A 53,177-nucleotide genomic window follows, 5' to 3' on the forward strand; every position below is an offset into this window, starting at 1 on the left:
GCCATATTCCTCGCCGATCACCCCGTGGGCCGGATAGCGCTCGGAGATCAGGGCGCGGATGGCGCGCTCGGCGCCCTTGTCGGCCTCGGTGACCGGATCGAAGCCCTGCGCCCCGCCCTTGTCGACCAGCCCGTGGTCAGCGCGAAACAGCGGCAGGATCACTCCGGCCGCTGCGCGATTGAGGTCGATGAGGAAGCTGTCGAGTTCTTCCAGGCGGTCGGGAGAAAGACGGTCGGGGGTGGAAGCGGCCATGCGACCGCTTTACCCCCGCTCGTTGATTAGGGGAACGCGTGCCCGACGGACGCGGACTCGCTTTCGTTGAGCGACTTGGCCAGCTCCAGCAGCTTTTGCCGGGGCCGTTCGCTGAGGTTGTAGAAGGCGCGGATCAGGGCCTTGGTTTCCTTGCCCGCGGTCGGTTCCGGCGGCTCGGGATCTTCCTGCATGGGATTGTCGAGCGACAGGCCCTCGTAGAAGTAGCTCACCGGCACTTCCAGCACTTCGGACAGCTGCCACAGGCGCGCGGCCGACATGCGGTTGGCGGCGCACTCATACTTCTGGATTTGCTGGAAACGCACGCCGCAGGCGCTGGCGAGCTGCTGCTGGGTCAGGCCCAGGATCCGGCGGCGGCGGCGAAGCCGGCGACCCAGATGAATATCGATCACATCCATCATGACGCGAAGCTCGTTCTCCTCAAGGCGATGTCCCGATGCGGGACGACGCGCCTCACCTGCCGCAAGCCTCGCGCCAAACCACGCGTTGCCAGGATCACGAGGCGGGCCGTAGTAGTGGCGCCATGGCGGACTCAACGTCTCAGCTGCGGCAAACCATCCTGTGGCGGCTCGAGGCCCTCGCCTATGACGTCGCCGACGTCCTGGCGCGCGTCTTCCCGATCGACGCGGTGTCCGATTTTGGCGCCTGGTTCTTCCGGACCTTCGGCCCGCTGACCAGCCCGCACCGGGTGGCGGAGATCAACCTGCGGATCGCTTTTCCCGAGGCGTCCGACGCCGAGATCGCCCGCCTGCTGGCCGAGCAGTGGGACCAGCTCGGCCGTTGGGCCGCGGAATTCCCCATCCTCGACCGGATCATCGCCGATCCGGCCCGCGTCGAGGTGGTGGGGGCCGAGCGGCTGGCGGCGATCCGCGACGGGGCGGGGCCGGTGGTCTTCATCTCAGGCCACTTTTCCAGCTTCGAGATCATGCCGGCGGTGATCCTCCATTCGGGGATCAACTGCTGGATCACCGGCCGGGCCACCAACAACCCCTATGTCGACGCCAACATCCGCAGGAGCCGTGCGCGCTACGGCGTGCGCCAATTCGCGCCGAAGGGGGCGAGAGGAACGCGCGACCTGTTGCGCGCGCTCGGCCGCGGCGAATGCGTCGCCCTGATGAACGACCAGAAGTTCAACGATGGGGTGGCCGCGCCCCTGTTCGGCGTCATGGCCCACACCGCGCCCGGCCCGTCGAGCTTCGCGCTGCGCTTCGGAATTCCGATTCAGCCCTTCAGCGTCCAACGGCTGCACAAGGCGCGGTTCCGGGTGGTGGTGCACGATCCGATCCGCCTGGAGGACACCGGCGACCGCAACGCCGATATCGAAGCCGGCGTGCGCCGCATCAACAGCTTCATCGAGGAGCGGGTTCGCGAACGGCCGGCGGAGTGGTTCTGGGTCCACAAGCGGTGGCCCGGCGAGATCTACAAGCGGCGGAAGTCCTAGCCGTTGGTCTCGCGCCAGCGCTGCAGCGCCTCGGCGGGGCTGGCGTAAGCCTCCTGCAGGGCGGCGTTCCAATAGCGGAGCTGCTCCAGCGGGATCTTCAGCCCGCTGACGGCGCAGACCACATAGCGCCCAGGCTTCAGCACCGCGAAGTCGCCGTCGCCGTAGTGCAGCCGGGCCAGGTCGGAGCCTGTGAAGTCGCGGTCGTGGGCGTTCATGGACGCCTATTTAGCGCGCCGCCGTCGTCCGGAACAGGGGGCGTTAGAAGAGGTCGCCCTGCGCGGTCGGGGACGCCTTTGGCTTGGTCCGCGCAGGCTTCGCCGCCGGCGGGTCGGTCGCCGCGCCCTCGATCACCGCCTGGCGGGTGACCTGGTCGCCGAACTTGATCGCCACTTCCTCGCCGCTGGCCAGCGCCGCGCCGGCGTGGACGATGGAGCCGTCGGCCCGGGTGACCCGCGCGAAGCCCCGCTGCAACGGCCGCTCCGGATCGACCGACAGATAGAGCTTGGAGAGCGCATCCAGCCGCTCGGCCGCGCGCTCCAGCCCGCGCGCCATGCCGGGCCGCAGGCGTCCGGCGACGCCGTCCAGCCGCTGGCGCTGCACGGCCTGCGGCCGCTGCAGCAGCAGCGGCGTCAGGCGCGAGGAGACCCGCACCAGATCGCGCTCGTGGGCCGCGGCGTTCTTAGCCAGGCCCGCGGCCAGGCGGCCGGAGACGATCCCGAACCGCTGGGCGGCGAGCTCGACCATGTCGGTGACCCGGGTCAGCGCCCGGCCCGCGGCCTCCACCCGCCCGCGGCGGTCTTCCACGGCGCGACCGCCGCAGCGGTGCATCCTGGCCCCGAAATCGCTCACCGTGGCTTTCAGCTCGGCCAGCACCGGCGTCGCTATCTCCGCGGCCGCGGTCGGTGTCGGCGCCCGGCGGTCGGAGACGAAGTCGATAAGCGTGGTGTCGGTCTCGTGGCCCACGGCGCTGATCAGCGGGATCGTGCAGGCCGCCACCGTGCGGGCCAGCGCCTCGTCGTTGAACGGCCACAGATCCTCGACCGAGCCGCCGCCGCGCGCCACGATCAGCACATCGGGGCGGGGGATCGCACCCCCCGCCTCCAGGGCCTCGAAGCCGCGGATCGCCGCGCAGACCTGGGCCGCGGCCGCATCGCCCTGCACCACCACCGGCCAGACGATCACATGGCACGGCCAGCGGTCGCGGATGCGGTGCAGGATGTCGCGGATCACCGCCCCGGTCGGGCTGGTGATCACGCCGACGACCGCGGGCAGGTAGGGCAGGGGCTGCTTGCGCCCGGGTTCGAACAGGCCCTCGGCGGCGAGCTTGCCTTTCAGCCGCTCGAGCTGGGCCAGCAGCGCGCCGACGCCGGCCGCCTCCATGGTCTCGATGACGATCTGGTAGCGCGAACCCTGCGGATAGGCGGTGATCTTGCCGGTGACGATCACCTCCAGCCCCTGTTCGGGCCGGATGCCAAGGCCACGCACCTGGCCCTTCCAGACCACCCCGTCGATCGCCGCCCGCTCGTCCTTCAGCGTCAGGTAGACGTGGCCGTTGGAGTGGTGCGTGACCTTGGAAATCTCGCCCCTGAGCCGCACGAAGCCGTAGGCGTCCTCCAGCGTGCGCTTGAGCGCGAACGCCAGCTCCGAGACGGAATAGGGCTTGGCGTTGCCATCTTCGGTGGGAGCGTCAGACTCGGGCGCCGCGTCGGTCATGCGGCGAAGGTAGCCATCCGCGCCTTCAAACCCAACGGCTTGTTCTCAGCGTCGCGGGGAGGGGGCGGAGAGAAAGGGAAAAGGGCGCGCCCGGCTCGACGGGCGCTTTTGCGCCGCGGGCCGGACACGCCCCCATCCCCAACGGATCAGATGTAGCGGCGAAGGCTCCTGGCGAGTTCGTTCGGGCCGGAGCGCTTCTTCGCCTGGGCGGGCTGATAGGCCACCTGGCTGTGTTCGTGGCAGTAGGGGCCGTCGCCGGCGCGGCGGCCGCAGAAGGTGAAATTGTCCAGCGACGGGTCGCCGATCGGCCACTTGCACATGTGGGCGCCGAGCGTCAGCACAGTCGCCGTGCCGGGCGTTTCGTCGACGTAGCGCACGGGCGTCGGATGCGGCGCGTGGGCCACCGGCTCGGCGAGCCGGCGCGGGGCCGAGGGCGCGGCCGAGACGGGGCGGGCCGGTCTCGGGGCCTTGAAGACGGTGCGGGCGGGCTTCGACGGCGTCGCGCGGCCGGAGAGCCCAAGGCGGTGCACCTTGCCGATCACCGCGTTGCGGGTGACCCCGCCCAACTGCTTGGCGATCTGGCTGGCGGACAGCCCGTCCTGCCAGAGCTTCTTGAGAAGTTCGACCCGTTCGTCCGTCCAGCCCATCTCGCGCCTCCCACTTTGTGACCTTGGCGGCGCACCCCCGCGCGGCCTGAGATCAACATCTTGTGGCATCCAGCTATTCCGCTGCTCACCAACCACCACCAGTAGTAAACAACTCCTTAAGAGCCACAATAGGCGCCCCGGCTTTCGTCCACAGGAACTAGATGTTGCGTCGTCGCTGCCGGCCTTCGCCGGGCGGCGCCCCCTCTGGCGCCGAGGCGCCATCTCCCCCGAAGGGGGGCGAAAATGCCGCACTCTTGCGGGCGGGGCGCGCACGGCGCACATGGAGGGGCATGAAGGATATGCCCCTGATCGAAGCGGTCCTGCCGCCGCCGGCGCGCGAGTACCCCGGTATCAACTGGATAGGCCTGCAGACCCTCTACGTCCGAGAGGTCCGCCGCTTCTTCAAGGTCGGCATGCAGACCCTGGCGGCGCCGGTGGTGACCGCGCTCCTCTACATGCTGGTCTTCGTCGTCGCGGTCGGCGGCGGCCGCGAGGTGCACGGCGTGGCCTATGGCGCCTTCGTCGCCCCCGGCTTGATCATGATGCAGATCCTCTCCAACGCCTTCGCCAACTCCTCGTCGTCCCTGCTGCAGGGCAAGTTCAACGGGCTGATGGGCGACTTCGTCACCCCGCCGCTGTCGCCGCTGGAACTGCTGATCGGCTTCAGCGCGGGCGCGGCGACGCGCGGCCTCTTCGTGGGCGCGATCAGCGCGGTGGCGGTATGGTTCTTCGCCCGGCCGCCGATCGAGGAGCCCTGGGCCATCGTCTATTTCGGCGTCGGCGCGGCGATGATCATGGGCTTCCTCGGCATCATGGCGGGTCTCTGGGCCGAGAAGTTCGATCACATGGCCACGGTGACCAACTTCGTGATCATGCCGATGACCTTCCTGTCGGGCACCTTCTACCTGGTGGAACGGCTGCCGGAGCCCTTCCGAACCCTCTCCAAGTTCAACCCGTTCTTCTATCTGATCGACGGCTTCCGCTATGGCTTCATCGGCCGCGCCGAGGGCTCTCTGGCGATCGGCGTGAGCCTGACCGCGGCGATCGTCCTGGTCTTCGGCGCCATCTGCTTCTGGATGTTCAAGACCGGCTACAAGATCAAGACCTGAGCCCTCCGGCGTTGACTCAGCGCCCCGACAAGACGAGAACGCCAAGCCTTCCAGTCCCCGTCGCATCGCGGCGGGGATGCTTCCGTTTTGGAGGGCTCCTCCGGTGACCGAGAAGACCGCGTCCCAGACTCCCGCGACCGTTCCCAGCGACCACATCATGGCGGTCTACAGCCGCACCCCGCTGGCGTTCGAGCGAGGCGAGGGCGCGCGCCTCTACACCACCGACGGCGAGGCCTATCTCGACTGCATGGCCGGCATCGCGGTGAACGCGCTGGGCCACGCCAATCCGAAGCTCGTCCAGGTGCTGAAGGAGCAGGCCGAGAAGCTCTGGCACGTCTCCAACATCTTCACGATCCCCGGCCAGGAGAAGCTCGCCAAGGCGCTCACCGACGCGACCTTCGCCGACGAGGTGTTCTTCACCAACTCCGGGACCGAGGCCATCGAGTGCGCCATCAAGACCGCGCGCAAATACCATTGGGCGAAGGGCCAGCCGGAGCGGATCGACATCATCGGCTTCGATGGCTCGTTCCACGGCCGGACGCTGGCGGCGGTCAACGCCTCGGGCAACGCCGGCTACCTGGAAGGCTTCGGCCCGCCGATGCCGGGCTTCGTGCACGCGACCTTCGGCGACCTGGAGGGCCTCAAGGCTCTGGTCGGCCCGACCACGGCGGCGATCATCCTGGAGCCCGTGCAGGGCGAGGGCGGCGCGCGCTCCTGGCCCGACGCCGATCTGACCGCGATCCGTCAGCTCTGCGACGAGACCGGCACGCTGCTGATCTACGACGAGATCCAGTGCGGCCTCGGCCGGACCGGCAAGCTCTTCGCCTATGAGTGGGCGACCGAGGCCCAGCCCGACATCATGGCCATCGCCAAGGCGCTGGGCGGCGGCTTCCCGGTCGGGGCGTGCCTCGCCACCGCGGAGGCCGGCCGCGGCATGGTGGTGGGCTCCCACGGCTCGACCTACGGCGGCAATCCGCTGGCCATGGCGGTCGGCGAGGCGGCGCTGGCCGAGCTGGTGAAGCCGGAGCTCCTGGGCCACGTCCGCGAGGTCGCCGGCTATTTCACCCAGCAGTTCGCGGGGCTGAAGGAACGCTACCCCGACGTGGTCGCCGACATCCGCGGCCGGGGCCTGCTGATGGGCCTGAAGCTGAACACGCCCAACCGCGAGTTCATGCAGCACGCCCGCGACCAGCGCCTGCTGATCGCCGGCGGCGGCGACAACTGCGTGCGCCTGTTGCCGCCGCTCAACCTGACCATCGCCGAAGCCAGCGAGGCCATCGAGAAGCTCGAAGCCGCCTGCCAGGCCGCCCGGGCCAGGGCGAAGGCGGCGGCGTGAGCCAGCCGCCCCGCCACTTCCTCGACCTCTGGAAGCTCGAGGGCTCGGACCTGCGCGCCATCCTGGAGGACGCCAAGCGCCGCAAGGCCGCGCGCCTGGGCTGGCCCAAGGGCCGTCCCGACGCCGACGCCCCGGCCGAGGGCCGGACCCTGGCGATGATCTTCGAGAAGAACTCCACCCGCACCCGCTTCTCGTTCGACGCGGCGATGCGCCAGCTCGGCGGCGACGTGATCATCTCCAACGCCGTCGACATGCAGCTCGGCCGCGGCGAGCCCATCGAGGACACCGCCCGCGTGCTCTCGCGCATGGTCGACGCGGTGATGATCCGCTCGAACTTCCACCAGGACGTCGAGCGCCTGGCGCTGTCCTCGACCATCCCGGTGATCAACGGCCTGTCGGACAAGAGCCACCCCTGCCAGATCATGGCCGACCTCCTGACCATCGAGGAGCACCGCGGGCCGGTGGCCGGCAAGACCCTGGCCTATGTCGGCGACGGCAATAACGTCTGCGCGAGCTTCATCCACGCCGCGCCGAAGCTGGGCTTCCGGCTGAACATCGCCGCGCCGGCGGTCTATCACCCGGACCTGCACGACCTCGCCCGCGCCGCCCAGGAGCAGGGCCAGGTCTACGCCTCCGACGACCCGCGCGAAGCGGTCAAGGGCGCCGATGTGGTGATCACCGACACCTGGGTCTCCATGGGCGACACCGACCACGACGAGCGGCTGGACGCGCTGGAGCCCTATCAGGTGGACGAGGTCCTGATGGACCTCGCCAAGAACGACGCGGTCTTCCTGCACTGCCTGCCGGCCCACCGCGGCGAGGAGGTCACCGACGAGGTGATCGACGGCCCCAAGAGCCTGATCTGGGACGAGGCGGAAAACCGCCTCCACGCCCAGAAGTCCATCCTCGCCTGGTGCTTCGGCGCGATCTGAGGGTTTCCCGCATGAACCCGTTTCCCGACGACATCTTCACCGAGCCGGAAGACGTCGACCCGGACACCCTCGCCAATCTCGGCCCGCTGACACGGCTGGCCGGAATCTGGGAGGGCAGGAAGGGGATCGACCTTAACCCCAAGGCCGATGGCCCGGAGCGGCGGGTCTACCTCGAACGCATCGAGATGCAGCCGATCGACCCGCAGGCCAACGGCCCGCAGCTGCTCTATGGCCTGCGCTACCACGTCCACATCAACACCGAGGAAGAGGACATCACCTTCCACGACCAGGTGGGCTACTGGCTGTGGGAGCCGGCCACGGGCCTCATCATGCAGACGCTCGCAATCCCCCGCGGCCAGGTGGCGCTGGCCGGCGGCCAGGCCAATCCGGACGGCTCCAGCCTGGTGGTCCGGGCCAAGCGGGGGGACACCGAGTACGGCATCGCCTCGACCGCCTTCCTGGAATACGCCTTCCACACGGACTCCTACGAACTCACCGTGACCTTCAACGCCGACGGCAGCTGGAGCTACGTCTCCGACACCATGCTCGCCGTCCGCGGCCAGGCCGAGCCGTTCCGCCACCGCGACCGCAACACGCTGACCAAGGTCGCCGACCCCACGCCCAACCCCCTCGCGCTGATCGCCGCGTCCAAGCCCGCCTGAGTGCCCAAAAAGGGGTGCGACGCCGCGCCGGGTTCGCAACTCTGGAAGCCGTCCCTATATGCCGCCGATGCCTATTCCTCCGGTTCCCGACGACGCCGTCACGGCGTTCCAGATCGAGGGCGAGCCCGTGCGCGGCCGCCTGGCGCGGCTCGGTCCCTCGGTCGACGAAATCCTGCGCGCCCATGACTATCCCGAGCCGGTGGCGAACCTCCTGGGCGAGGCCTGCGCGCTCGCGGCCTTGGTCGGCTCGAACTTGAAGTTCGACGGCCGGCTGATCGTCGAGGCCCGCGGCAATGGCCCGGTGCGCTTCGTGGTCTGCGACTACGACACCTCCGGCGGCTTGCGCGGCTATTGCGGCTTCGACGCCGAGGCGGTGGAGAAGGCCGCCCAGGGCTTCGCGCGGCCGGGCGCCAGGTCGCTGCTGGGCGATGGCCACTTCATGATGACCGTGGACCAGGGCCCGGACATGGATCGCTACCAGGGCGTCACCGCCATCGAGGGCGAGACCCTGGCGCTCTGCGCCGAGCAGTACTTCGCCCAGTCCGAACAGACCCCCACCCGCGTGCGCCTCGCCGTCGGCCAGGCAGATGACGGGCAGGGGTTCCGGTGGCGGGCCGGCGGCATGCTGATCCAGTCGGTGGCCGAGGACGATGCGCGGGGCCCCACCACCGAGGCCTGGGTCCGCACCCAGGCCTTCTTCGAGACGGTCGGCGAGGACGAGCTGATCGACCCGCTGCTGTCCTCCCAGCAACTGCTCTTCCGCCTGTTCCACGAGGACGGCGTGCGGGTCTTCGGCTCCCAGCCGCTGCGCGCCTTCTGCCGCTGCAGCCAGGAACGCATCGAGACGGTGCTGAAGTCCTTCGACGCCGCCGACCGCGCCGGCATGGTCGAGCCCGACGGCAAGATCCACGTCACCTGCGAATACTGCTCCAAGCTCTACGCCGTGGAGCCGGCGAGTTTGGAGACGGCGGCCGTCTAGGACGGCTTGGCGGGCTTCACGGCGACCAGCGGGCCGTCGAGGCGCTTGCCGGTGCGGATCGCCTCGCAGACGGCGTCCAGGGTGTCGACCTCGGAGGCCACGGGCTCCTGGAACAGGCGCCGGTCGCCCTGCCGGCGGGTCACTTCGCCGATCAGGTTGTTGTGCGTATAGGCGATGCTGCGCACCACGGCGAAGCGCTTGCCGGCGCAGTCCACCGCCCAGTGCGCGAGGCCGGAGCGGGCGATCCCGGCGCCGAGCTGGATCGGGGTGAACAGCTCGTGGCGGATGTCGGTCTCCACCAGGCCGTCCGACATCAGCGAGACGCCCTCCGGCGTCGCCAGCCGCACCCCCTCGGCGTCGAAGTTCACCAGCACCCAGCCCTCGCCGTGGATGTTCTGAGCCACCCACGCGCCCACCGACTTCTCGTCCAGCATGGCTGGCGGCGCGGGATCCTTGATCTCGGCGGCCTGGGCGGTCGAGATCGCGAAGCCGGCCCCCACGAGGGCGCAGAGCGCCAGGATGCGGATGCTCGTCATGTCCGCCACCATGCCACGGCCAGGCCGTCCGGCGAAGGCCTCAGGCGGCGTCGAGCGCGCGGGAGACGTCGCGGCTGAGGTCGCCGGGGCCCTCCAGGCCGACGCTCACCCGCACCCAGCCCTCGGTCAGGCCGATCTCCAGGCGCTCGGCCTCCGGCATCGAGCGGTGGGTGGTGGTGCAGGGGTGGGTGGCCATCGACTTGGCGTCGCCGAGGTTGTTGGAGATGTCGACGATCTGCAGGGCGTCGAGGAACCGCCAGGCGGCCTCGCGGGAGCCCAGGTCGAAGGCCACGACATTGCCGCCGCCAGTCATCTGGTTGGCGATGATCGCGGCCTGGGGATGGTCGGGCCGGCCGCAATAGATGGTCTGGCGGGTCTTGCTGTGGGCGGCGATCACGTTGGCGACGCGGGTGGCGTTCTCGGTCTGGCGGCGCACCCTGAGCTCCAGGGTCTCCAGGCCCTTCAGGAGCACCCAGGCGTTGAACGGCGACAGCGCCGGGCCGGTGTGCCGCAGCAGGTCCTTGTAACTCTCGGTCATCAACGGCTCGGCGCCCAGGATCGCCCCGCCCAGCACCCGGCCCTGGCCGTCGATGTGCTTGGTGGCCGAATAGACGACGATGTCCGCGCCGAGCGCCAGCGGCTTCTGGAAGATCGGGGTCGCGAAGACATTGTCGACGATCAGCTTGGCGCCGGCGGCGTGGGCGATGTCGGCCACCGCCCCGATGGCGGTCACCTCCAGCAGCGGGTTGGCCGGGCTCTCGATCAGGAAGGCCCGGGTGTTGGGCCGGACGGCGTTCTTCCAGGCCTCCAGGTCGGTGGCGTCGACATAGGTCGCCTCGACACCGAAGCGCGGCAGCCATTCGGAGATGATCCAGCGGCAGGAGCCGAACAGCGCCCGGCCCGCCACCAGATGGTCGCCGGCCTTCAGCAGGCCCATCAGCGAGGCGTGCACCGCGCTCATGCCCGAGGCGGTCGCGCGGCAGACGTCGGCGCCTTCCAGGAGCGCCAGGCGATCCTCGAAGATCTGCGTCGTCGGGTTGCCGAAGCGCTGGTAGATGAAGCCCGGATCGGCGCCGGAGAACCGGGCGTCGGCCGCCTGGGCGCTGTCGTAGGCGAAGCTCTGGGTCAGGAAGAGCGCTTCGGAGATCTCGCCATAGGGGCTGCGGGCCATGCCGCCGCGCACCAGACGGGTCTCGACTTCCCAGTCTCGCGGATCTTCGGCCATGGCGGGCTCCTTTGCGGGCAGAGCGCCGCTTGAACGGCAGACGCGCCGGGGCGTCAAGCCGGGCTTTCCTGCAAGCGAACGCAGATCGCTTGCAACCTCAGCCGTCTCCGCTAAGTCTTGGCCGCCCATGAGCGACTTTCAACGCCCGGGCATCCTGCCCTGCCAAGCCATCGAGGCCCTGATCGCCAACCGCGCGATCACCGCCGACACGTCCTTCGAAGCCGACCAGGTCCAGCCGGCGAGCCTGGACCTCAGGCTCGGGGCCCGCGCCTGGCGGGTGCGCGCCTCGTTCCTGCCCGGCCGCCACACGGTGCGCGACCGGATCGACGCTGTCGCCATGCACGAGGTCGACCTGACCCGCAGCGCCGTCCTCGAGCGCGGCTGCGTCTACATCGCCGAGCTGCAGGAGCGGCTCAAGCTGCCGAAGGGCGTCTCGGCCCGGGCCAATCCGAAGAGCTCCACCGGCCGGGTCGACGTCTTCGTGCGGCTGCTCTCCGATCATGGCGCCGCCTTCGACGACGTCGACGAGGGCTATGACGGGCCGATCTACATGGAGATCGCGCCGCAGACCTTCTCGGTCCTGGTCCGCACCGGCACGCGGCTGAACCAGCTTCGCCTGAAGGCCGGCACGCCGGAGCGCCTGCGCACCGAGAGCGTCGGCGTCGACCTGACCGGCGAGATCGCGGGCTTCCGCGGCCGCCGCCACGCGGGCCTCGTCGACCTCGACCACGAGGACGGCCACGACCCGCGCGACTTCTGGGAGCCGCTCAGGCCCAAGGACGGCCAGCTGCTGCTCGACCCCGGCGAGTTCTACATCCTGGCGTCGAAGGGCGCCGTGGAAATCCCGGTGATGGAAGCCGCCGAGATGACGCCCATCGACCCCTCGGTCGGGGAGTTCCGGGTGCACTACGCCGGCTTCTTCGATCCCGGTTTCGGCACCGACGAGGCGCACGGCAAGGGCTCGCGCGGCGTGCTCGAGGTCCGCAGCCACGAGACGCCCTTCATCCTGGAGGACGGCCAGACGGTCGCCCGCCTGGTCTACGAGCCGCTCACCGAGAAGCCCGAGCGCCTCTACGGCGACCTCGGCTCCCACTACCAGCGCCAGGGCCTGAAGCTCTCCAAGCACTTCCGCGTCTGGGACGAGTGATCCTTCCTCTCCCACGCGTGGGAGAGCGGCGGAGAGGGCGGGTCCGCCGCCGCCTGCCTACCGTTCCCACTCTTCGATGAATGGGAAGGGAAGCCGACTTTTTGTCAGGCGTGCTTGACACATAGTTTGTGTCATGTTTCCTTGTCAATCAGACAAGGGAGGTTCACATGACCACCGCCAAGGGCTGGCTCGACGGGCGCAGCTACATGCTCTGCGCCGCGCTGCTCGCGATCGTCGCCTCCGGTGCGATCAAGGCGTTGCTGCTGTTCGGCCGACCCGCCGAAGCCCTCGCCGTCATGGCGGCCCTGGTCGGAGCCGCCATCGTCGCCAGCCTCACGCTGGCCGGCCGCCTCGATGAGGCCGGCCGGGCAGCGGCGCGTTTCGCCTGGTATTGGGGCGGCGGCGGCGCGATGGCGCTGAGCCTCGCGGCCCTGGCCGCCTATGCCGCGGCAGGCGCGCCATTCCTCGACCCGGCGCTGCACGGCGGTTGGACCCCCGTGGAGCTGGTCGCGCTGGGCGCCTTCGGCCTGGCCTCCGCGCAGTTCGCCGGCTTCGCCATCGTGGGCGCCGCCTGGTGGCTGAAACGCTGAGCGCCCGCTCTCCCCACGACGCCTCGAGACAAGGATGCCGACGCATGTTCGACCGACGCTCGCTATCTGTCTGGAAGTTCCTGGCGGCCGCCTGGGGCGGCGTGCTCGCCGTGATGCTGGCGACGCGCCTGCTCTTCCCCACCTCGTCCGCCGATGTCGGCACGAGCCGGGTCATGATCACCACGCTCGCCGCCGCGATCGCCACCGGCTGGGGCCTCTGGATGGCGGTGCTGGCCTTCCGCCGGCTGGACGAGTTCCAGCAGGAGGCGGGCAAGTTCGCCTGGTATTGGGGCGGCGCCATCGGGCTCGGCGTCTCGGGGGTGGGCTACGCCTTCATCGGACTGGGCGGCCTGCATTGGCTGGACCCCGCGCACTTCCACCTGGGCAAGGATCTCTTCCGGGCCTTCCAGATCGGATATCTGCTGGGGGTCGGCTGTCCGTTCCTGGGCTTCCTCGTCGCGCGCCTATATTGGACGGCGGCCAAGCGATGAGCAGCCCGACCTCCCGCCGCGGCCGCCTCCGCTGGTCGCCTGCGATGAAGCGCCACCAGATGCGCGTCTGGCCGACGCTTGCCGTCTACGCCGTCGTCCTGACGCTCGTCATCCGGCTGTTCGGCAGCCATCCGCCCACCGGCGTGCTGCGCTACCTGGCGGCCGCGGCGCCCGCGATCCCGCTGATGGGCCTGATCGTCATCAACGCCCGCTACCTAGTCGAGGAGACTGACGAGTTCCGCCGGTTGACCATGATGCTCTCGATGCTCTGCGGCTTGGCCGCGGCGCTGGCGGTGACCAGCGTCTGGGGCTTCCTTGAGGTCCTGGCAGGCGTTCCGATGGTGCCGCTCTATCACGTGGCCACGATCTACGTGGTCGCCCAGGGCCTCTCCGCGCCGGTCATCGCCTGGAGATACCGGTGAAAAACCGGCTGAAGGTGCTGCGGGCCGAGCGGGATTGGAGCCAGGCCGATCTGGCCGACCGGCTCGACGTCTCGCGCCAAAGCGTCAACGCCATCGAGACCGGCAAGTACGATCCGTCCCTGCCGCTCGCCTTCAAGATTTCACGCCTGTTCGACATGCCGATCGAGACGATCTTCGAGGACGGCTAGCGCCAGGTTCAGGACACGGGGGTTCCAGTTGATGTCACGAGGTTTCCAATTCGCGGCGATGGCCGCCTGCGCCGCGCTCGCCGCGCCGGCCGCCGCTCAGGACGCCGCCGGCGCCTGGCGCGGCGTGCTGATCGCGGGGCCCAACGTCCTGCGCGTTGTCGTGCGGGTCAGCGCCAGCCCCGACGGCAAGCTTCAGGGTGAGTTTCTCAGCATCGACCAGAGCCCCAAGGGGTTCCCGCTCGCCGACCTCAAGGTGGCCGGCGGCGCCCTGTCTTTCGGCCTGCCGCAGATCTACGCCAGCTACGAAGGCAAGTGGGACCCGGCGCGCAACGCCTGGGTGGGCGTCTGGAAGCAGGGCGCGGGCAGTCTGCCGCTCACCCTGGAAAAGGGCGAGTTCGCCGCCGCGCCGCCTGCGCCCGCCGCCGCTGCGCCCAAGCCCGCCCAAACCCCGGCCGCCCAAACCCCCGTGGCCAAGGCTGGCGGCGGCAAGACGGTCGAGGGCGTCACCGTCCAGGGCCAGTCCAATGCCGGGATGCGCGTCGATATCGACCGCCGCAGCTACGACATCACCAAGGACCTGCAGGCTCAGACCGGCTCCATCGCCGACGCCCTGCGCAACATCCCCTCGGTGCAGGTGGACGTGCAAGGCAACATCTCCCTGCGCGGCGATCCGAGCGTCACCATCATGGTCGATGGCAAGCCGTCGAGCCTGTTCAAGGGGCCTTCGCGCGGCCAGGTCCTGCAGAACCTGCCGGCCAACGCTTTCGAGCGCGTCGAGGTGATGACCAACCCCTCGGCCGCCTTCCGCCCGGACGGCTCCGGGGGCATCATCAATCTGATCCCGAAGAAGGCCCGCCAGATGGGCAAGGCTGGCTCGATCCGCGTCACCGTGGCGGCCGACGACAAGGCCCAGCTCAACTTCAACCTCTCCTCGGTCGGCCCGAAGCTGACGCTCTCCGGCGACGCCGCCTGGGCGCACGAGAAGCAGCAGGTGACCCTGGACGACCAGCGCGCCAGCCTCGACCCGGTCAGCGGCCGCTTCCTCGACAGCGCCCAGCACAGCGACGTGGACCAGACGGTGGACCTGCTCATCGGCCGGGCCGCGTTCGACTACGATCCCGACTCCAAGACCCGCATCTCGGGCGAACTGCGCGGGACGGGGATCCGCGCCGACGCCGACACGGCCACCAGCTTCCAGGGCCTGGGCCTCGGCGGAGCGCCGCTCGCTTTCGACCGCACGGGCACGGTGGCGGTGGACCGCGTCAACCTGGCGGCCAACGGCAGCTGGCGGCGCAAGTTCGGCTCCGAGCCCGACCACGAGCTGGTCGTCGACCTGACCCAGGACCGTAACACCGAGCGCCTGCAGCGCAACGCGATCATGACGGCGCTCACCGCCGGCGTGGCCGACCGGGCCGAGAACATCCGAAACGACACCGACACCGACCAGAGCCACGTGAAGGTCGACTACACCCGGCCCTTCGCGGACAACGCCAAGCTGAAGACCGGCTACGAGCTTGAGTACGACCGCTCCGATTTCGACAACTCCGGCCGCACCGGCCCGAGCGTCGCGACCGAGGTCCTCGACGCCTCTCTGATCGACGACTTCAGGTTCAGCCAGGCGATCAACGGCGTCTACGCCACCTGGCAGCAGCCGATCGACAAGCTGACCGTGCTGGCCGGCCTGCGGCTGGAAGACACCAGGATCGACATGAAGGATCCCACCACCGGCTTCCAGGGTTCGAATGACTACACGCGCTTCTATCCCTCGCTGCACCTCGCCTGGAAGGTGGACGACGCCCAGGAGCTGCGCGCCAGCTATTCCGAGCGGATCGCCCGGCCGCAGCCGGCGGACTACAACCCCTTCCGCGTCTATCGCGACCCCTTCAACTTCACCGCCGGCAACCCCGATCTGAAGCCGCAGGAGACCCACTCCTTCGAACTCGGCTACCAGTACCGCAAGGGCTTCACCTACTACCTCGCCACGGCCTATTTCCGCGACAACGAGAAGGGCGTGACCGACGTGGTCACCGACTTGGGCGGCGGCGTGCTGCTGACCGCCAAGGAGAACCTCACCCGCAGCCAGAATGGCGGCCTGGAACTGGTCGCGGTGGGCCGGTGGGGCTCCAAGCTCAGCTACCAGGTGCGCGGCGACGCCTTCCACAACGAGATCGACGCCTCGGGGCTGGGCTTCGCCGGCAGGCGCTCGGACTGGACCCTCAGCGGCGGCGGCTCGCTCACCTACCAGATGACGCCGAAGGACCAGTTCCAACTGGTCGGCCAGCTGACCGGCAAGCGGCTGACGCCGCAGGGCTATCATGAGCCCCTGGGCCTGGTGTTCGGCGGCTACCGCCACCAGTTCAACAAGGACTGGGCGTTCAGCGTCTCGGGACGCGACCTGCTGAACTCCTACCGCGACACCCTGGTGATCGACACGCCGGCCCTGCGCGACCGGGTCGTGACGCGGGTGAAGCTGCGCGCGATCTTCCTGCAGCTGACCTACAGCTTCGGGTCGGGCCCGCGGAAGGACACCGGCATCGACTACGGCACCAGCACAGCCGGCGCCGGGCCGCGCTAGGCGCCGTCCCGCCCTAGGCGGCGTCCTCGCGCTTGTAGATCGATTGCCGGGGCGCGGCGGTCACCCGGCGCAGCATCGGCTCGAAGGCCTCCAGCGGCATCGAGTCATAGGCCGGGTCGAAGCTGTTCTGGTCGTAGAGGTGGCAGAACTGGGCGCAATATTCGAAGTGCGGATGGCCCCGGAACTGCTCGCGCATGTCGCGGTCGAGGCCGATGTAGTGGAAGAAGTAATAGCCCTGGAAGACGCCGTGCTTGTCCATCATCCAGTGGTTGGCCTCGGAGACGTAGGGCTTGAGGATCGTAGCCCCGAGCTCGGCGTGGTTGGCCGGCATCAGGATGTCGCCGATGTCGTGCATCAGGGCGCAGACCACATATTCCTCGTCCTGGCCCGCGCGGTGCGCCCGGGTCGCGGTCTGCAGCGAGTGCTCCAGCCGGTCGACCGCGAAGCCGCCGTGGTCGTTGTCGAGCAGCTTCAGATGGGCCAGCAGCCGGTCGGCGAGCTCGCCGCGGTGCGGGGCGGCGGCCCGCCCGATGGCCATCCAGTCCTCCTGGGTGCCCTCGGTCATGGCGTGGAATTTCGCGCGGTCCAGGACGTCGCCGTCGGCCATCGGGGCCTCCTCTGATCTTCGTGCGATGGTGCGGCCGTGGGGCCGCCCCGTCAACGCAGGGCCTCAGGCCGGCTCGGTCGCGGTGGCGGGCTCTTCGACGAAGCCCTTCCAGGTCTGCATGTACTTCACCATGGCCGGCCCCAGGCCCTCGGCGCGCAGGTGCTCGGCGCTGACCGGCGTCTTGATCGGGGTGAAGCCCGGATCGGCGGCCAGTTTCTGCGGCCAGTCGTGGTGCAGGATCGCGGCCCGGCCCAGCAGCACGAAGTCCATGCCCCGCTCCAGGCAGGTCCGTGCGTCGTCCGGCGTCATGATCTTGCCGGCGCACCCCAGCCGCGTCCCGCCGCGCGGCAGGTCGGTGAACCAGCCCATCAGGGTCCGCTCCTGGTGCGCCTCGTCGACCGGCAGCTTGGCGTAGTCCCAGAGCGACATGTCGAGGTAGTCGAGCCGGCCCTCGGCCATCACCTGGCGGGCGAGCTCGCGAATCTCCATCAGCTTCAGGTCGAACCGCTCGGGCGAGAGCCGCAGGCCCAGGCTGAAGTCGGGGCGGCAGCGGGCGCGGACGCCGTCGAGGATCTCCTTGATCACCCGCGCGCGGTTCTCCGGGCTGCCGCCATAGCGGTCGTCGCGCCGGTTCAGGCCTTCGCTCAGGAACTGGCAGAGGATGTAGGAGTGCGCGCCATGGATCTCGACGCCGTCGAAGCCCGCCCGCTCGCAGCGTTCGGCGGCGGCCACGAAGTCCTCCACCAGCTGCTCGACCTCGGCGGTGGAAAGCCCGCGCGAGCCGGTGGCCTCATCGTCCGACGGCGCGACAGGCGCCTCGCCGATCAGGTCCTTGGGCGAACGCATGCCGGCATGGTGCAGCTGCGCCACCGCCAGGCTGCCGAAGCTCTTGATGGTCGCGGCGAGCCGGGTCAGCCCAGGCAGGTGCTGGTCGCCGAACACCCCGAGCTGGCCCGGAAAACCCTGGCCGATCCGCTGCACGTGCGCCGCGCAGGTCATGGTCAGGGCGAAGCCGCCCTTGGCGCGGTAGGTCAGCCACTTGAACTCGTCGTCCGACAGGGTGCCGTCGACATGGCTCTGCAGGTTGGTGAGCGGGGCCAGCGCCAGGCGGCTCTTCATCGCCGGCCCGTGGGCCAGGGTCATCGGCTCGAAAAGGTCGGGCAAGGCTGGCATCCCCAAACGCGTGTTTGAACCCCTCATAGCGGACGGCGGCGCGGGCCCGCAATCCAGCGGACCTGACAGCGGCGCCAACCCCGCTGGCGCCGCGCGTAGCGCCGGGTTCGATTGAACTGAAATACCAACGTTGGGTGACAAGTCCGCGCTAACGGTTAAGCTTCGCCCCGACGCCGGAGCGCCGCCAATGGCTCGTCGCTGGTTTCGGATCCTTGCCGCCATACTGGGGCTCTGCCTGATCGCAGCGGTCGCCGCCCCGGCGCTGGCGCAGGAAAAGCCGGCCGCCTCCGGGGAAAAGCTGAAGATCGAGCCGGCCCAGAAGCCCAAGCTCGAGAACCCGCGACTCGATCCGATCGAGGTCTATTGCACCGAAGAGGACAAGCAATCCGCGATCCTGGCGATCGAGGAGGGTCTGGCGCTCGCCCGCGAGGACCTGAAGAAGGTCAACGACTGGAGCGCGCTGGAGTGGGCTCATCTCTACGCGCTGCGCCGCCTGGGGTCCGCCGCGGACGCCGACATGCAGGCCAACCGGTTTCGGGATTCCCAGGGCGCGCGTTTCCAGGCGGCCGCGACGGTGGCGCAGTTCGAACGCGCCCTGGCGCGCGCCAAGGCCCGCAAGATCATCGATTGCCGCGATCCGAGGCGGATCGTCCCGCCGGCCCCGCCCTTGGAGAAGCTTCCCGGCGGCGCCCGCAAGGCCCCCTGCACCCAGGCGGAATTGGAAGCCTACCTCAAGGAGTTGCAGGAGGAGGAGAAGGCCGCCGCCCTGAACCAGGCCAAGGCCGAGGACTATCTGGCCGAGCTCGACGCGTTGATCGAGGCCGCCAAGAAGCCCGGCTCCCTGTTCGGCAAGGCGCTCCCGCAGCTGACGATCGCCCGCGACGCCTACGAGGGGGTGGTGAAGGAACAGGACCAGGCCGTTGGCGACGTGCGGCGGGAGATCGAACGCGCCCGCAAGCAGGAACCCGTCGACTGTCCGAAGAAGGCCGTCACCCCGCCCCCGGGCCCCAGCGCGCCCGCGCCGGACGCCCCGAAGCCCGAGTCGCCGAAACCCGGACCCCTGAAACCGGAACCGCCGAAGCCCGCCAGTCCTGGAACCCCGCCCCGGCCCGAGGGTCCCAAGCCCGGCGATGGCCACGGCTCGCTGCCCTGGTCGCCGCACCGGCCGCCGTTCCCGCCGGCGGGCCTGCCCGCGATCCCCGCCTTCTGCGACGAGTTCGCGCGCAATGGGTTCCTGAACGGGGCGATGCTGCCCGAGCTTGCCCGGGCCAACGCCAATGTCGGGGCGGCCAACGCCTATCTGACCGAGCTCAACGCGGAGTTCGCCGAGGCCAACCGCGCCGGCGCGCCGGTGGCCCAGGTGGTGGCGATCAAGCAGGAGATCGACGCCTACGGCGCCGTCGCCCGCGAGACCCAGGCCCGGGCCGCGGACCTGCAGGCCGAATTCCAGGCCGCCCTGCATCAGCCGCTGGGCGCGGCCTGCCCGGTCACCGCTGCGGCCCCTCGCCCCCCGCCGCCCGTCGATCGTCCCTCGCCGCCGGTCGCTGAGGCCCCGCCGCCTTCGGACGGCGCGCGGCCCTGCCATTGCCTGGACCGCAGGCCGATCGAGGTCGGCGCCAACGCCAAGGTGGGCTCCGGCGCCCGGGCCCGGGACAAGGCGGTCTCCACGGCGGTGGGCCTCGTCGGCGGCCTGCTGGGCGGCGGGGGAGGCGGCGGCGGGGGCGGCGGGTCGGACGGGCCGAAGCTTTCGGTCTGCCGTATCGCCGACAAGGAGATGACGGTCTTCGACGATCCTGCGACGGGGGTCTCGCTGAAGGTCGGCGCCAAGCGCAGCGGCGACAAGGTCGTGGTCTTCGCCGACGTCGCCAAGTCGCCCGACGACGGCACCTTCCAGGCCGCCTGGCTGCAGGACGGCGACGGCGCGCGGCAGGCGCCGCGCGATCTCGGCATCTGCGAGCTGTGGGGCGAGTGGAAGCTCACCGTTTCCTGGACCCGCACGACCTATGTGAACGACCAGGTCGTCAGCCGTGAAAGCGGCGGCTGGAGCCGCTCGGGCGAGTTCCATATCCCCGGGACGATCTCGACGGCCGCGGCCCCCGACGGCCTGTGGAAGCGGCTGGGCTTCTCCAACGCTTCGCACGGCGCGCGGCGCATCGCGCTGACCTACGACGCCCCCAGGGCCAAGCTGGCGGCGGGCCCGCTGGGCCTGGTGATCCATGTGACCCGGCCGGGCCAGAACCCCGTCACGACCGCGCCGTTCGCCTTGATGCTGCGCGAGACGCCCACCGGCTTCGTCGTCGAGCGGCCGCCCGCCTGCCTCTGCGATGGCGCTGTGAAGGGGAGTTTCTCCGACGTCCCGGTCCAGGAGACCGAAGTCGCTCCGATCGACTACCGGACCGGCGACGAGCAGGCGACGCGGCGCAAGGTCCCCGGCCTGCCCAAGACCGCGCCGAAGCCCGCCGAACCTCCGAAGACCGCCGCCGCGCCGCCGGCCGAGATGCCCAGGACCGCGACGCGGGAAAAGGAGGAGCCGTTCGAGACCGACGCGGAAACCGAGGCTCGGCGCGCGAAGTCCGATGCGGCCCAGGACCGGCGCTTCGCCGAGACCGCGCCGAAGCGGGAGGCCTACGACAAGCGGATCGACGAGATCGCCAAGGGCGCCGGCCCCGCCGGGGGCGCCGACACGGTCGAGCACTCCGGAAGCCTCGACGAGGACGGCCTGCCGACCGACGCGAAGCTGGACTACTTCCGCAAGGATTTCCCGCTGCCGATCTACACCGTCACCGTCGATGGCGAAGGCCATGTCACCGGCAGCGGCTACACCCCCGCCTACCGGGCCTACATGACGATGAAGGCGGCGGTGAAGGGCGAGCGGATGTGGATCAACAACTCCTTCGCCAGCGGCCCGGACGGATCCTACATCGATCACGCCTGGGTCAAGGACGCGGACGGCAACGTGCGCGGCGAGTTCACCTTCGGCCCGGACGGCAACGCCAAGACCGGCGAGATTTACGACGCCGAGCACAACCGGGTGGGCGTCCTCAACAATCCCTAGCGGACCGCGACCGGAGGCGCCCCGGACGGTCTCGCGCCGCTTGAGGGGCCGCGAGAGACCGGCTAAGGGATGGCGCCTCCAAGGAACGCGGGCGTAGCTCAGGGGTAGAGCACTAGCTTCCCAAGCTAGGTGTCGAGGGTTCGAATCCCTCCGCCCGCTCCAGTTTCCCCAGATCAGTCGGCGCAGGCCTCCTCCATGTCACGCATGTGTTCGGACGGGGTCGCCAGCGAGGGCTCGGCGTCCTTGGCGGCGGGATTGAGGGCGGTCCTGACGTCCGCGCCGCGGTCGAGCGTGCGGTGGACGGGGCAGCGCTCGGCGATCTGCAGGAGCTGGGCCTTCTGCGCCTCGTCGAGAGGGCCCTCCAGGCTGATCGTCCGGTCGAAGCGGTCGCGGGCCTCCAGCGAGGCGCGGTGGTGCAGGACGCTGACCTCGACCTTGGTCAGCGGCCAGCCCTTACGCTCGGCGTAGAGCCGAAGGGTCATGGTCGTGCAGGCGCCCAGCGCCGCGCTCAGGAGGTCGTAGGGGTTGGGGCCCGAGCCCAGCCCGCCGACCGAGGCCGGCTCGTCGATCAGGAACTCCGCGGCGCCGGTGCGCGCCAGCATCTGCAGGCGGCCATTGCCGGTCTCCGAAACCAGCACGGTTTCGCCATCGATCGGGAGGATGGGGTCGGCGGGCATGGCGGCGGGCTCCTGTTCTGGCGGGACTTTTCGATAGACCAGACCGGGCGCCGGCTCGACTCGATTCCGCCGAACTCCGGCGACCCTGCCGGCCGCCTCCGTACAAGTCCGTAGGTAACCAACCGAAGTGGCCGCGCCGCGCCGCGGGGAATAGGTCTTGGTTAACAACAGGAGCAAGACCGATGGCCGGCGAGCTGAACCCCACCCAACCCATGCAGGCGCTGGTGTCGCGCTCCGAGCTTCGTCCCGGCGCGCCGGCGACCTATCTGCGCCTCAACGAGGGCGGCGCCAGCGACTGGACGCTGGACCCGCATGACGCCACGCCATTCGACTCCATGCGCGAGGCCGCCCGCATGGCGCTGCGCCTGCCGGCCGCGCTTCGCGCCTACGGCCTGCCGCGCAACGGCGAGATGACCCTCACCCACTGACCAACCGGCGCCTGGCGGGCGGCGATTTGCCGAGGGCGGCAGGGCGGTGTCAGATGCCGCCATGGTCCGCCTTCTCGCCCTCCTGATCGCGCTCGCCGCGGCCCTGCCGGCGGCCGCCGCGCCGCCCGCGCGCACCGAGCTCCCGATCCGCCAGACGGCGCTCAGCAACGGGGCCCTGCGCTACGCCGTGCCGATCAGGGTCGGCCGCACCGAGCTCCTGGCCAGCCTCGATACCGGCTCCACCGGCCTGCGCATCCTGCCGGGCGCCCTGGGGCCCGCCGACGCTGTCGTCAGCGCCGAGCCCGAGACCTACGGCTACGCCTCCGGCTCGAAGTACGAGGGCGTGGTGGCCGAGGCGACGATCGCCCTGGGCGAAGCCTCGGGGACCGCGCCCATCCACATGATCCGGACCATCGGCTGCTTCGCCCACCTGCCGCGCTGTCCGGCCTCGCGCACCACGATCGACCGGTACGGCATCGCCAGCGACGGCCTGCCGGGCGAGGGCTTCAAGGCCATCGTCGGCATCGACATGGCGCCCGGCCGGGTCGGCAACCCGCTGAGGTCGCTCGGCGTGCGGCGCTGGATCGTCGATCTGCCGCGGCCGGGCGAGGGCGACGGCCGGCTGATCCTTAACCCCGCGGACGCCGAGACCGACGGCTATGTCATGGTCCCGCTGGCCGCCCCCTACGCCCATGAGCGGGGCGGCGGCCTGCATGACGCGGTGCCGGGCTGCCTCAGCAATACCGAGACCCGCGCCCGGGCCTGCGGCGTAGTGCTGCTGGACACCGGCGGGCGCGGCCTGCAGGTCGCCAACGGCCGCTTCGAGGGCGAGCCCTGGCCGGACGGTACGACCGCGGCGCTCGACCTCTTCGACGCCGGCGGCGGCCTCGCCGCCCGCGCGGCCCTGACCACCGGCCTGCGCGACCAGGGCACGCGGCTGGCCTTTCGGCGCGAGAGCCGGGTTTATGGCGTGGTGATCTATGCCGGCGTCGCGCCCTATCTGGCCTATTCGGTGCTCTATGACGCGCGCCGCCAGATGATCGGCCTGAAGCCGCGGCCGCCGGGGCCCACAGCCGACAGCCCGCGCGCGCTCGCCGTCGCGCCGGGCGGCTGAAGCCCATGGCGCGCGCGGTCAGCGCCGGCGTCCTGGCCTGGCGGCGGCGGGCGGGCGGTCCGGAATTCCTGCTGGTCCATCCGGGCGGCCCCTACTGGGCGAAGAAGGACGAGGCCGGCTGGTCGATCCCCAAGGGCCTCGTGGACGAGGGCGAGGACGGCTGGGCGGCCGCCCAGCGGGAGTTCGCCGAGGAGCTCGGCCAGCCGATCGCGGGCGAGCCTGTCGCGCTCTCGCCCTGCCCGACGCCGGGCGGCAAGCTGATCCTGGCCTGGCTGGTCGAAGCCGATCTCGAGGTGAGCGAGGTCCGGAGCAACGACGTCGAGATCGAGTGGCCGCAAGGTTCCGGTCGCCGCGCGCGCTTTCCGGAGGTCGATCGCGCCGCCTATTTCGACGCCAAGACCGCGCTCTGGAAGGTCCACAAGGGACAGAAGCCGATTCTCGCCGAGGCCGTAGAACGCCTTAATAGCTAAGTAATAATCTACAGTTGTGGGATTCAATTCTCGATCATGGCTGATCGATAGAATTGGATTCTCCACATCCGATCTCGCGGCCCGAACGCGACAATGATTTTCCCCAGGCCTTCACCATCATGGCCGCAAGCTGCTTCGAGGGGACTTTTCGTCATGCTGCGCGCCTTCACCGACCATCCCGAGACGGTCGGCGAGACCTACCTGGAGCACATGCACTCCGCCTCCTGGTTCGCCACGACCATGTTCGTGGGCGGCGTGGCCTGCCTGCTGCACGCCATCTTCCCCTTCGCCTTCCAGAAGGCCGGCAGCGCGCGGATCAAGCTGCTGCACGAGCGCATGGTGACCAACCGCCACCGCGCGCCGCACAACCCGGCCCAGCCGCAGTCCTTCGTCGGCTACGCCGAGGGGATTTAGCCCGCGCCTACCAGATCCTGACGCGCTGTTCCGGCGGCACGTAGAGCTTCTCGCCCGGCTGGACGTCGAACGCCTGGTACCAGCCTTCGATGTTGCGGATCGTGCCGTTCACCCGGTAGAGCGCCGGCGAGTGCGGATCGGTGTGCAGCCGCTGGCGCAGGGTCTCGTCGCGGATCTTCTCGCGCCACACCTGCGCCCAGCCCAGGAACACCCGCTGGTCGCCGGTCAGGCCGTCGATCACCGGCGCGGGCTTGCCGTGCAGCGAGGTGTGGTAGGCGTCGAGGGCCAGCGACAGACCGCCCATGTCGCCGATGTTCTCGCCCATGGTCAGCTGGCCGATCACATGCTCGTTCGGCAGCGGCGAGAAGGCCGAATACTGGCCGTCCAGCCGGTCGGTCTGGGCCTTGAACTTGGTGGCGTCCGCGGCGCTCCACCAGTCGGTCAGCACGCCGTCGCCGTTCGACTTGCGGCCCTGGTCGTCGAAGCCGTGGCTGATCTCGTGGCCGATCACCCCGCCGATGCCGCCGTAGTTGATGGCCGGGTCGGCGTTGGGGTCGAAGAACGGCGCGGCCAGGATCGCGGCCGGGAACACCACCTCGTTGTTCACGGAGTTGTAGTAGGCGTTCACCGTCTGGGGCGTCATGCCCCACTCGGACTTGTCGACCGGGCCGTTCAGGCGCGCCACCTGCCTGTGCCACTCGAAGACGCCGGCCCGCTGGGCGTTGCCGTAGAGGTCGTCGCGCTTCAGCACGAGCTTGGAATAGTCCCGCCACTTGGCGGTGTAGCCGATCTTGACCGTGAACTTGGAGAGCTTCTCCAGCGCCTTGGCCTTGGTGTCGTCGCCCATCCAGGGCAGCTTCTCGATCCGGGCCTGGAGCGCGGTGTGGATGTCGCCGACCAGGGCGTCCATCTTGGCTTTGGACTCCGGCGGGAAGTAGCGGGCGACATAGACCCGGCCCACGGACTCGCCGATCGTGCGGTCGGTGAAGGCCACGGCGCGCTTCCAGCGCGGCCGCTCCTCCGGCTGGCCGGCCAGCTCCTTGCTGCGGAACTCGAAGTTGGCCTGGACGAAGGGCCTGGAGAGCAGGGGAGCGGCGCTGTCGGCCACGTGGAAGGCCTGCCAGGCCTTCAGCGTCTCGAGCGGGGTGTCGGCGTAGATCTTGGCGAATTTCGGGAAGGCGGTGTTGGTGGTCACCACCACACGCTGCACGCCCGGCAGGTCGGAGGCGGCCAGGTAGCGGTTCCAGTCGATGCCTGGCGTCATGGCGTTGAGCTCGGCCGGGCTGGCGGGATTGTAGGTCTTGTCGCGGTCGCGCCGCTCGACCCGGGTCCAGGAGGCTTCCGCCAGCTTGGTCTCGAACTCGACGATCGCCTTGGCGTTCTCGGCGGGCTTCTCCCAGCCGGCCAGCGTCAGGATCTGCTGCACATAGGCCTCGTACTTGGCCTTCTTCGCCGCGAACGAGGCCTGCAGGTAGTAGTCCCGGTCGGGCAGGCCCAGGCCACCGGTCGCCGCCAGCACGGCGTACTTCTGAGGGCTCTTGGCGTCGATGGTCACGCCCACCGGCAGGATGGTGGTGAAGCCGGTGGTGTTGGCTTTGCCCATCAGGGTGGTGAAGGCGTCCTTGGTCTTGACCGCGCGGATCTGCACCAGCTCAGGCGCGATGGGCTTGGCGCCCAGCCTGTCGGCCAGGGCCTCGTTCATGAAGGAGGCGTAGGCCGCGCCGATCTTGCCGCCGTCCGGGTCGGTGAGCTTGCCGGCCGCGGCGTCCATGGCGATGGCGTGGACCCGGGCCTCGGAGAGCACCGAGAGCTTATCGAAGTTGCCGAACCGGGTCAGGTCGGACGGGATCTGGGTGCGCGCCGCCCACTTGCCGTTGGCGTAGCCGAAGAAGTCGTCGCCGGGCTTGACCGAGGTGTCCATGCCCGAGGTGTCGAAGCCCCAGGTCCCGTATTTCGGCGAGGCCAGGTCGGCGGCGGGCACCGGCGCCTCGGCGGCCGGCGCGGCGGCGGCCTTCGGAGCCTTCGGCGCGCCCATCGCCGGGCTGACGCCAAGCGCGGCCACGGCGGCGGCGGCAAGCAGGATGTTTCGGCGAACGGGGGTCATCGGCGTCTCTCGTGATGCGCGGAGCGGGGATGGCAGGTTCAATCCTGCGCTGTGCGCCAAGAAACGGGGAATTTTGATCCTGCGCAAGGGCGATAACGCCTCCCCCGCGGCGGGGGAAGCTACTCCTCCGGCAGCAGCCTCTCGTAGGTCCGGCGGATCACGCCGTAGCACTCGCAGGCGAGCTGCTCGAGCACCGCGCGGTCGATGATGTCGACCACGCCGCGGCGATAGCGGATCGCGCCCTTGGCCTGCAGCGCCCTGGCCACCGCCGTCACGGTGGTGCGCTGAACGCCCAGCATGTCGGCCAGGAACTCCTGGGTGAGCGCCACGGTGTTGGTCGAGATACGGTCGTGGCAGGTCAGCAGCCAGCGGCAGAACCGCGCCTCCACCGAATGCAGCGCGTTGCAGGCCACCGATTGGATGGCGTGGCCGAACAGGGCCTCGGTGTGGCGGTCGACTAGGTCGCGGATGCGCGGGCTCTTCTCCCAGGCTTCATGCAGATGGGCCGCGCTGATCCGCGCCGCGCGCGTCGGCGTCTGGACGATGGCCCGCGACAGCGACTGGCGCGGCGCCACCGCGGCCATCAGCCCCAGCGCGCCCTCGCGGCCGATGGTGGCGCTCTCGATGGCCGCGCCGTTCTCCATCAGGGTCATCAGCGAGATGACGCCATCATGAGGGAAGTAGACCGTGTCGATCCGGTCGCCCGGGTCGTAGAGCAAGCGGCCCCGTTCCAGGTCGATCAACGTGAGTTGCGACGCGAACAGCCCCAGGTCTTCGTCAGACAACGCGTCGAGCAGTCGGTTTTGCACCGTGGGGAAGGGCCTTTGCATCGGGGAATCGAAACGTCGCCGTACGGCTTAGGTTTCAAGTTATCGACGCTGGCGCCCAAAAACTGTCGAGTACTCGACACTTCCGGCAAGAGAAATGAGAATAGGTAGAAAAGACTGCGACAGCCCATGGGAATTACGCGGGTTCTGCCGCTTCTACCGATGTCGATAGTCGACCTACGACATCTGGGCGGGTCGATTGACCCTCCTGTTCGCAGCCATCGGCGTCCACCCGTGACGACAGGCGACGCGACGTTCTATTCGGTGTGAAGATCGGTGCTAGTGGAAGGTGACGTCCGGCCAGCCGTCGGCCTGGATGATCTTGCGCAGGCCGCCGGTCCAGGCGCTCTCCCAGGTGAACTTGGTCATCCCGAGTTCGGCGATCCAGACCTCGGCATCGACGCAATCCATGCGCAGCAGCACCAGGCGCGGATCGTCCAGGCCGCCGGCCACCCAGGCGGCGACCTCGGCCGTCCAGTAGCGGGCCAGGCGCTTGGGGTCGTGGACGACGCTGAGCGCGCCGGAGACCGAGGCCAGGAAATCGGCGTCCTGCACCACGAACATGCAGGCGCCGGCCTCGCCGATGCTGCGCACGAGGTCGGTGTCGCTGCGGGCGATGAACCACAGCTGCTTCCGCCGGCGCTCGACGCGGGCGATCATCGGCTGGGCGTGCAGGCCCGACCTAGGCATGCCGAGCAGGCCGATGCGCCGCGTCTCGATCGCCTCCCAGAGCCGGGCCGGAGCCGCCTCGCCCTGGCGCGTTTCGTTCCCCATGAATGTCCCCCCGGACGGGTCGCGGCGGATGCCGAACCGCGCGGCCGCGCGCCGCGCTGCGCTAGTTGTGCGTGCTGATCATGGTCGACGAGACCCAGCCGCGATTGCCGTTCTCGTCGTCGACTTCCCACCAGATGCCGTTCTTCTGGCCGGTGGGATAGACCATGTCTCCGGGATTGAAGCTACGCACTTGCGAGGCGCTCGGCGACGGGGTCTTGCGCATCACCACCGTCTGCTTGACGGAGTAGCCCTGGACGCCGGCCGCCTGGCTCGCCTGTTCGCCGGTGGGCGCGCTGTGCTGCAGGTAGCCGATCAGGTCGACGAAGGCGTTGAAATAGGCCGCCGAGATCACCTTGCCCTGGTCGGTGTTGGAGTAGCCGCCGCCGGCCGCCGCGGCGAAACCGCTCCAGCCGCCGCCGCCGCCGCCCGCGCCGAACGAGATGTCGGTCTTCTGCGAGACGCCTTCGGCCACGTAGAGCTGCTCGGTGGTCCGCGCATCGACCAGCGTGACCAGCGCCTGGGCCTCGGACTTCTTGGTCGAGATGCTGCCGGCGAGCGCGCCGAAGCCGCCCAGCCGCCGGCCGAAGGCGCCGGCCACCGCGCCGATGTTGTTGCCGCCCGAGTTGGAGTTCGAATTGGCCAGGTCGGGGATGATGAAGAAGTCGGCCCCGGCCACCTGGCCCTTGCCGATGTTGGAGCCGCGGCGCAGGTCGCCGCTGGCCCCCAGCGAGGCCTCCTCGTTACGCATCGCCAGTCCGCCGTTACGGTCGACGATCCGCAGGCAGCCGGAGCGCGAGGCGAACAGCTTGATCAGCGTCTCGGGGCTGCCCAGGCCGTACTGGGTCCACCACTTGTTCTCCGGCTCCTTGATCGCCGCGCGGCCCAGGACGTGGTCGCAGTGCGGCATCTCGGGGGTCGCCGCGTTCTTCGGCCCCTTCTTGTCCGCGCCGTATTGGGCGAAAGCCGGCTGCGCCGACAGGAGCGCGGCGAGCCCGATGGCGACGGCCGCGGAGGAGAGGATGCGCATGCTTGCCCCCAAGCGTTGGATCTGAACCGGCGCGTAACCTAACCCCGGTAGGCGGCGGCTTCAATTGCACTCACGCCTCACGCGAGGCGCCCCGTTTCGCTCGCCAGAGTTGGAGGCCCCACAAGACCGCCGCCAGCGCGCAGCCGCAGCCGATTCCAGTCGTCAGATCGCGCGCCACCGTGAGGCCGAAGGTGGTCAGCAGGACGGCCGCGCCGCGCCAGTCGCGCAGCAGCCGCGCGATGGCCGGCTTCTCGGCCATGTTCCAGGCGACCAGCACCAGAACGCCGGCCAGCGCCGAGACCGGCACATAGCTCGCCAACGGCGCAGCCACGATCATGAAGGCCAGCAGGAACACCGAATGCAGCATGCCCGCGACGGGGCTGCGCGCGCCGGCCCGGACGTTGGTTGCGGTCCGCGCGATGGTGCCGGTGACGCTGATGCCGCCGAACAGGGCCGAGGCCATGTTGGCGACGCCTTGCGCGGTCAGCTCCATGTTCGAGCGGTGGCGGCGGCCGCTCATGCCGTCGGCGACCACGGCGGAGAGCAGGGACTCGATGCCGCCCAACAGGGTGAAGGAGAGTGCGGCCGGGAGCACCGCGACCACCTTCTGCAGCGTGACCGTGGGCAGATGCGGCAACGGGAGGCCGTGCGGTATGCCGCCGAACCGCGTGCCGATGGTCTCCAGCGGCAGGTGCAGGACGGCTGCGGCGATCGATGCGGCGGACACCGCGATCAGCATGGCCGGCCACAGAGGCCTGGCCCGTCGCACGCCCACTGTGATGGCGATCACCGCCAGGGCCAGGGCGAAGGCCGGCAGGCTGGCGCTGGGCCAGGCGTGGGCGAGGGCGGCGAGCTTGGGGATCACCGGCCCGGGTTCGACGCCCGGCAGCGTCAGGCCGAACAGGTCCTTCATCTGGCTCGCCAGGATGGTCACGGCGATGCCGGCGGTGAATCCGACGGTGACGGCATGCGGAATGTGCCGGATCAGGCTGCCCAGGCGCAGGAGCCCCAACAAGGCCAGCATCAGGCCGGAGAGGAAGACCGTGAGGATCAGCCCGTCGATCCCAAACTTCGCGACAGTGGCCGCCACGAGCACGATGAAGGCGCCGGCCGGGCCGCCGACCTGGAAGCGACTGCCGCCGAGCGCCGAGACCAGGAAGCCGCCGACGATGGCGGTGTAAAGGCCGCGCTCGGGCGAGACGCCGGAGGCGATCGCGATGGCCATGGAGAGCGGCAGGGCGACGATGGCGACGGTCAGGCCCGCGATGGCGTCGTGGCGCAGGTCGGCGGGACCGTAGCCCTCCGCCAGGGTGGTGGCGAGCTTTGGCCAATAGCGCTTCGCGGAGGCGGCGAGGGCCGCTTCAGGCATGGCTGCCAAGGTCCTTCGAAAGACGCCGGACCTGGTGACCAGTCCGAATTCTCGGTCATCCTAGACCGCGGGCGGCGGCGGGGCACGGCGCAATCGTCGGAAGGCGACCTGGCGCGTTCGAGCCAGATCGCCGTGGGCAGGCCGGGAGCCGGGTTCGCGCGTGAAGATTTCCGGACAGGGCGACTTGGAATTCTCGCGGGACATCCGCGCCGCGGGCTGACCATCTAGGGCCAGTCGCCGACCTGGAACCCCGTATGATCCGTCAAGCCGCCGCCGCGTTCCTCGCTCTGGCCCTGGCCGTTCCGGCCGCCGCCGCGCCCGCCCCGCCGCCGAAGATCGGCATCGAGAGCTTCGCCGAGCTGAAGACGCCCTTGCCCTACCCCTATGACGAGGCCGCCAACGCCAACCGCCAGGTGGCCAGGGCCAGGGCCCGCGCCAAGGCCTCGGGCAAGCTCCTGCTGATCGATCTCGGGGGCAACTGGTGCGGCGACTGCCGGATCCTTTCGGCGACCATGGACCGGCCGGAACTGAAGGCCTTCGTCGATCGCCACTACCAGCTCGTGCTGGTCGACGTCGGGCGGTTCGACAAGAACCTGCAGATTCCCGCCCGCTACGGCATCACCGAGCGGCTGGAGGGCGTGCCGGCCCTGCTGGTCGTCGATCCCAAGACCGACAAGCTGCTCGACGGCGGCCACGTCTCGGCCCTGGAAGACGCCCGCAACATGACCCCCCAGGCGCTCGCCGACTGGCTGGCGCAGTGGACGCGCTAGCCTAGCCCTCCCTCAGCGGTCGCACCTGCTGCTGCGAGACCGGCGCGGATCACCGCCGCGCGACCGTCGTCAAAACCCCTTGCATCAAAATCGGTGTTGTAGTTATGTATAACACCGGTGCAGCGCGAAGCCGCTGATCGGCAGTGAAAAGGGCGGGGTGACCATGCCTCATCGCCAAGAGGTCGAGGCTATCCGGAACGGACGATGGACCCAGAGTGGAACGACAATCAGCCGATCTACCGCCAGATTCGGGACCGGGTCGTCGCGATGATCCTCGACGGCCTGCTCAAGGAAGGCGATCCGTTGCCGTCGGTGCGCACTGTCGCGACCGAGAGCCGGGTCAATCCGCTCACCGTCCTGAAGGCCTATCAGCAGCTCGAGGGCGAGGCGCTCGTCGAGAAGAAGCGGGGCCGCGGCATGTACATCAACACCGGCGCGCGGGACCTGCTGCTGAAGGGCGAGCGCGAAAAGTTCCTCGCCGAGCAATGGCCGGAGATCCACGCGACCATTCAGCGGCTGGGCCTGGCCGAACGACTGCTGGGCGCCGCCAACGGCAACCGGCCGACGTCGGCCAAGCGCGGGGAGGGCTGAGCGCGTGACCTGCATAGAAGCCCGCGGCCTGCGCAAAACCTATGGCAAGACCGTCGCGCTCGCCGGCCTCGACCTCACCGTCGACGAGGGCCGCATCCTGGGGCTGATCGGCCCGAACGGCGCGGGCAAGAGCACCGCGCTGCAGGCGATCCTCGGCCTCACCCAATATGACGGCGAGCTCAAGGTGCTGGGCCGCAATCCCTGGACCGAGCGCGACCGGCTCATGGCTGACGTCTGTTTCATCGCCGACGTCGCCGTGCTGCCGCGATGGCTGAAGGTCAGCGAGGCGCTGGACTATGTCGCCGGCGTCCATCCGCGGTTCGACCGCGCCAAGGCCGAGGGCTTCCTCGCCAAGACCACGATCAAGCGCGCGAGCCGGGTCCGCGAGCTCTCGAAGGGCATGGTCGCCCAGCTGCACCTGGCCCTGATCATGGCGATCGACGCCAAGCTGCTGGTGCTGGACGAGCCGACGCTCGGCCTCGACCTGCTCTACCGCAAGGCGTTCTACGACAGCCTGCTCAACGACTATTTCGACCGCAGCCGCACCATCGTGATCTCGACCCACCAGGTGGAGGAGATCCAGCACATCCTCACCGACGTGGCGTTCATCGACCGCGGCAAGATCGTGCTCGACTGCAGCATGGAGGACTTCGAGGCCCGCTATCTCGAAGTGCTGGTGGGCCCGGAGCATCTCGCCGCGGCCCGCGCGCTGAAGCCGATCCAGGAGCGCCAGCTGTTCGGCCGGGGCATCATGCTCTTCGACGGGGTGGCCCACGAAAAGCTGGCCGCCCTGGGCGAAGTGCGCACGCCGAGCCTCGCCGACCTCTTCGTCGCCATGATGGGCGCCGAGGCCGTCCAGCCGCAGGGAGCGGCCGCATGAGCCCGGCCTCCGACGCCACGTCCGATCCGCTCGCCCCCGACGCCGCGCCGCCGGCCGCCCTGGCGAAGACCCGGCCGTTCTACTGGTCGGTGCGCCGCGAGCTGTGGGAGAACCGCTCGGTCTATCTCGCGCCCCTGACCGTCGCGGGGCTTGGGTTGCTCGGCTTCCTGTTCAGCCTGCACGGCCTGCCGCACGCGGTGCGCGCCGCCAAGGTCGCGGCGGCGGCCAGCGCCGCCCTTCCGGCCGACGCCGCGCTTGCCAAGGTGGCCGCCAGGGCCGCGGGGTCGCTGGCGATCCCCTATGACTTCGTCACGGGCGTGATCTTCCTGGCCGCGCTGGCCGTGGCGATCTTCTACAGCCTGGCCGCCCTGCACGGCGAACGCCGCGACCGCAGCATCCTGTTCTGGAAGTCGCTGCCGGTTTCGGACCTGACGACGGTGCTGTCGAAGGTGGCGGTGCCGCTGGTCGTCCAGCCGTTGGTGGTCTTCGTCGTGGTCATCCCCGTCCATCTGGTCATGCTGGCCATGGGCACGGCCGTGCTGTCGCTGAACGGCCTCGATCCCTCCGTGCTGTGGACCCACGCGCACCTGCTGAAGATCTGGCTGACCCTGCCCTACGGCCTGGTTGTGCTGTCGCTGTGGTACGCGCCGATCTGTGGCTGGCTGATGCTGGTCTCGGCCTGGGCGAAGCGGACGCCGATCCTCTGGGGCCTGGGGGCGCCGCTCGGCCTCTGCCTCTTCGAGTACCTGGCCTTCCGCACCCAGTACCTTTGGCAGTTGCTCCTCTACCGCCTCCGGGGCGGCTTCGCCGAGGCCTTCACGGTCGGCGGGGAGGGCAGGGTTCCGATCAACGGCCCCGAGCAGATCGACCTGACCCGGTTCCTCAGCCTGCCGGGCCTCTGGGCCGGACTGGTGTTCTTCGTCGCCTGTATCGCCGCCTGCGTCTGGCTGCGCCGCCGGCGCGAGCCGATCTGAACCGCCTAAGGAGGCCCCGCATGACCGCCACCGTCCTGCACCTGAGGCCCACCGCCCCGCCCGCCGCCCGCCGGGATGAGCGCGAGATCAAGGCGCTGGAAGGCGCCGCGGCGATGGCCGAGCCGACCGTCGGCGCCGGCTACGCGCGCGGCCTGCTTGAGTTCGCGGTCTCGAAAGGCGCCGGCCGTCTGGCCCTCCTGGAGCGCTCTGGCGTCAAGGCGGCCGACCTGCAGGACCAGGACGCCCGCATCCCGTTTCGCCAGTACGTGGCGCTGATGCGGGCCGGCCAGGCGCTCTCCGGCGACAGCGCGCTCGCGCTCCACTACGGCGAGCGGGTCGACATCGCCGAGGTCTCGATCATCGGCCTCATCGGCCAGGCTTCCGAGACCATGGCCGAGGCCTTCGCCCAGCTGAACCGCTACGTGCGCCTGGTCGTCGAGACCGATAACGAGGGCGGCGGCGACCGCTTCGGCATGACCTTCGACCGGGGCGGGCTCTGGATGGTCGACAACCGCCGGCGCGCCGACGACTTCCCCGAGCTCACCGAATCCGCCTTCGCCCAGCTGGTCTGCGGACCGCGCCGGATGGGCGTGCCGCAGATGGTCAAGGCGGTCCATGTCACCCACGCAGCCCCGCCGCATCGCGACGAATACGAGCGGATCTTCCAGGCGCCGGTGGTGTTCGAAAGCGACCGCAACGGGCTGCTGCTCGACCACACCCTGGCCGACCCGACGGTGGCGCGGCTGCCGCGCTACGTGTTCGGCGTCCTGACCGAGCACGCGGACGAACTGCTGAAGAGCCTGGAGAGCTCGAAGTCCGTGCGGGGCCGGGTCGAAAGCCTGCTGATGCCCGTGCTTCACACCGGGCACGCGAGCATGGACGCCGTGGCGGCCAGGCTCGGGATCAGCCGCCAGACCCTGTTCCGCAAGCTGAAGGCCGAGGGCGTCACCTTCGCCACCGTGCTGGACGAGCTGCGCCACCGGATGGCGGCCGACTATCTCGGCGCCCGCAAGGTCTCGGTTAACGAGACGGCCTATCTGGTGGGGTTCTCCGAGCCGGCCGCCTTCTCGCGCGCCTTCAAGCGCTGGACCGGCTCCAGCCCGCGCGCGATGCGCGCGGCCGGCCTCTGATGGCCACGGAGGTGTTCCGTGCAACCCGCGGTCACGTCTTTGGCGCCTGGCGTCATGGCCTTCCCGCCCGCCGGACCTAGCCTGGGGACACTCCGAGGAGAGTCCACGCCGATGATCGTTCAGCTCAGTCCAGATACGCCGCTGCTGATCCGCGCCGTGGCGGGGACGGCGCTCGTCCTGCACATCGGCGGCGCCAGCCTCGGCATGGTCTCCGGCGCGGTGGCGCTCATCGCGCCCAAGGGCCAGCGGCTGCATCGCGTTTCCGGCCATGTGTTCTTCGTCGCCATGCTGACCATGTCGGCGGTCGCCGCGGTCGTGGCGCCGATCCTGCCGGACCGGATCAGTGCGGTCATGGGGCTCTTCACCTTCTACCTCACCGCCACCGCCTGGGCGGTGGTGCGGCGCCCGGCGAGCCAGGTCGGACGCTTCGAGACCTGGGCCGGTTTCGCCGCCCTTGGGATCGCCGCGCTCTTCCTGGCGCTCGCCTGGATCGGCGGCCGGATGCCCAAGGGCCTGCTCGACGGCGAGCCCTCGCAGCTGGGCTACATCGCCGCCGTCATCGCCCTGCTGGCCGCCGCCGCCGACTTCCGCATGATCCGTCGCGGCGGTCTCGCCGGCCCTCCGCGCATCGCGCGGCACCTGTGGCGTATGTGCCTGGCGCTGTTCATCGCCTGGGGCTCCGCCGCCGGCCAGCCCAAGGTCGTCGCCCTGCTGCCCGAGGCCCTCCATCACCAGCCGCTGCTGATCTTCATGCCGGCGCTCACCGTGCTCGCCCTGATGGTCTTCTGGCTGATCCGGATCCGTGTGCCGAAACGGCGCGGCCGCGGCGTCGCCGTCCTATCCGCCCAAGAGGCCCTGACATGAAAATCCCGACTTCGGACTCCTCGCCGCGCCTCGCCGTCTGGCTCGCCGGCCTGCCGTCGGTGATCATCGCGGCGGGGGTTCTGCTCGCCGCCGGCGCCTCGCACGCCGCGCCCTACAAGGCGCCCCGGACCGCCTATGGGGCCCCGGACCTCCAGGGCCTCTGGACCAACACCGCGCTCACCTTCCTGCAGCGGCCGCCGATCTTCAAAGGCCTGATCGCCACCGACAAGGAAGAGGCGATGATGGTCAGCATGTTCAAGAAGATGGCGGGCGACATCATCAGTCCCGACCCGGTCGATCCGAAGCTGCCGGCGCCCCCGGTGGTGAAGGACGCGCCGCAGTCCGACTACATCGAGATGGAGCTGCGCCTGGCGCGCATCAACGGTCAGCCGCGCACCTCCTGGATCGTCGAGCCGGCCGACGGCAAGCTGCCCTTCACCGAGGCGGAGAAGAAGATGCGGGCCGCGGCGGCCAAGGCCCCGGAGGTGTTCGACAACCCGGAGGACCGCGACACCCAGGAACGCTGCCTGACCGCGATCGGCTCGCCCGAGGGCCCGCCGATGATGAACACCGGTTTCAATGGCAACTACCAGATCCTGCAGACGCGCGACTACGTGACCATCGAGGTGGAGATGAACCACGACGTGCGGATCATCCGCATGGACGATCGCAGCCATCAGCCCGCCGCCATCCAGCCCTGGCTGGGGGACTCTGTCGGCTGGTGGGATGGCGACACCCTGGTCGTCGAGACCACCAACCTGAACCCCAAGGGCCACGTCTATTCGCTGGGCGGCGGCTTCCGCTACTCGCCGCAGACCCGGATCACCGAGCGCTTCACCCGCACCGCCAAGGACCAGATCCTCTACGAGTTCTCGGTCGAGGATCCCGAGGTCTTCACCAAGGCCTGGCGCGCCGAGATGCCGATGCGCACGGCCAAGGGCCCGATCTACGAATACGCCTGCCACGAGGGCAACTACTCCCTGCCCAATATCCTGGCCGGCGCCCGGGTCGAGGAGCAAGCTCCCAAGCCCCCGGCCACGCCCGCGGCGCCCGCGAAGTAACCAGGCTACCCCGTCAGCCAGCGTCGGGGATGGCGCCAGCCGAGTTCGCGGACCTCGCCCTGCGCCAGGCCCAGGGTCTTCATCTTGCCGGGCGAGAGCGCGCGGATCGCCTGCACCGGCTCCTGGCCGCCGATCGGGCTCGACGCCACGCGGCCGGCGCGGCCCGCCCAGTCGATGGCGGTCCACTCGGCCTTGCCCTGGTCCTCGTGGCCGACGGCGAAGTAGTGGCGCAGGGGCGCGGGCTCGCCGGGGATCTCCATCAGCACGCCGACCAGCCATCCTCCCGCCATCCGAACCCTCCGCGCCCCGTCTGCCCTGGTCGGGGGCCGCCGGAGGCTTAGCGGGCCTGGTCCGCGACCACCAGCGTCCCGGTCATGCCCGGGTGATAGCGGCAGGTGAACGGATAGGTCCCCGCCCTGTGGAAGGTCGTCCACAGGTGCGCGCCGGGCTTCAGCTCGACGTCGAACGCCTTGTCCTTGGCTGTCGCCGAATGGAGGAAGATGTCGCTGTTCACCCATTCGATCGTGTCGCCCACGTGCAGCGTCGCGGGCAAGGGCCCGAACTTCATGTCCTTCAGCGTCACGGTGTAGATCGCCGCCTTGGGCGCGGGCTTGGCGGCCGGCGCCGCAACCGGGGCGGCGGCAAGCGCCGCCCCGGCCAGCACGGCGAACCACAGGTGTGGGGTCTTCACCTTGGGGGCGCCTACTTCAGGCTCATGGCCAGGTGTTCGGCGTGGAGCTGGTGCTCGGTGAACAGCTTCAGCCCGGTCTGCAGCAGGCCTTTCAGCTCGCCGTTCTGGGCGTCGGGGATCAGGACCGTCGAGAGCGCCCCGTTGACCGTCTTGTGGTAGGCGACCTCGTTGTCGACATAGGCTTTGTCGAAGGCCTTGCCGCTCAGCTTGGCGTAGCTGGCGAGCTTGGCGGCGGCGTCCTTGGAGAGGCCCTGGCTGGTGGGGTTATCCTGCGGGGTGACGCCCAGCTTCTTGACCAGCGCCAGCGCCTGATCGTTCACCGCGGTGTGGTCGCGGACCATTTCCTGGGCGAAGTCGCGGACCGCCTTGTTCTGCGACTTGGCGAGCGCCTGCTTGCCCGCCGCGACGTCGAGCCCGCCCGCGGTATAGGCGATGTGGGCGATCTGGGCGTCGTTGGGCCCACCTGACTTGGAGGGGGCGGCCTGGGCGTTGGCGCCGGAGGCGGCGAGGACGACGGCGGCGGCGAATCCGATGGCCTTCAACATGTGAGTCTTCTCCCGTGCTCTTCCGCCTGACGTGGCGGCTCGCCCATTGGATGGAGCCGGCGGCGCAAGGTTCCCGGGAACTTCGGCCCCGCGCGCGCATCCAAGGGGTGTAGACAAGGAGCCGCCATGCGCGCCGTTCACGCCGTCGACTACATCGGCCTCGCCGAGAGCGATCTCGTCGCCAAGGCCCGCGCCGGCGACCGCGAAGCCTTCCGCGCCATCATGACCCGCTGCAACCAGCGCCTGTTCCGCATCGCCCGCGCCGTGGTCCGCGACGAGGCGGAGGCCGAGGACGTGCTGCAGGAGGCCTACACCCGGGCCTTCGGGGCCATCTCGGGCTTCCGCGGCGAGGCGGGGATCGGCACCTGGCTCACCCGCATCGTGCTCAACGAGGCCCACGGCCGCCTGCGCCGCCGCAAGACCACCGTCGATCTCGACGAACTGGAAGCCGCCCAGGGGACCGCCCAGGTGCTGAACTTCCCCGGCATGACCCGGAGCGACGACCCCGAGGCCGAGGCCGCCCGCGGCCAGATCCGCCGCATCCTCGAACGCGCGGTCGACGCCCTGCCGGAGCCCTTCCGCCTGGTGTTCATCCTGCGGGAGGTCGAGGAACTGAGCGCCGAGGAGACCGCGATCCACCTCAACCTCAAGGTCGAGACGGTGAAGACCCGCCTGCACCGCGCCCGCCGACGGCTGCGCGAGGCGCTCGACGCCCAGCTCGCCGACGTGATGGTCGGCGCCTATCCTTTCCTCGGCGCGCGCTGCGAACGGATCACCGAGGCGGTTTTGCACCGGCTTTCGCAGAACACGTAACTTCCGCGAGTTGAACCCAAAGGCGGTTGCTCATAGTGTGAGGCCTTCCGTTTGGGGCGCGGAAACGCGCGCCCACGTGCCTTTAGCCGAGAGTGTTCCAATGGCCGACGAACCCAAAACGCCCGAAACCGAAGCTGAAAAGCAGGAAATCGAACGCGCCAAGCACCACCACAAGGACAAGGGAAAGGTCGTCACGACGGCCTTTGGCGAGCCCATGTCCGGTGGCATCGCTGACATCGCCGACGGCGACGACGCCTAAGGATCTCCCGCGGCGACCTCAGCGGTTTTCGTAGACCACCTGGCCCTCCACGACCGTAAGCACGGCGTGGCCCTTGGGGATCGCCGCCTCCGGCGCGGTCATCAGGTCGACGGAGAAGCCGCTGAGGTCGGCGCGCTTGCCCACCGCGATGGTCCCGAGATCCGTCTCGGCAAACCGTGCGTAGGCGGCCGATGAGGTGAAGAGCTTCAGCGCCTGGGCGCGGCTCAGCCTCTCTTCAGGATGCCAGTCGGCGTCCGAGTAGCCCTTGAGGTCCTTGCGGGCCACGGCGGCGTAATATTCGATCAGCGGCGCCCCGCGCTCCACCGGCGCGTCCGATCCGCCGACCACCACTGCTCCCGATTGCAGCAGGCTCTGCCAGGCGTAGGCCCCCTTCAGCCTTTCCTTGCCCAGGCGCGCCGGAGCGAAGTGGAAGTCGCCGATCGCATGGCTGGGCTGCATCGAGGCGATGACGTGGTCCGCCGCGAACCGCGGGATGTCTGCGGGGCGCAGGATCTGGGCGTGCTCGATCCGCCAGCGCGCGGCCTTGCCGGCGGCGGGGTTGGCCTTGAAGGTCTCCTCGTACAGATCGAGCGCGGTGGCATTGCCCTTGTCGCCGATGGCGTGGGTCGAGACCTGGATTCCGGAGGCCAGCGCCTTGGCCATCAGCGATCGCATGACCGCGGGATCGGTGATGAAGGTCCCCGTCAGGCCGGGCGCATCGGAATAGGGCGCGAACAGCACCGCGCCGCGCGAGCCGAGCGCGCCGTCCATGAAGAGCTTGATTGCCCGGGTGGTGATCCGACCGTCCGGCGTGGCCCGCGGCCCGCCGGCGAACAGCGGCCCGGCCTGCGCGCCGACGACGGCGTTGTAGACCCGAAGCGGCGTCTCGCCCGCCTGGTCCATCTGCTCCAGCAGCGCCACATCCGCCCAGTCGACGCTCATGAAGTGGACGCCGGTCCAGCCGTAGGCGGTCTCGACCCGGAAGGCGGCGCGGTAGGCGGCCAGCCGCTGCTCGCGGGTCGGCGCGGCCTGGAGGGGCCGGACCAGCGCCATGGCGTTGTCCACCAGCATGCCGGTGAGCTTGCCGTCGGCGCCCTTCAGGATCTGGCCGCCGGCCGGCGCCGGCGTGGTTTCATCGATGCCGGCCGCCTTCAGCGCCGCGGAGTTGACCGTCAGCGCGTGGCCATCGGCGCGTTGCAGCACGACCGGCGTGGTCGGGGCCACGGCGTCCAGGTCGGCGCGGTCGAGGAAACGGCCTTCGGGCCAGCCGGTCTCGATCCAGCCGCCGCCGACGATCGGGCCCGTCGGGTGGTGGTCGGCGATATAGGCCTTGAGCCGCTGGGTAACCTCGGCCGCGGACTTGGAGCCCTCGAGATTCAGCGTCAGCTCCCGCTCGCCGATCTCGCGCAGGTGGGCGTGGCTGTCGGTGAAGCCGGGGAAGAGGGCCGCGCCCTTGAGGTCGATGAGCTTGGTTTTCGGTCCCACCAACGCCTGGGCCGCCGCCTTGCCGCCCACGAAGGCGATCCGCCCGTGCGTCACCGCCACCGCCTCGGCCTTCGGATGGGCGTCGACCGCCGTATAGATCGGCCCGCCCCAGATCACGAGGTCGGCGGGCGCCTTGGCCGCAGAAGCGGGGACGGCGAGGGCGAAGGTGGCGGCGATCGCTAGGGCGGGTGTGCGCATGCGGCCTAGCTAGCCGCGCCGGCCATCGAACGCCAAGCGTCAACGTCCGATTTCCGCGTCCGCCGTCGCGTTCAGAGCGAGCGGCCCGCTCGCCGGCCCGGGGCGTAGACCTCCACCGACGGGGAGAAGCCGTCCGCGCACGCCGCGCCGCTGGCCGCAGCCGACCGCCACGCATAGGGCTGCCTGCACCCATCCACGCGCCGCCAGACGCGCCAGACCTGCGCCGGGCCGAGGCCCCTCGCTGCAAGCGTGGCCCGGACATCGGCGGCGCGGCGTGTCGCATCGTAGCGGTCGGCCACCAGGCCCCCGCCCATCACCGCGACCACGACCGCCAGGGTGGCGGCGATCGGAACGCCGGAGGCGATCCAGGTGAGACCGCCCAGGCCGTCGAGCGGGCGGCGGGCCAGGAGCTGCGGGTTGCGTCTCATGGGAGGAAAACTACACCTGTAATACTCATCGTCAATGTCCCGTCGTCCTGGCCACCCAGTCGGTGATCAGGCCGAGCGCCGTGGGCGAGATGGTCTCCTCGATCCGGGCATATTCGCTGGGCGCGCCGGTGTCGGCGCTCTGGAACAGGTGGTTGAGGCCGGGCAGCTCGACGACCTCGGCCTTCGGGTTGTCCTTCAGGGCCTCGCGGATCGCCGGCAGGTTCTGTTTGGAGACCACCTGGACGTCCTTGTCGCCGTCGAGCGCCAGCACCGGGCAGCGCAACTGACGCAGCGTCGGCCTGGGGTCGTAGGCGATAAACCACTTGTACCAGGGCGAACCCAGCTGCCGGATCGTGGTGGTCGCACCCGAGGCCGGCATGCCGGCCTCGGTCAGCACCTTGGCAGCGTCGGCCTGGGCCTGGTCCCAGTCCTTGGGCTGCGCCAGGGCGGCCTCGACCCGGCCCATGGTCACCTCGTTGCGCGCGATGGCCTCGGCGGAGACCCCGGCGGTCCGGCCCACCGCCTCGCGCTGGGCGGTCATCAGCTCGCGGGTCGGCACGCCGGGCCCGGCCAGCATCACCACGAAGGCGATCTGCGGATCGGCGGCCGCGACCAGCGGCCCGATCATGCCGCCTTCCGAATGGCCGATCAGCCCGACCCGCTTGCCGTCGATCTCCTTGCGCCCGCGCAAGTACGCGACGCCCGCGGCGGTGTCGGCGGCGAAGTCCTCGCTGGTCGCCTTGGCGAAGTCGCCGGTGGACTTGGCGAAGCCGCGATCGTCGGTCCTCAGCACCGCGATCCCCCGCCGGGTCAGGGCGTCGGCCAGCACCATGAACGGCCGATGGCCCATGATGGCTTCGTCGCGGTCCTGCGCGCCGGAGCCGGTGATCAGCACCGCGGCCGGGAAGGGGCCCTTGCCCGGGGGCAGGGTGAGCGTGCCCGCCAGCCGCACGCCCGGCGCGCTCTCGAAGCTCACCTCCTCGGCCCGATACGGGAACGGCGGCTTCGGCGTCTGCGGCCGCAGCCGCTCCGGCGGCTTGCCGCGCGTGAACACCAGCGGCAGGGCCTCACCCTGGGTCCACTGGCCGACGAAAGCGGACTGCACATCATCCCACCAGCCCTCGTAGCGGCCGTTGATCCGCGCGCCGGAGAACGTCAGGTGGCCGTCCTCCAGGGTCACGGCGTCGAGCGGCAGCCAGGCGGGCCCCTGGTCGGGACTGATCATCCGCCCCTGGTAGCCGCTGCCGGCCTTGGTGATCTCCAGGCCGATCCGCAGCTCGGCCAAGCTGTTCTTCAGCGTTCCGTGCCAGTCGCCGGCCAGGTCCTGGGCTTTCGCCGCGCCCGCCAGCACCAGGACCATCATCAGCACCGCCACGGTCAGCGAGGCGATCCACACCGTCAGCTTGCGCACCATCGCCCCGGTCCCCTAGTCGGTCGGCCGGCGGCGCTTGCGGGCGGGGCGCGCCACCGCGCGAGGCGCCGGCTGGGCGATCATCGGTTCGGCCCGGGCCGGTTGGGCCTGCGCTGTCAGCGCCGCCTGGGCCAGGCCGAGGACACCGCCCGGGTTCATGGAGTCGACCATGGCCGAGGGGATCAGGATCGTCGCGCCGCGCTCCTTCGTCGTCTCGTAGATGATGTTCATGGCCCGCAGCTGCAGGGCCGTGGGGCTCTGGGCGTAGATGTCGGCGGCCTCCACGAACTTCTGCGCCACCGCCAGTTCGGCCTGGCCCAGATGGATGCGGGCGGCGGCCTCGCGCTGCGCCTGGGCCTCGCGGCTCATGGCGTCCTGCAGGGCCGCCGGCACGCCGATGTCGCGGATCTCGACGGAGATGGCGGTCACCCCCCAGTCGGCGGTCTTGCGCCCGATCTCCTCGCGCAACAGCTCGTCCCCGTGCTTGCGGTCCGAGAGCAGGGTCGAGAGCAGGGAAGAGCCGACCATCTCCCGCAGCGAGGTCTGGGCCACCCGGGCGATGGCCGAGCGGTAGTCGGTGATCTCCAGCGCGGCGCGCTCCGGATCGTGGATCTGCCAGAACACCACCGCGTCCACGTCCACCGGCACGGTGTCCTTGGAGAGCGCCTGTTCGGCGTTGAACTCGGTGGTCTGGATGCGCTGGTCGAGCCAGTAGACCACCTGGTCGATCACCGGCACGATCATGAACAGGCCGGGTCCCGAGATGCTCTGCAGCCGCCCGAGCCGCAGCACGACCGCCCGCTCCCAGTGGTTGGCCATCTTGAGGGACGAGGGGATCAGGACCCCGATCAGCGCCAGCAGGCCGGCCAGCCAGAAGAGGACGTAGGTGTCCTGCCGCGCGCCTTCCTCGACCGCCACGCCGGCCAGGCCCAGCAAGACGAAGGCGATCAGCACCGCCGTCGGATTGCCGCCCCGCGCCCTCTGGCCGGGCAGGTTCATCGTGAAGCCAGGCATGCTCATCAGATCTTCTCCTTGTCGGCGGCGAGCGCCGCGATGCGTTGGGCGAGCGCCTGGGGGTCGACCCCCAGGGCCGCCGCGGCGGCCAGGGTCTGGCGCGCCAGGTTGTCGGTTTGGGTCTCTTGGGCGTGGCCTTCCATGGCCGGCGGCGGCTCGGCGACGAAGCTGCCGCGCCCGCGGACCAGGGTGACGGCGCCCAGCCGCTCCAGCTCCTCATAGGCGCGGCGCACGGTGTTGAGGTCGACCTTCAGCTCCACCGCCACCTGGCGCATGGTCGGCATCTGGTCGCCCGGAGTCATCAGGCCGGCGCCCATCGCCCGCAGGAACTGTTCGCGCAGCTGCACATAGATCGGGACCCCGGTGTCTCCGAGCCGCAGCGCCGCCAGGATTTGGGCCTGTGTATGCATACACTCATACAATACGCCCATGGCTTGGCTTGTCAAATGGCCGAACGAGAGTCGGTGAGGCGCACTGGGTTCAGGCGGCGAGGAAGCTCAGGACCGCCGGCAGGGACGGCTCAGCCGGCCGGGAACCGCAGGTTGGTCTGCGAGGTCCAGGGGTTCACGCCGGAGCGCGGCGCCGCCAGGATCAGCCGCCCGCCCAGGCTGGAGCGGCCGATGCCCTGGGCCTCGTAAAGCGCCTCGAAGCTGTCCGCGCCGCCGGTGGCCTTGGCCAGCGCCTTCAGGGCGTCGGGGCTCGCCAGCGCCTCGGCGGCCTGCATCAGGCCGGTGTCGCGGTCGCCGGCGATCACCACGATCCGGTTGCCGGAGGGGCCCTTGAAGGCGGTGACGTAGCCATAGTCGCGGCGCGAGGTGTCGCCCTGGCTCGGTCCGCCCTCCTGGCTGACGTAGGTCCGGCGGGTCTTGGCGTCGACCAGCTCGTCATAGGTCTCGCCGATCGTGAACCGCGAACCCGCGAACACCGGCTCGCGCAGCACGCCCAGGCCGCTCAGATACCCCAGGTAGACGATGTTGTTGCGCTTCAGCATCTCGGGAGTCAGGTCGGAGGCCATCACCACGTGCAGCCCCTCGGCGTGCGCCGCGCCGCGCGAGACGATCGGCACGATGCTGCGCAGCGCGAACGCCGCCCCCACCGGCAGGTAGTAGAGGTCGAGGTCGCGGTAGCTGCCCATGGCCTTGGGGTTGTCCATCAGCCAGGCGTCGAGATCCTCGCGGCTGTTGATGCCGTATTCGCGCACCAACCGGTTGACGCCGGCCCGCTCGTCGATCTCGCCGAAGATGTAGTAGTCGCCGATCACCAGCAGCGTCGCCGGCTGAGCCTTCAGCAGCGGCGCCCAGGGCGCGCTGCCCTGCGCCTGGGCGACCGACCGTTCGGTCCCGTGCGTCGTCCAGAAGACCGCCCAGATCGCGGCGTTGAGCGCCGCCAGCAATGCGATCGCGGCGGCGGCGTATTTCCACCAGGCGCGCGCGGGCGGCGCGGCGCGGGCCTCCTCCGGCCGCGGCTCGGCGATCATCCGGTACTCGCCGCGCGGGATGCTCAGGCGCACGGGCTCGTCGCGGCCGTCACCGGCGTAGAAGTCGTCGAGCTTGCGGCGCAGGCGGTGCACCGCGACCCGCACCGAGGCGTCCTGCGAGCCGTCGAAGGACGAGCCGCGCCCGAACACGGCGGCGGCGACCTCGAGCTCCTTGGGCCGCGTGCCGCCGAGCGCGCTCCTGACCAGGTAGTCGAACAGCCGGTTCAATCCGTCGGAACGACCCAGCGCCTGGCGGGCGCGCAACCGCGCCGCCAGTTCGGCGATATCGTCGCCCGCACCCTCGCCGCCCGCTTGGGACAATGCCGTTGTAACCTTCTGTAACCCCCAGGAGACCGTATTTAACCGGACGTGCGGGCGAATGGCAAAGTATGGGTTGGATCAGTCAGAATGTCGGGGAGTCGATCTTGAAGCGCCTTGTGACCTTTGCGGCCTGCGCCGCCCTGCCGCTCTCGCTGCTGCTGGCCTGCCAGCCGAAGCCGCCGGCCAATCCTGCGAAGTACAATACTGAAGCCTTGGACCTGAAGGCGTTCATGGCCAACGTCGTGGATCCGAACTCAGACGCCCTTTGGGCCGCTTCCGGCACCGTGGAAACCGCCGCGGGCGTCAAGGACAACACGCCGACAACCGAGGCCGGCTGGCAGGCCATGCAGTCGCAGGCCGCGGTGCTGATCGAGGCGGGAAACGCCCTGCAGTTGCCTGGGCGTCCACGAGCTCCGGAAGCCGACTTCTACAAGTTCGCCCAGCAGCTCACCGCGCAATCGATCCTGTTGAAAGCCGCCGTGGATAAGCGCGACAAGGACGCCATCTACACGGAAGGCGCGAAACTCTACCTGGTCTGCACGGCCTGCCACGCGGAGTACCTGATTGGCCCCCTCGTCAAGGCTGGCGGGCGCCCCGCAGGGACCCTGCAGGATTGGCCGGCCGACATCGCCGCCAAGCAGCAGCAGTACCTGGCCGCGCACCCGGAAGCCGCGCAACAAAAGGTCGCGCACGTCCCGCAGCCGGACGACCCCAAGTAACCTGACGCCCTCGGGCGGTGAAGGCGGCCCAGGGGGGCGCCGCCGCCCCATCAATCCAAGGGGATACCCAATGATCCATTCGATGCGCGTGAGCGCAGCGGGAAAACTCGTGCTCGTCGCCACCACAGCCGCCCTGGCGATCGGCGTCCAGAGCGCCCGCGCCGCGGACGCCGCGACGGTGTCGGAGCTGGTGGTGACCGGCGGTCTTGAAGAGACAGTGCCGACCCAGCTCTCCAAGTACGGCAACCGCATGGACGTGGTGACGTCGCGCCAGATCGAACTGCTCAATCTGTCGGACGTCGGCGGCATCCTCTCGAAGGCCGTGCCCGGCCTCTATTTCGCGCCCCAGAACGGACCGTTCTCCTACAACTTCGCCTCGATCCAGGGCTCGCGGCAGAACGAGATCCTCTATCTCTTCGATGGGGTCCGAATCTCCAACCGGCTCTACAACACCACCCCGCCGCTCGACACCATCCCCGCCCACATGGTGGACCACATCGAGGTGCTGGACGGCGGGCAGGGCCTGTTCTTCGGCACCTCGGCGGTGGCCGGCGTGATCAATATCGTCAGCCGCCCGTTCACCGACATGACGGCGGGCCGGCTCTCGATCGGCGGCGACACCAACGACAGCGTCACCGCCAACGGCTACATCTCCGGCGCGATCGGCGGCTCGAAGATCGTGGCCTACGCCTCCTATGACGAGTCCAAGGGCTTCCAGCCCTTTCCGGACGCCGACTACCAGCCGAGCGGCACGGACCGCCACCGCGGCTACCGCCTGACCAGCGTCGGGGCGAAATACGCCTACGACTTCACCCCCGACGTGCGGTTCAGCGCCAGCTACCAGCACACCGAAGGCTACGTGGACTCGATCCGCCCGGTGCGGGCCGCCCGCGCCATCAACGACCGCAACGAGGACATCGGCTGGGCCAAGCTCGACTGGACGGTCAACGACAAGCTGCAGTTCTTCGTGAAGGCCTACGACCATTGGTGGCGCAGCCACTACGACGAGGTCGACAATGTCCCGGGCGGCGGCTTCGACCACGTGGACGCCCACGAGTTCTGGGGCTTCAACGACTACGGCGTGAACGCCATGGCCAAGTATGTGCCCGCCGCCGGGGTCGAGACCTATCTCGGCTACGACCTGCAGCGCTACGGCGGCCGCGACGACGTGCTGATCATCGCCCAGCAGAAGGAACAGACCCAGGCGGTGTTCGGCCAGATCCGGCTGACCCCTGACCTGATCGCCAACACCCACCTGGCCGCCGGCCTGCGCTACAATTCGCCCGACAACGGCGACGGCGTCACGGTCTGGAACGTCTCCGGCCAGTATGACGTCACCCCGAACCTCTTCGTGCGCGGCGCGACCGGCACCTCCTTCCGCCTGCCCGACGCGGAGTCGCTGTTCGCCAACGACCCGATCAACAACGAAGAGATCGGCAATCCCAACCTGAGGCCGGAGACCGCCACCAACCTCAGCGGGTCCATCGGCGGCGAGGGAACCGGCTGGGGCTGGGAAGTCATCGGCTTCCACCGCGAGACCAAGAACCTGATCGACCTGTCGGGCGACACGCCGGACCCGGACGTCTTCACCTTCATCAACCTGCCCGGCAAGGTCACCGCCAGCGGCTTCGAACTCGTCGGCCACCTGGACGTGAACCCGTCGGTGTCCCTGCAGGGGTCCTACACCCACTCGCGGACCCGCCAGAAGGGCTCGTCCCTGCAGCTCGACCGCGTGCCCGAGGACACCGCACAGGCGCTGCTCGACTTCCATCCGGAAGGCCGCGGCTTCGGCGGCCTGGCCAGCGTCAACTATGTGGGCAGCGTCTTCGACACCGTCTCCGGCGGCTTCGGGCCCATCCAGCACGGCCACTACACGGTCGTCGACCTCACCGCCTACCTGACCTTCGGCCCCGGCGACCGCCAGCGGATCAACGTCAGCCTGGAGAATGTGCTCGACGAAGACTACGCGACGCGCCTCAGCCGGGCCTCCCGCGACGTGGGCGGCGCGTCCTACGTCGTCCACGCCCGAGGCGTCCCGCGAACCCTGCATGCCACCTATAGCTACAGCTTCTGACGCCAACCCCCCGGCGCGGCCCCGGCGCACCGCCTGGGCGCCGCGCTGGCTCGTGGTCACGCACCGCTACCTGGGCGTGGTGCTGGGCGCCCTCATGCTCCTCTGGTGCCTGAGTGGCGCGGTGATGCTGTTCGTCCCCTATCCGAGCGTCAGCCAGGACGAGCGGCTGGCCCGCCTGCCGCGCATCGACTGGTCGCACTGCTGCGTCATCGCCGGGGCCGCGCCGGCCGATGCCGCGGTGCGCGCCGCCACCATCGAACAGCTCGCCGAGGGCCCGGTCCTGCGGCTGCGGCTCGCCGACGGGTCGCGGCGGCTGATCGACCTCTCCAACGGCCATGTCCTGAATGGCGCGACACGGGCCGAGGCCCTGGTGGTGGCCGAGGCCTGGGGCCGGCCTTCGTCCGTCGCCTCCGTGGTCCGCGACCAGTGGACCGTCAGCGGCGAGTTCAACCGCGGCCGCCCGTTCTGGCGCGTCCGCCTGGCCGATCAGGCGGCCAGCGACATCTATGTCTCGCAGACCTCAGGCGAGGTCGTGCAGCGGACGACCGGCGCGTCGCGGGCGCTGAACTGGCTGGGCGCGGTGCCGCACTGGCTCTATCCGACCCTGCTGCGCCAGAACGTGAAGCTCTGGACCCAGGTGGTGATCTGGACCTCGCTGGCCGGCGTCTTCCTGACCGTGGCCGGCCTCTACCTGGGGCTGATGGCCTGGCGCCCCTTCGGCGACAAGCGCCTCTCGCCATTCCGCGGGCTGATGACCTGGCACCATCTCACGGGCCTCGCGACCGGGATCCTGACCCTGACCTGGGCGGCGAGCGGCCTCGTCTCGATGAACCCCTGGGGTTTCCTGGAAAGCCCCGACGACCCCGCCCCGGGGCGGATCGCAGGCCCGCCGCCGGCCTTCGCCGAGGTGCAGGGCGCGCTGGAGTCGGCCGCCGCCCACGCGCCCGCCGTGGCCCAGGTGCGGCTCATTCCGTTCGATGGGCGCGCCTTTGTCCTGGCCGGCGACACCCGCCTCGGCCCCACCGGCCGGCCGGCTCCCGCCAGCGCAGCCGATCTCGCCGCAGCCGGCCGGCGCCTGGGCGCGGTCGCCGCCCAGGGCCTGCTGACCCACGAGGACGCCTACTACTTCAGCCACCACGAGGCCGTGACCCTGCCGGTCTGGCGCGTGCTGATGGCCGACGGCCGCCGCTACTACCTCGACCCGCGCTCCGGTGCGCCGGTCGCCGCCATCGACGCCCAGGCCAAGGGCTACCGGTGGCTGCACGAAGGCCTGCACCGCTTCGATTTCGTGCCGGGCTTCCGGCGCGGCGCCGCCTGGGCCGCCGTCACCCTCGTCCTGCTCAGCCTCGTCACCTTCGGCGTCGGGACCGGCGTCTGGCTGGGTTGGCGGCGCATAGGCCTCGACCTCGCGCAATTCCGCGCCCCATCCCGCCCCCGATGACCCGGATGACCTACGCCTTCTAGCCGCCACACCCTCCCGCCAAGCTCGACATCAAAGAGGAAACCCCATGCGCCACGCCCTCGTGCTCACCGCCGCCACCCTGGCCCTCGCCGTCACCAGCCAGGCTTCCGCCCACGCCCGCCTGATCGTGGGCGCGCCCAAGGCCGGGTCCACCGTCGCCGCGCCCAAGGAACTGAAGCTGCAGTATAGCGAGACCATCGTGCCCGAGGCCTCCAGCGTCACCGTCGCGGGCCCCGGCGGCGCGGCCGTCGCCACCGGCAAGCTGGTGCTCGACGCCAAGGACAAGCGCGTCGTCCACGTGCCCTTCGCCGCCGCCCCCGCGCCCGGCGCCTACAAGGTCTCCTGGAAGATGAAGACCCCCGATGGCCACACCACCGACGGCGCCTTCGCCTTCACTGTGAAATAGGCGATTCCAATCCCTCGCAATAAGGCGGAGCCTTAGGTCGGCGGCGGCGTTACGCTCGGAAATTCAGGGGGACAGGATTTCCATGAACGACGACGCCGCGGCTCCCAATCCCCACGAGGATGTCAAACAGCCGGAGCGCCCGAAGCTGCTGCAGGTGCTGGGCCCCGGCCTGATCACCGGCGCCTCGGACGACGATCCCAGCGGCATCGCCACCTATTCCCAGGCCGGCGCCCAGTTCGGTTTCGGCCTGACCTGGGTGATGCTGTTCTCCTGGCCGCTGATGTGCGCCATCCAGGAGATCGCGGCGCGCATCGGACGCGTCACCGGGCGCGGCATCGCCGGCAACCTCAAGAAGCATTATCCGGCGCCGTTGGTCTATTCGATCGTGCTGCTGCTGCTGGTCGCCAACGTCATCAACCTGGGGGCGGACCTGGGCGCCATGGGGGCGGCGCTGAAGCTGCTGATCGGCGGCCCGCAGCTCGTCTATGTGGCGCTCTTCGGCCTCGTCACGGTGCTGCTGGAGGTGTTCTCCCGCTACTCGCGCTACGTCTCGATCCTGAAGTGGCTGACGCTCTCGCTCTTCGCCTATGTGGGCGTGGTGTTCGTCGTGAAGATGCCCTGGGGCGAGGTCGCCAGGAGCCTGGTGATCCCGCAGATCAGCTTCACGCCGGCATATATGACCGTCGTCGTCGCCATCCTCGGCACCACCATCAGCCCCTACCTCTTCTTCTGGCAGGCGGAGGAGGAGGTCGAGGAGGTCAAGGAGCGCGATGAGGCCAAGCCCCTGGAGCGCGCGCCCGAGCAGGCGGCCACGGAATTCCGCCGCATCCGCATCGACACCTGGGTCGGCATGGGCTTCTCCAACGCGGTCGCCCTGTTCATCATCCTGACCACGGCGGCCACCCTGCACGCTCACGGCGTCACCAACATCCAGACGTCCGCCGACGCAGCCAAGGCGCTGGAGCCGATCGCCGGCAAGGCCGCCTTCGTGATCTTCGCCATCGGCATCGTCGGCACGGGCCTGCTGGCCATTCCCGTACTGGCCGGCTCCTCCGCCTATGCGCTCGGCGAAACCTTCGGCTGGCACGTCGGACTCTCGCGCAAGCTCAGCCGCGCCAAGGCCTTCTATGCGGCGATCGCCGTGGCCACACTGGTCGGCGTGGCGCTCAACAACAGCCCCATCGACCCGATCAAGGCGCTGTTCTGGAGCGCGGTGATCAACGGCGTGGTGGCCGTGCCGGTGATGGTGCTGATGATGCACCTCTCCAGCCACAAGGCGGCGATGGGCGACTTCCAGGTGGGTCGCATCTTGAAGACGGTCGGTTGGATATCCACGATCGTCATGGCCGCCGCCGCCGTCGGCCTCTTCGCGACCTGGGGAAAATAGACCGCCGTCAGGCCGCGCTCGCGCGCCGGAACGCCTCGTTGGCGTGACGCCAGGACAGCGCCTTCATCACGGCGTCGACATAGGCGGCCGCCTTGGCGCCGTAGTCCATCTGGTAGGCGTGCTCATACATGTCGAGCGCCAGCAGCGGCGCGCCGTCGGCGAGCGTCATGGTGTGATCGGCCGCCCAGGTGTTCACCAGTCGCCCGTCGCGGCGGCTGTAGGTCAGGAGCACCCAGCCGGAGCCGCCGCCCAGGGCCTTGCCCATGCCCGAGAACTCCGCCGCCCAGCGGTCGTGGCTGCCGAAGTCCCGCTCCACGGCCTGCGCCAGGCCGGCGCTGGGGGCGGCCGGCGCGGTCAGGCCGGCGAAATAGACCTCGTGCAGGATCATCGAATTCCAGGCGACCAGCTCCTCGCGCTTCAGCCCGTTGATCTCGAAGCCTTGCGCGGTCGCAGGGTCGAGCTTGCCGAATGTCGCGCGGATGACGCCCAGCCGCTTCACCGCGCCCACGTAGTTGTTGTCGTGGTGGCTGGTGAGCAGCTTCTCGGAGAGCCCGGGCACGGCCTTCGGGTCGAAGGGCAGGGGCTGTGGCGTAAAGCTCGCGGCGGGGGCCGGCTGCGCGCGCGCCGCTGCGGCGACGGCCGCTCCGGCCAGCGCCGCGCCGCCCAGCAGCATGCGCCGGTCGATCTTGGATTCAGACATGGGGGTCCTCCGTTGGGGTGAAGTCAGGTCGCGGCGCCGCGCGGGCCCCTGGTGGCGGCCAACCGTCTCAGCGTGGTCTTGGCCAGGGCGTCCGGCGCATCGTCCGGGACCGGAAACACCGAGCTGACATTGATCTCGCAAAGCACGTAGTTGTCATCCCCTTCCGGCGTGCGCGGCCCGAGCAGGAAGTCGGCGTCCCAGATCACCGGCAGGGCGTCGGGGGCGATGTCCAGCAGGCGCGCGAGGCCCGGCGTCCAGGCCCGCTCCATCAGCGCGCGCAGCCGCTGGAACCGCGGGTCGCTGGCCCTCGAATAGAGCCGCGGTCCCGCCGGCCCGGCCTCCGGCGCCGCCAGGGCGCGCACCAACTGGTGGCCGAAGCCGACGACCCGATCGCCCGACATGTAGCAGCGGACCATCCCCTCCAGATGCCGCGGCTGGAATGCCTGGTCGACCAGCAGGCCGCCGTCCTCGAAGTCCGCCGCCCGCTCGGCCATGAAGGCTTCGAGCGTCGCGGTGCGCGGCTCCGGAGCGCCCTTCGCCTCCTGCACGCGGACCGTTGTTCCATCCAGCCGCTCGACCTTCCAGACCCCAATGCCGCCGTTGCCCCGGTTCTGCTTCAGGACCCTCGGGCCCGCCGCGACACGCCCCGGGAATTCCTCCGTGAACGCCGCATGGGTCTCATAGAGCTCGGTGTCAGCACCCCAGCCCAGCGTCCGCGTCCGATGGAGCACCGCCTTGACGCCCATCTTGCCGGCCACGTCGGGATGGGCGCTGACGAACAGCCCCGCCGCTGCGGCCTCGCGCAGCAGCGCATCCAGGGTCCCGCGCCGCTCGCCCGTCGCGGTCGAGATCGGATCCACCCAGACCAGCACGCCGTCGACGCGCCGCAACTGCTCGCGGACCTCTTCGGTCAGGTCTTCCGACCAGACCGCCGGCTGCACCGCGATCCCCTGCCGCGCCAGCGCCGCGAAGACTGCCGAGAGCCGGCCATTGGTCGCCGTGGCTTCGGCGCGCGCCTGGCGGTCGCCCCGCCAGACGATAGCGATCTTGTAGGACTTGGCGTTTGTCATGCCGCGCTCCTGTCCGGCGTTGAGGCCGGATCGAAAGGAGCGGGTCTTGGACGGCGAACCGTCTCAGCCCGGGCGCCCGCGTAGGCCCGGAAGCGCCTAAACTAGGCGCTTCGCGGCGCGGTTCAAGCGCCTAGAGCCGCAGCCC

General features: G+C 69.9%; 58 protein-coding genes and 1 tRNA gene (2 of these 59 only partly in view). 32 read left to right on the forward strand and 27 right to left on the reverse strand.

All coding sequences use genetic code 11. The features are described 5' to 3' along the window. Together hisN and ACESMY_RS07830 are read right to left on the reverse strand one after the other, a co-directional pair. Positions 1-252: the beginning of a histidinol-phosphatase gene (gene hisN, locus ACESMY_RS07825; RefSeq protein ID WP_372783930.1), read on the reverse strand. It extends 576 nt beyond the left edge of the window; only the first 252 of its 828 coding nucleotides appear in the window; its start codon is at positions 250-252; the stop codon falls past the left edge of the window. A 26-nt stretch (positions 253-278) separates the two neighbouring features. Then, a complete protein-coding gene (locus ACESMY_RS07830; protein ID WP_372784057.1) occupies positions 279-668 on the reverse strand; it encodes a helix-turn-helix domain-containing protein in 390 nt (129 codons plus the stop codon). Positions 669-793: 125 nt separating this feature from the next. Here ACESMY_RS07830 and ACESMY_RS07835 point away from each other — a divergent pair, with 125 nt between their 5' ends. Then, positions 794-1,711, forward strand: coding sequence for a lysophospholipid acyltransferase family protein (locus ACESMY_RS07835; RefSeq protein ID WP_372783932.1), 918 nt, complete (start codon positions 794-796; stop codon positions 1,709-1,711). Here ACESMY_RS07835 and ACESMY_RS07840 read toward each other — a convergent pair. The 3 genes from ACESMY_RS07840 to ACESMY_RS07850 all read right to left on the reverse strand — a co-directional run bounded on the left by ACESMY_RS07840 (position 1,708) and on the right by ACESMY_RS07850 (position 4,071). After that, entirely contained in the window at positions 1,708-1,926 is a 219-nt protein-coding gene (locus ACESMY_RS07840; RefSeq protein WP_372783934.1) for a DUF2093 domain-containing protein, read from the reverse strand. The two genes, ACESMY_RS07835 and ACESMY_RS07840, sit on opposite strands and share 4 nt — an antisense overlap. A gap of 43 nt (positions 1,927-1,969) precedes the next feature. Then, the gene (gene xseA, locus ACESMY_RS07845; RefSeq protein ID WP_372783936.1) at positions 1,970-3,424 is read right to left on the reverse strand and encodes an exodeoxyribonuclease VII large subunit; all 1,455 of its coding nucleotides are present in this window, start codon (positions 3,422-3,424) and stop codon (positions 1,970-1,972) included. Positions 3,425-3,570: 146 nt separating this feature from the next. Continuing rightward, positions 3,571-4,071 (reverse strand): GcrA family cell cycle regulator, encoded by a 501-nt coding sequence (locus ACESMY_RS07850; protein ID WP_372783938.1) that lies wholly within the window; start codon positions 4,069-4,071, stop codon positions 3,571-3,573. A gap of 290 nt (positions 4,072-4,361) precedes the next feature. Between ACESMY_RS07850 and ACESMY_RS07855 the strand changes: the two genes are divergently transcribed. The 5 genes from ACESMY_RS07855 (at position 4,362) to ACESMY_RS07875 (ending at position 9,089) form a co-directional block, all read left to right on the forward strand. After that, positions 4,362-5,180 (forward strand): ABC transporter permease, encoded by an 819-nt coding sequence (locus ACESMY_RS07855; RefSeq protein ID WP_372783940.1) that lies wholly within the window; start codon positions 4,362-4,364, stop codon positions 5,178-5,180. Between the two features lie 157 nt (positions 5,181-5,337). Further along, positions 5,338-6,516, forward strand: a complete 1,179-nt coding sequence (locus tag ACESMY_RS07860) for an aspartate aminotransferase family protein (RefSeq protein ID WP_372784059.1) — start codon at positions 5,338-5,340, stop codon at positions 6,514-6,516. Further along, positions 6,513-7,448: an ornithine carbamoyltransferase gene (gene argF, locus ACESMY_RS07865; protein WP_372783942.1), complete on the forward strand. Its 936-nt coding sequence runs from the start codon at positions 6,513-6,515 to the stop codon at positions 7,446-7,448. The genes ACESMY_RS07860 and argF overlap by 4 nt, the downstream gene beginning before the upstream one ends. Positions 7,449-7,459: 11 nt before the next feature. Next, entirely contained in the window at positions 7,460-8,110 is a 651-nt protein-coding gene (locus tag ACESMY_RS07870; protein WP_372783944.1) for an FABP family protein, read from the forward strand. Positions 8,111-8,168: 58 nt separating this feature from the next. Next, positions 8,169-9,089, forward strand: coding sequence for an Hsp33 family molecular chaperone (locus ACESMY_RS07875; RefSeq protein WP_372783946.1), 921 nt, complete (start codon positions 8,169-8,171; stop codon positions 9,087-9,089). Here ACESMY_RS07875 and ACESMY_RS07880 read toward each other — a convergent pair. Continuing rightward, positions 9,086-9,625: a hypothetical protein gene (locus ACESMY_RS07880; RefSeq protein ID WP_372783948.1), complete on the reverse strand. Its 540-nt coding sequence runs from the start codon at positions 9,623-9,625 to the stop codon at positions 9,086-9,088. The genes ACESMY_RS07875 and ACESMY_RS07880 overlap by 4 nt on opposite strands. Positions 9,626-9,665: 40 nt before the next feature. Then, on the reverse strand, positions 9,666-10,850 hold the full coding sequence (gene metZ / locus ACESMY_RS07885; protein ID WP_372783950.1) for an O-succinylhomoserine sulfhydrylase: 1,185 nt from the start codon (positions 10,848-10,850) through the stop codon (positions 9,666-9,668). A gap of 127 nt (positions 10,851-10,977) precedes the next feature. Here metZ and ACESMY_RS07890 point away from each other — a divergent pair, with 127 nt between their 5' ends. The 6 genes from ACESMY_RS07890 (at position 10,978) to ACESMY_RS07915 (ending at position 16,263) form a co-directional block, all read left to right on the forward strand. Further along, entirely contained in the window at positions 10,978-11,997 is a 1,020-nt protein-coding gene (locus ACESMY_RS07890; RefSeq protein ID WP_372783952.1) for a 2'-deoxycytidine 5'-triphosphate deaminase, read from the forward strand. A 167-nt stretch (positions 11,998-12,164) separates the two neighbouring features. Next, on the forward strand, positions 12,165-12,587 hold the full coding sequence (locus ACESMY_RS07895) for a hypothetical protein (protein ID WP_372783954.1): 423 nt from the start codon (positions 12,165-12,167) through the stop codon (positions 12,585-12,587). Positions 12,588-12,631: 44 nt separating this feature from the next. After that, positions 12,632-13,078, forward strand: a complete 447-nt coding sequence (locus tag ACESMY_RS07900) for a hypothetical protein (RefSeq protein WP_372783956.1) — start codon at positions 12,632-12,634, stop codon at positions 13,076-13,078. Next, positions 13,075-13,500 carry a hypothetical protein gene (locus tag ACESMY_RS07905; protein ID WP_372783958.1) on the forward strand — a complete coding sequence of 142 codons (426 nt, stop codon included), beginning with the start codon at positions 13,075-13,077 and terminating at the stop codon, positions 13,498-13,500. Before ACESMY_RS07900 ends, ACESMY_RS07905 begins: the two co-directional genes overlap by 4 nt. Continuing rightward, positions 13,497-13,688: a helix-turn-helix transcriptional regulator gene (locus ACESMY_RS07910; RefSeq protein WP_372783960.1), complete on the forward strand. Its 192-nt coding sequence runs from the start codon at positions 13,497-13,499 to the stop codon at positions 13,686-13,688. The genes ACESMY_RS07905 and ACESMY_RS07910 overlap by 4 nt, the downstream gene beginning before the upstream one ends. Before the next feature lie 31 nt (positions 13,689-13,719). Next, positions 13,720-16,263: a TonB-dependent receptor domain-containing protein gene (locus ACESMY_RS07915; RefSeq protein ID WP_372783962.1), complete on the forward strand. Its 2,544-nt coding sequence runs from the start codon at positions 13,720-13,722 to the stop codon at positions 16,261-16,263. Positions 16,264-16,276: 13 nt separating this feature from the next. Here ACESMY_RS07915 and ACESMY_RS07920 read toward each other — a convergent pair whose 3' ends face one another. Further along, the gene (locus tag ACESMY_RS07920; protein WP_372783964.1) at positions 16,277-16,870 is read right to left on the reverse strand and encodes an HD domain-containing protein; all 594 of its coding nucleotides are present in this window, start codon (positions 16,868-16,870) and stop codon (positions 16,277-16,279) included. A 63-nt stretch (positions 16,871-16,933) separates the two neighbouring features. Continuing rightward, positions 16,934-18,043 (reverse strand): NADH:flavin oxidoreductase, encoded by a 1,110-nt coding sequence (locus ACESMY_RS07925; protein WP_372783966.1) that lies wholly within the window; start codon positions 18,041-18,043, stop codon positions 16,934-16,936. 187 nt (positions 18,044-18,230) lie between these two features. On the opposite strand from ACESMY_RS07925, the gene ACESMY_RS07930 reads away from it, so the two are divergent. Together ACESMY_RS07930 and ACESMY_RS07935 are read left to right on the forward strand one after the other, a co-directional pair. Further along, positions 18,231-21,098 (forward strand): hypothetical protein, encoded by a 2,868-nt coding sequence (locus tag ACESMY_RS07930; RefSeq protein WP_372783968.1) that lies wholly within the window; start codon positions 18,231-18,233, stop codon positions 21,096-21,098. An 87-nt stretch (positions 21,099-21,185) separates the two neighbouring features. Further along, positions 21,186-21,260: transfer RNA gene (locus ACESMY_RS07935), tRNA-Gly, on the forward strand. Positions 21,261-21,271: 11 nt separating this feature from the next. Here the strand turns inward: ACESMY_RS07935 and ACESMY_RS07940 are convergent. Further along, entirely contained in the window at positions 21,272-21,775 is a 504-nt protein-coding gene (locus ACESMY_RS07940) for an OsmC family protein (RefSeq protein ID WP_372783970.1), read from the reverse strand. A 182-nt stretch (positions 21,776-21,957) separates the two neighbouring features. Between ACESMY_RS07940 and ACESMY_RS07945 the strand changes: the two genes are divergently transcribed. The 4 genes from ACESMY_RS07945 to ACESMY_RS07960 all read left to right on the forward strand — a co-directional run bounded on the left by ACESMY_RS07945 (position 21,958) and on the right by ACESMY_RS07960 (position 24,201). Continuing rightward, positions 21,958-22,203 (forward strand): hypothetical protein, encoded by a 246-nt coding sequence (locus ACESMY_RS07945; protein WP_372783972.1) that lies wholly within the window; start codon positions 21,958-21,960, stop codon positions 22,201-22,203. Positions 22,204-22,264: 61 nt separating this feature from the next. Further along, positions 22,265-23,317 carry a hypothetical protein gene (locus ACESMY_RS07950; protein ID WP_372783974.1) on the forward strand — a complete coding sequence of 351 codons (1,053 nt, stop codon included), beginning with the start codon at positions 22,265-22,267 and terminating at the stop codon, positions 23,315-23,317. Between the two features lie 5 nt (positions 23,318-23,322). Then, on the forward strand, positions 23,323-23,787 hold the full coding sequence (locus ACESMY_RS07955) for an NUDIX domain-containing protein (protein ID WP_372783976.1): 465 nt from the start codon (positions 23,323-23,325) through the stop codon (positions 23,785-23,787). A 153-nt stretch (positions 23,788-23,940) separates the two neighbouring features. Continuing rightward, positions 23,941-24,201: a DUF6356 family protein gene (locus ACESMY_RS07960; RefSeq protein ID WP_372783978.1), complete on the forward strand. Its 261-nt coding sequence runs from the start codon at positions 23,941-23,943 to the stop codon at positions 24,199-24,201. 7 nt (positions 24,202-24,208) lie between these two features. Here ACESMY_RS07960 and ACESMY_RS07965 read toward each other — a convergent pair whose 3' ends face one another. From ACESMY_RS07965 to ACESMY_RS07985, 5 genes are all read right to left on the reverse strand, one after another. After that, positions 24,209-26,305 carry a M13 family metallopeptidase gene (locus tag ACESMY_RS07965; RefSeq protein ID WP_372783980.1) on the reverse strand — a complete coding sequence of 699 codons (2,097 nt, stop codon included), beginning with the start codon at positions 26,303-26,305 and terminating at the stop codon, positions 24,209-24,211. Positions 26,306-26,424: 119 nt separating this feature from the next. After that, positions 26,425-27,135: a Crp/Fnr family transcriptional regulator gene (locus tag ACESMY_RS07970; protein ID WP_372783982.1), complete on the reverse strand. Its 711-nt coding sequence runs from the start codon at positions 27,133-27,135 to the stop codon at positions 26,425-26,427. Between the two features lie 276 nt (positions 27,136-27,411). Beyond that, positions 27,412-27,906: a pyridoxamine 5'-phosphate oxidase family protein gene (locus ACESMY_RS07975; protein WP_372783984.1), complete on the reverse strand. Its 495-nt coding sequence runs from the start codon at positions 27,904-27,906 to the stop codon at positions 27,412-27,414. Between the two features lie 61 nt (positions 27,907-27,967). After that, the gene (locus tag ACESMY_RS07980; RefSeq protein ID WP_372783986.1) at positions 27,968-28,933 is read right to left on the reverse strand and encodes a CsgG/HfaB family protein; all 966 of its coding nucleotides are present in this window, start codon (positions 28,931-28,933) and stop codon (positions 27,968-27,970) included. A 70-nt stretch (positions 28,934-29,003) separates the two neighbouring features. Next, positions 29,004-30,302 (reverse strand): SulP family inorganic anion transporter, encoded by a 1,299-nt coding sequence (locus ACESMY_RS07985; RefSeq protein ID WP_372783988.1) that lies wholly within the window; start codon positions 30,300-30,302, stop codon positions 29,004-29,006. Between the two features lie 254 nt (positions 30,303-30,556). Here ACESMY_RS07985 and ACESMY_RS07990 point away from each other — a divergent pair, with 254 nt between their 5' ends. From ACESMY_RS07990 to ACESMY_RS08020, 7 genes are all read left to right on the forward strand, one after another. Next, positions 30,557-31,072: a thioredoxin family protein gene (locus ACESMY_RS07990; RefSeq protein ID WP_372783990.1), complete on the forward strand. Its 516-nt coding sequence runs from the start codon at positions 30,557-30,559 to the stop codon at positions 31,070-31,072. 204 nt (positions 31,073-31,276) lie between these two features. Further along, entirely contained in the window at positions 31,277-31,663 is a 387-nt protein-coding gene (locus ACESMY_RS07995) for a GntR family transcriptional regulator (protein WP_372783992.1), read from the forward strand. Positions 31,664-31,667: 4 nt separating this feature from the next. Then, entirely contained in the window at positions 31,668-32,543 is an 876-nt protein-coding gene (locus ACESMY_RS08000; protein ID WP_372783994.1) for an ABC transporter ATP-binding protein, read from the forward strand. Next, a complete protein-coding gene (locus tag ACESMY_RS08005) occupies positions 32,540-33,517 on the forward strand; it encodes a hypothetical protein (RefSeq protein WP_372783996.1) in 978 nt (325 codons plus the stop codon). Before ACESMY_RS08000 ends, ACESMY_RS08005 begins: the two co-directional genes overlap by 4 nt. 20 nt (positions 33,518-33,537) lie before the next feature. Beyond that, positions 33,538-34,647: an AraC family transcriptional regulator gene (locus ACESMY_RS08010; RefSeq protein WP_372783998.1), complete on the forward strand. Its 1,110-nt coding sequence runs from the start codon at positions 33,538-33,540 to the stop codon at positions 34,645-34,647. 111 nt (positions 34,648-34,758) lie between these two features. Continuing rightward, entirely contained in the window at positions 34,759-35,511 is a 753-nt protein-coding gene (locus tag ACESMY_RS08015; RefSeq protein WP_372784000.1) for a hypothetical protein, read from the forward strand. Next, positions 35,508-36,572, forward strand: coding sequence for a hypothetical protein (locus ACESMY_RS08020; RefSeq protein ID WP_372784002.1), 1,065 nt, complete (start codon positions 35,508-35,510; stop codon positions 36,570-36,572). Before ACESMY_RS08015 ends, ACESMY_RS08020 begins: the two co-directional genes overlap by 4 nt. A 5-nt stretch (positions 36,573-36,577) precedes the next feature. Here the strand turns inward: ACESMY_RS08020 and ACESMY_RS08025 are convergent, their stop codons facing one another. From ACESMY_RS08025 to ACESMY_RS08035, 3 genes are read right to left on the reverse strand one after another with little or no spacing between them, the layout of a single operon-like run. Further along, a complete protein-coding gene (locus tag ACESMY_RS08025) occupies positions 36,578-36,862 on the reverse strand; it encodes a hypothetical protein (RefSeq protein WP_372784004.1) in 285 nt (94 codons plus the stop codon). A gap of 47 nt (positions 36,863-36,909) precedes the next feature. After that, entirely contained in the window at positions 36,910-37,263 is a 354-nt protein-coding gene (locus ACESMY_RS08030) for a cupredoxin domain-containing protein (protein WP_372784006.1), read from the reverse strand. An 11-nt stretch (positions 37,264-37,274) separates the two neighbouring features. Further along, complete coding sequence (locus tag ACESMY_RS08035; RefSeq protein WP_372784008.1) at positions 37,275-37,808, reverse strand: DUF4142 domain-containing protein; 534 nt, start codon at positions 37,806-37,808, stop codon at positions 37,275-37,277. 126 nt (positions 37,809-37,934) lie between these two features. Here ACESMY_RS08035 and ACESMY_RS08040 point away from each other — a divergent pair, with 126 nt between their 5' ends. Next, on the forward strand, positions 37,935-38,621 hold the full coding sequence (locus ACESMY_RS08040; protein ID WP_372784010.1) for an RNA polymerase sigma factor: 687 nt from the start codon (positions 37,935-37,937) through the stop codon (positions 38,619-38,621). A gap of 100 nt (positions 38,622-38,721) precedes the next feature. Further along, positions 38,722-38,880: a hypothetical protein gene (locus tag ACESMY_RS08045; protein ID WP_372784012.1), complete on the forward strand. Its 159-nt coding sequence runs from the start codon at positions 38,722-38,724 to the stop codon at positions 38,878-38,880. A gap of 18 nt (positions 38,881-38,898) precedes the next feature. Here ACESMY_RS08045 and ACESMY_RS08050 read toward each other — a convergent pair whose 3' ends face one another. The 6 genes from ACESMY_RS08050 to ACESMY_RS08075 form a co-directional block, all read right to left on the reverse strand. After that, entirely contained in the window at positions 38,899-40,563 is a 1,665-nt protein-coding gene (locus tag ACESMY_RS08050; RefSeq protein WP_372784014.1) for an amidohydrolase, read from the reverse strand. A 71-nt stretch (positions 40,564-40,634) separates the two neighbouring features. Beyond that, positions 40,635-40,991, reverse strand: a complete 357-nt coding sequence (locus tag ACESMY_RS08055) for a hypothetical protein (RefSeq protein WP_372784016.1) — start codon at positions 40,989-40,991, stop codon at positions 40,635-40,637. 31 nt (positions 40,992-41,022) lie between these two features. Beyond that, on the reverse strand, positions 41,023-42,405 hold the full coding sequence (locus ACESMY_RS08060) for an alpha/beta hydrolase family protein (RefSeq protein ID WP_372784018.1): 1,383 nt from the start codon (positions 42,403-42,405) through the stop codon (positions 41,023-41,025). A gap of 12 nt (positions 42,406-42,417) precedes the next feature. Then, positions 42,418-43,422 (reverse strand): SPFH domain-containing protein, encoded by a 1,005-nt coding sequence (locus ACESMY_RS08065; protein ID WP_372784020.1) that lies wholly within the window; start codon positions 43,420-43,422, stop codon positions 42,418-42,420. Further along, entirely contained in the window at positions 43,422-43,826 is a 405-nt protein-coding gene (locus ACESMY_RS08070; protein ID WP_372784022.1) for a GntR family transcriptional regulator, read from the reverse strand. Before ACESMY_RS08070 ends, ACESMY_RS08065 begins: the two co-directional genes overlap by 1 nt. Positions 43,827-43,936: 110 nt before the next feature. Further along, positions 43,937-45,214 carry a hypothetical protein gene (locus tag ACESMY_RS08075; RefSeq protein WP_372784024.1) on the reverse strand — a complete coding sequence of 426 codons (1,278 nt, stop codon included), beginning with the start codon at positions 45,212-45,214 and terminating at the stop codon, positions 43,937-43,939. A 104-nt stretch (positions 45,215-45,318) separates the two neighbouring features. Here ACESMY_RS08075 and ACESMY_RS08080 point away from each other — a divergent pair, with 104 nt between their 5' ends. The 5 genes from ACESMY_RS08080 (at position 45,319) to ACESMY_RS08100 (ending at position 51,262) form a co-directional block, all read left to right on the forward strand. After that, on the forward strand, positions 45,319-45,933 hold the full coding sequence (locus tag ACESMY_RS08080; RefSeq protein WP_372784026.1) for a hypothetical protein: 615 nt from the start codon (positions 45,319-45,321) through the stop codon (positions 45,931-45,933). Between the two features lie 70 nt (positions 45,934-46,003). Further along, the gene (locus ACESMY_RS08085) at positions 46,004-48,007 is read left to right on the forward strand and encodes a TonB-dependent receptor plug domain-containing protein (protein WP_372784028.1); all 2,004 of its coding nucleotides are present in this window, start codon (positions 46,004-46,006) and stop codon (positions 48,005-48,007) included. Then, the gene (locus ACESMY_RS08090) at positions 47,982-49,448 is read left to right on the forward strand and encodes a PepSY domain-containing protein (protein ID WP_372784030.1); all 1,467 of its coding nucleotides are present in this window, start codon (positions 47,982-47,984) and stop codon (positions 49,446-49,448) included. Before ACESMY_RS08085 ends, ACESMY_RS08090 begins: the two co-directional genes overlap by 26 nt. A gap of 67 nt (positions 49,449-49,515) precedes the next feature. Then, positions 49,516-49,875, forward strand: coding sequence for a copper resistance protein CopC (locus tag ACESMY_RS08095; protein WP_372784032.1), 360 nt, complete (start codon positions 49,516-49,518; stop codon positions 49,873-49,875). An 82-nt stretch (positions 49,876-49,957) separates the two neighbouring features. After that, positions 49,958-51,262 (forward strand): NRAMP family divalent metal transporter, encoded by a 1,305-nt coding sequence (locus tag ACESMY_RS08100; RefSeq protein WP_372784033.1) that lies wholly within the window; start codon positions 49,958-49,960, stop codon positions 51,260-51,262. 7 nt (positions 51,263-51,269) lie between these two features. Here the strand turns inward: ACESMY_RS08100 and ACESMY_RS08105 are convergent, their stop codons facing one another. The 3 genes from ACESMY_RS08105 to ACESMY_RS08115 all read right to left on the reverse strand — a co-directional run. Further along, entirely contained in the window at positions 51,270-51,962 is a 693-nt protein-coding gene (locus ACESMY_RS08105; RefSeq protein WP_372784035.1) for a superoxide dismutase, read from the reverse strand. Positions 51,963-51,985: 23 nt separating this feature from the next. Beyond that, positions 51,986-53,032, reverse strand: a complete 1,047-nt coding sequence (locus ACESMY_RS08110) for a Cj0069 family protein (protein ID WP_372784037.1) — start codon at positions 53,030-53,032, stop codon at positions 51,986-51,988. 130 nt (positions 53,033-53,162) lie between these two features. Continuing rightward, positions 53,163-53,177, reverse strand: the 3' portion of a protein-coding gene (locus ACESMY_RS08115; protein WP_372784039.1) for a DUF3147 family protein. It continues 336 nt past the right edge of the window; only the last 15 of its 351 coding nucleotides appear in the window; its start codon lies off the right edge, out of view; it ends in the stop codon at positions 53,163-53,165.

It is taken from the genome of Phenylobacterium sp., assembly GCF_041691455.1.
Lineage (GTDB): Bacteria > Pseudomonadota > Alphaproteobacteria > Caulobacterales > Caulobacteraceae > Phenylobacterium.

What these genes read in the sequence shown, in the direction of transcription:
- ACESMY_RS07830 (WP_372784057.1), bottom strand. Translation starts at nt 668, where the DNA reads ATGGATGTGATCGATATTCATCTGGGTCGCCGGCTTCGCCGCCGCCGC.
- ACESMY_RS07835 (WP_372783932.1), top strand. Translation starts at nt 794, where the DNA reads ATGGCGGACTCAACGTCTCAGCTGCGGCAAACCATCCTGTGGCGGCTC.
- ACESMY_RS07840 (WP_372783934.1), bottom strand. Translation starts at nt 1,926, where the DNA reads ATGAACGCCCACGACCGCGACTTCACAGGCTCCGACCTGGCCCGGCTG.
- xseA (WP_372783936.1), bottom strand. Translation starts at nt 3,424, where the DNA reads ATGACCGACGCGGCGCCCGAGTCTGACGCTCCCACCGAAGATGGCAAC.
- ACESMY_RS07850 (WP_372783938.1), bottom strand. Translation starts at nt 4,071, where the DNA reads ATGGGCTGGACGGACGAACGGGTCGAACTTCTCAAGAAGCTCTGGCAG.
- ACESMY_RS07855 (WP_372783940.1), top strand. Translation starts at nt 4,362, where the DNA reads ATGAAGGATATGCCCCTGATCGAAGCGGTCCTGCCGCCGCCGGCGCGC.
- ACESMY_RS07860 (WP_372784059.1), top strand. Translation starts at nt 5,338, where the DNA reads ATGGCGGTCTACAGCCGCACCCCGCTGGCGTTCGAGCGAGGCGAGGGC.
- ACESMY_RS07870 (WP_372783944.1), top strand. Translation starts at nt 7,460, where the DNA reads ATGAACCCGTTTCCCGACGACATCTTCACCGAGCCGGAAGACGTCGAC.
- ACESMY_RS07875 (WP_372783946.1), top strand. Translation starts at nt 8,169, where the DNA reads ATGCCGCCGATGCCTATTCCTCCGGTTCCCGACGACGCCGTCACGGCG.
- ACESMY_RS07880 (WP_372783948.1), bottom strand. Translation starts at nt 9,625, where the DNA reads ATGACGAGCATCCGCATCCTGGCGCTCTGCGCCCTCGTGGGGGCCGGC.
- metZ (WP_372783950.1), bottom strand. Translation starts at nt 10,850, where the DNA reads ATGGCCGAAGATCCGCGAGACTGGGAAGTCGAGACCCGTCTGGTGCGC.
- ACESMY_RS07890 (WP_372783952.1), top strand. Translation starts at nt 10,978, where the DNA reads ATGAGCGACTTTCAACGCCCGGGCATCCTGCCCTGCCAAGCCATCGAG.
- ACESMY_RS07895 (WP_372783954.1), top strand. Translation starts at nt 12,165, where the DNA reads ATGACCACCGCCAAGGGCTGGCTCGACGGGCGCAGCTACATGCTCTGC.
- ACESMY_RS07900 (WP_372783956.1), top strand. Translation starts at nt 12,632, where the DNA reads ATGTTCGACCGACGCTCGCTATCTGTCTGGAAGTTCCTGGCGGCCGCC.
- ACESMY_RS07905 (WP_372783958.1), top strand. Translation starts at nt 13,075, where the DNA reads ATGAGCAGCCCGACCTCCCGCCGCGGCCGCCTCCGCTGGTCGCCTGCG.
- ACESMY_RS07915 (WP_372783962.1), top strand. Translation starts at nt 13,720, where the DNA reads ATGTCACGAGGTTTCCAATTCGCGGCGATGGCCGCCTGCGCCGCGCTC.
- ACESMY_RS07920 (WP_372783964.1), bottom strand. Translation starts at nt 16,870, where the DNA reads ATGGCCGACGGCGACGTCCTGGACCGCGCGAAATTCCACGCCATGACC.
- ACESMY_RS07925 (WP_372783966.1), bottom strand. Translation starts at nt 18,043, where the DNA reads ATGCCAGCCTTGCCCGACCTTTTCGAGCCGATGACCCTGGCCCACGGG.
- ACESMY_RS07930 (WP_372783968.1), top strand. Translation starts at nt 18,231, where the DNA reads ATGGCTCGTCGCTGGTTTCGGATCCTTGCCGCCATACTGGGGCTCTGC.
- ACESMY_RS07940 (WP_372783970.1), bottom strand. Translation starts at nt 21,775, where the DNA reads ATGCCCGCCGACCCCATCCTCCCGATCGATGGCGAAACCGTGCTGGTT.
- ACESMY_RS07945 (WP_372783972.1), top strand. Translation starts at nt 21,958, where the DNA reads ATGGCCGGCGAGCTGAACCCCACCCAACCCATGCAGGCGCTGGTGTCG.
- ACESMY_RS07950 (WP_372783974.1), top strand. Translation starts at nt 22,265, where the DNA reads ATGGTCCGCCTTCTCGCCCTCCTGATCGCGCTCGCCGCGGCCCTGCCG.
- ACESMY_RS07955 (WP_372783976.1), top strand. Translation starts at nt 23,323, where the DNA reads ATGGCGCGCGCGGTCAGCGCCGGCGTCCTGGCCTGGCGGCGGCGGGCG.
- ACESMY_RS07960 (WP_372783978.1), top strand. Translation starts at nt 23,941, where the DNA reads ATGCTGCGCGCCTTCACCGACCATCCCGAGACGGTCGGCGAGACCTAC.
- ACESMY_RS07965 (WP_372783980.1), bottom strand. Translation starts at nt 26,305, where the DNA reads ATGACCCCCGTTCGCCGAAACATCCTGCTTGCCGCCGCCGCCGTGGCC.
- ACESMY_RS07970 (WP_372783982.1), bottom strand. Translation starts at nt 27,135, where the DNA reads ATGCAAAGGCCCTTCCCCACGGTGCAAAACCGACTGCTCGACGCGTTG.
- ACESMY_RS07975 (WP_372783984.1), bottom strand. Translation starts at nt 27,906, where the DNA reads ATGGGGAACGAAACGCGCCAGGGCGAGGCGGCTCCGGCCCGGCTCTGG.
- ACESMY_RS07980 (WP_372783986.1), bottom strand. Translation starts at nt 28,933, where the DNA reads ATGCGCATCCTCTCCTCCGCGGCCGTCGCCATCGGGCTCGCCGCGCTC.
- ACESMY_RS07985 (WP_372783988.1), bottom strand. Translation starts at nt 30,302, where the DNA reads ATGCCTGAAGCGGCCCTCGCCGCCTCCGCGAAGCGCTATTGGCCAAAG.
- ACESMY_RS07990 (WP_372783990.1), top strand. Translation starts at nt 30,557, where the DNA reads ATGATCCGTCAAGCCGCCGCCGCGTTCCTCGCTCTGGCCCTGGCCGTT.
- ACESMY_RS07995 (WP_372783992.1), top strand. Translation starts at nt 31,277, where the DNA reads ATGGACCCAGAGTGGAACGACAATCAGCCGATCTACCGCCAGATTCGG.
- ACESMY_RS08005 (WP_372783996.1), top strand. Translation starts at nt 32,540, where the DNA reads ATGAGCCCGGCCTCCGACGCCACGTCCGATCCGCTCGCCCCCGACGCC.
- ACESMY_RS08010 (WP_372783998.1), top strand. Translation starts at nt 33,538, where the DNA reads ATGACCGCCACCGTCCTGCACCTGAGGCCCACCGCCCCGCCCGCCGCC.
- ACESMY_RS08015 (WP_372784000.1), top strand. Translation starts at nt 34,759, where the DNA reads ATGATCGTTCAGCTCAGTCCAGATACGCCGCTGCTGATCCGCGCCGTG.
- ACESMY_RS08020 (WP_372784002.1), top strand. Translation starts at nt 35,508, where the DNA reads ATGAAAATCCCGACTTCGGACTCCTCGCCGCGCCTCGCCGTCTGGCTC.
- ACESMY_RS08025 (WP_372784004.1), bottom strand. Translation starts at nt 36,862, where the DNA reads ATGGCGGGAGGATGGCTGGTCGGCGTGCTGATGGAGATCCCCGGCGAG.
- ACESMY_RS08035 (WP_372784008.1), bottom strand. Translation starts at nt 37,808, where the DNA reads ATGTTGAAGGCCATCGGATTCGCCGCCGCCGTCGTCCTCGCCGCCTCC.
- ACESMY_RS08040 (WP_372784010.1), top strand. Translation starts at nt 37,935, where the DNA reads ATGCGCGCCGTTCACGCCGTCGACTACATCGGCCTCGCCGAGAGCGAT.
- ACESMY_RS08045 (WP_372784012.1), top strand. Translation starts at nt 38,722, where the DNA reads ATGGCCGACGAACCCAAAACGCCCGAAACCGAAGCTGAAAAGCAGGAA.
- ACESMY_RS08050 (WP_372784014.1), bottom strand. Translation starts at nt 40,563, where the DNA reads ATGCGCACACCCGCCCTAGCGATCGCCGCCACCTTCGCCCTCGCCGTC.
- ACESMY_RS08055 (WP_372784016.1), bottom strand. Translation starts at nt 40,991, where the DNA reads ATGAGACGCAACCCGCAGCTCCTGGCCCGCCGCCCGCTCGACGGCCTG.
- ACESMY_RS08060 (WP_372784018.1), bottom strand. Translation starts at nt 42,405, where the DNA reads ATGGTGCGCAAGCTGACGGTGTGGATCGCCTCGCTGACCGTGGCGGTG.
- ACESMY_RS08065 (WP_372784020.1), bottom strand. Translation starts at nt 43,422, where the DNA reads ATGAGCATGCCTGGCTTCACGATGAACCTGCCCGGCCAGAGGGCGCGG.
- ACESMY_RS08070 (WP_372784022.1), bottom strand. Translation starts at nt 43,826, where the DNA reads ATGCATACACAGGCCCAAATCCTGGCGGCGCTGCGGCTCGGAGACACC.
- ACESMY_RS08085 (WP_372784028.1), top strand. Translation starts at nt 46,004, where the DNA reads ATGATCCATTCGATGCGCGTGAGCGCAGCGGGAAAACTCGTGCTCGTC.
- ACESMY_RS08090 (WP_372784030.1), top strand. Translation starts at nt 47,982, where the DNA reads ATGCCACCTATAGCTACAGCTTCTGACGCCAACCCCCCGGCGCGGCCC.
- ACESMY_RS08095 (WP_372784032.1), top strand. Translation starts at nt 49,516, where the DNA reads ATGCGCCACGCCCTCGTGCTCACCGCCGCCACCCTGGCCCTCGCCGTC.
- ACESMY_RS08100 (WP_372784033.1), top strand. Translation starts at nt 49,958, where the DNA reads ATGAACGACGACGCCGCGGCTCCCAATCCCCACGAGGATGTCAAACAG.
- ACESMY_RS08105 (WP_372784035.1), bottom strand. Translation starts at nt 51,962, where the DNA reads ATGTCTGAATCCAAGATCGACCGGCGCATGCTGCTGGGCGGCGCGGCG.
- ACESMY_RS08110 (WP_372784037.1), bottom strand. Translation starts at nt 53,032, where the DNA reads ATGACAAACGCCAAGTCCTACAAGATCGCTATCGTCTGGCGGGGCGAC.